General features: G+C 43.3%; 35 protein-coding genes. 21 read left to right on the top strand and 14 right to left on the bottom strand.

Annotated features, from left to right (window positions below; translation table 11 throughout):
• The 3 genes from AACR75_RS07920 to nagE form a co-directional block, all read right to left on the bottom strand.
• Nucleotides 1-3,279: FimV/HubP family polar landmark protein (locus AACR75_RS07920; RefSeq protein WP_047689578.1), on the bottom strand; the 3,279-nt coding region annotated here is incomplete at its 3' end.
• A gap of 226 nt (nucleotides 3,280-3,505) precedes the next feature.
• Nucleotides 3,506-5,176, bottom strand: a complete 1,671-nt coding sequence (gene glnS / locus AACR75_RS07925) for a glutamine--tRNA ligase (protein ID WP_047689580.1) — start codon at nucleotides 5,174-5,176, stop codon at nucleotides 3,506-3,508.
• A 328-nt stretch (nucleotides 5,177-5,504) separates the two neighbouring features.
• A complete protein-coding gene (gene nagE, locus AACR75_RS07930; protein ID WP_013857296.1) occupies nucleotides 5,505-6,992 on the bottom strand; it encodes an N-acetylglucosamine-specific PTS transporter subunit IIBC in 1,488 nt (495 codons plus the stop codon).
• Between the two features lie 489 nt (nucleotides 6,993-7,481).
• Between nagE and nagA the strand changes: the two genes are divergently transcribed.
• From nagA to asnB, 4 genes are all read left to right on the top strand, one after another.
• Nucleotides 7,482-8,618, top strand: coding sequence for an N-acetylglucosamine-6-phosphate deacetylase (gene nagA / locus AACR75_RS07935; RefSeq protein ID WP_047689583.1), 1,137 nt, complete (start codon nucleotides 7,482-7,484; stop codon nucleotides 8,616-8,618).
• Between the two features lie 2 nt (nucleotides 8,619-8,620).
• Nucleotides 8,621-9,835: a DNA-binding transcriptional regulator NagC gene (gene nagC / locus AACR75_RS07940; RefSeq protein WP_026028126.1), complete on the top strand. Its 1,215-nt coding sequence runs from the start codon at nucleotides 8,621-8,623 to the stop codon at nucleotides 9,833-9,835.
• A 99-nt stretch (nucleotides 9,836-9,934) separates the two neighbouring features.
• Nucleotides 9,935-11,521 (top strand): cation:proton antiporter family protein, encoded by a 1,587-nt coding sequence (locus tag AACR75_RS07945; protein WP_017045500.1) that lies wholly within the window; start codon nucleotides 9,935-9,937, stop codon nucleotides 11,519-11,521.
• 272 nt (nucleotides 11,522-11,793) lie between these two features.
• Nucleotides 11,794-13,458, top strand: coding sequence for an asparagine synthase B (gene asnB, locus AACR75_RS07950; RefSeq protein WP_017045499.1), 1,665 nt, complete (start codon nucleotides 11,794-11,796; stop codon nucleotides 13,456-13,458).
• An 81-nt stretch (nucleotides 13,459-13,539) separates the two neighbouring features.
• Here asnB and rfaH read toward each other — a convergent pair whose 3' ends face one another.
• Nucleotides 13,540-14,040 (bottom strand): transcription/translation regulatory transformer protein RfaH, encoded by a 501-nt coding sequence (gene rfaH / locus AACR75_RS07955; protein WP_013857303.1) that lies wholly within the window; start codon nucleotides 14,038-14,040, stop codon nucleotides 13,540-13,542.
• 307 nt (nucleotides 14,041-14,347) lie between these two features.
• On the opposite strand from rfaH, the gene AACR75_RS07960 reads away from it, so the two are divergent.
• Complete coding sequence (locus AACR75_RS07960; protein ID WP_047689585.1) at nucleotides 14,348-15,736, top strand: peptide MFS transporter; 1,389 nt, start codon at nucleotides 14,348-14,350, stop codon at nucleotides 15,734-15,736.
• Nucleotides 15,737-15,827: 91 nt separating this feature from the next.
• Here the strand turns inward: AACR75_RS07960 and hemH are convergent, their stop codons facing one another.
• From hemH to htpG, 3 genes are all read right to left on the bottom strand, one after another.
• A complete protein-coding gene (gene hemH / locus AACR75_RS07965; RefSeq protein WP_081989757.1) occupies nucleotides 15,828-16,793 on the bottom strand; it encodes a ferrochelatase in 966 nt (321 codons plus the stop codon).
• 115 nt (nucleotides 16,794-16,908) lie between these two features.
• Complete coding sequence (adk, locus tag AACR75_RS07970; RefSeq protein WP_013857306.1) at nucleotides 16,909-17,553, bottom strand: adenylate kinase; 645 nt, start codon at nucleotides 17,551-17,553, stop codon at nucleotides 16,909-16,911.
• Between the two features lie 318 nt (nucleotides 17,554-17,871).
• On the bottom strand, nucleotides 17,872-19,779 hold the full coding sequence (gene htpG / locus AACR75_RS07975) for a molecular chaperone HtpG (protein WP_013857307.1): 1,908 nt from the start codon (nucleotides 19,777-19,779) through the stop codon (nucleotides 17,872-17,874).
• Between the two features lie 258 nt (nucleotides 19,780-20,037).
• Between htpG and AACR75_RS07980 the strand changes: the two genes are divergently transcribed.
• The 3 genes from AACR75_RS07980 to AACR75_RS07990 all read left to right on the top strand — a co-directional run bounded on the left by AACR75_RS07980 (nucleotide 20,038) and on the right by AACR75_RS07990 (nucleotide 21,792).
• Nucleotides 20,038-20,904: a winged helix-turn-helix domain-containing protein gene (locus AACR75_RS07980; protein WP_047689588.1), complete on the top strand. Its 867-nt coding sequence runs from the start codon at nucleotides 20,038-20,040 to the stop codon at nucleotides 20,902-20,904.
• 10 nt (nucleotides 20,905-20,914) lie between these two features.
• Nucleotides 20,915-21,430 carry a regulatory protein ToxS gene (locus tag AACR75_RS07985; RefSeq protein ID WP_026027495.1) on the top strand — a complete coding sequence of 172 codons (516 nt, stop codon included), beginning with the start codon at nucleotides 20,915-20,917 and terminating at the stop codon, nucleotides 21,428-21,430.
• A gap of 83 nt (nucleotides 21,431-21,513) precedes the next feature.
• Nucleotides 21,514-21,792 carry a SelT/SelW/SelH family protein gene (locus AACR75_RS07990; RefSeq protein ID WP_017045494.1) on the top strand — a complete coding sequence of 93 codons (279 nt, stop codon included), beginning with the start codon at nucleotides 21,514-21,516 and terminating at the stop codon, nucleotides 21,790-21,792.
• 17 nt (nucleotides 21,793-21,809) lie between these two features.
• Here the strand turns inward: AACR75_RS07990 and yfcE are convergent, their stop codons facing one another.
• Nucleotides 21,810-22,367 (bottom strand): phosphodiesterase, encoded by a 558-nt coding sequence (gene yfcE, locus AACR75_RS07995; RefSeq protein WP_047689591.1) that lies wholly within the window; start codon nucleotides 22,365-22,367, stop codon nucleotides 21,810-21,812.
• A 228-nt stretch (nucleotides 22,368-22,595) separates the two neighbouring features.
• Here yfcE and AACR75_RS08000 point away from each other — a divergent pair, with 228 nt between their 5' ends.
• From AACR75_RS08000 to AACR75_RS08015, 4 genes are all read left to right on the top strand, one after another.
• The gene (locus AACR75_RS08000; RefSeq protein ID WP_013857312.1) at nucleotides 22,596-23,510 is read left to right on the top strand and encodes a TIGR01777 family oxidoreductase; all 915 of its coding nucleotides are present in this window, start codon (nucleotides 22,596-22,598) and stop codon (nucleotides 23,508-23,510) included.
• Nucleotides 23,511-23,909: 399 nt separating this feature from the next.
• Nucleotides 23,910-24,764, top strand: a complete 855-nt coding sequence (locus AACR75_RS08005) for a thioredoxin family protein (protein ID WP_047689594.1) — start codon at nucleotides 23,910-23,912, stop codon at nucleotides 24,762-24,764.
• A 307-nt stretch (nucleotides 24,765-25,071) separates the two neighbouring features.
• Nucleotides 25,072-25,995 carry an SPFH domain-containing protein gene (locus AACR75_RS08010; protein WP_013857314.1) on the top strand — a complete coding sequence of 308 codons (924 nt, stop codon included), beginning with the start codon at nucleotides 25,072-25,074 and terminating at the stop codon, nucleotides 25,993-25,995.
• Between the two features lie 7 nt (nucleotides 25,996-26,002).
• The gene (locus AACR75_RS08015) at nucleotides 26,003-26,470 is read left to right on the top strand and encodes an NfeD family protein (RefSeq protein WP_047689596.1); all 468 of its coding nucleotides are present in this window, start codon (nucleotides 26,003-26,005) and stop codon (nucleotides 26,468-26,470) included.
• A gap of 121 nt (nucleotides 26,471-26,591) precedes the next feature.
• Here the strand turns inward: AACR75_RS08015 and cueR are convergent, their stop codons facing one another.
• The 5 genes from cueR to zipA all read right to left on the bottom strand — a co-directional run bounded on the left by cueR (nucleotide 26,592) and on the right by zipA (nucleotide 32,297).
• Complete coding sequence (gene cueR, locus AACR75_RS08020) at nucleotides 26,592-27,011, bottom strand: Cu(I)-responsive transcriptional regulator (RefSeq protein WP_017043453.1); 420 nt, start codon at nucleotides 27,009-27,011, stop codon at nucleotides 26,592-26,594.
• Between the two features lie 66 nt (nucleotides 27,012-27,077).
• The gene (locus tag AACR75_RS08025; protein ID WP_156117105.1) at nucleotides 27,078-27,812 is read right to left on the bottom strand and encodes a YccT family protein; all 735 of its coding nucleotides are present in this window, start codon (nucleotides 27,810-27,812) and stop codon (nucleotides 27,078-27,080) included.
• Nucleotides 27,813-27,888: 76 nt separating this feature from the next.
• The gene (locus AACR75_RS08030; protein ID WP_047689603.1) at nucleotides 27,889-28,884 is read right to left on the bottom strand and encodes a porin; all 996 of its coding nucleotides are present in this window, start codon (nucleotides 28,882-28,884) and stop codon (nucleotides 27,889-27,891) included.
• Nucleotides 28,885-29,388: 504 nt separating this feature from the next.
• The gene (gene ligA / locus AACR75_RS08035; protein WP_047689606.1) at nucleotides 29,389-31,404 is read right to left on the bottom strand and encodes an NAD-dependent DNA ligase LigA; all 2,016 of its coding nucleotides are present in this window, start codon (nucleotides 31,402-31,404) and stop codon (nucleotides 29,389-29,391) included.
• Between the two features lie 68 nt (nucleotides 31,405-31,472).
• Complete coding sequence (gene zipA, locus AACR75_RS08040) at nucleotides 31,473-32,297, bottom strand: cell division protein ZipA (protein ID WP_013857321.1); 825 nt, start codon at nucleotides 32,295-32,297, stop codon at nucleotides 31,473-31,475.
• Nucleotides 32,298-32,527: 230 nt separating this feature from the next.
• On the opposite strand from zipA, the gene cysZ reads away from it, so the two are divergent.
• From cysZ to crr, 5 genes are all read left to right on the top strand, one after another.
• The gene (cysZ, locus tag AACR75_RS08045; RefSeq protein ID WP_047689609.1) at nucleotides 32,528-33,280 is read left to right on the top strand and encodes a sulfate transporter CysZ; all 753 of its coding nucleotides are present in this window, start codon (nucleotides 32,528-32,530) and stop codon (nucleotides 33,278-33,280) included.
• Between the two features lie 157 nt (nucleotides 33,281-33,437).
• Nucleotides 33,438-34,406: a cysteine synthase A gene (gene cysK / locus AACR75_RS08050; protein ID WP_013857323.1), complete on the top strand. Its 969-nt coding sequence runs from the start codon at nucleotides 33,438-33,440 to the stop codon at nucleotides 34,404-34,406.
• 298 nt (nucleotides 34,407-34,704) lie between these two features.
• Nucleotides 34,705-34,962 (top strand): HPr family phosphocarrier protein, encoded by a 258-nt coding sequence (locus AACR75_RS08055; RefSeq protein ID WP_026027491.1) that lies wholly within the window; start codon nucleotides 34,705-34,707, stop codon nucleotides 34,960-34,962.
• A gap of 138 nt (nucleotides 34,963-35,100) precedes the next feature.
• Nucleotides 35,101-36,825: a phosphoenolpyruvate-protein phosphotransferase PtsI gene (gene ptsI / locus AACR75_RS08060; protein ID WP_013857325.1), complete on the top strand. Its 1,725-nt coding sequence runs from the start codon at nucleotides 35,101-35,103 to the stop codon at nucleotides 36,823-36,825.
• Between the two features lie 106 nt (nucleotides 36,826-36,931).
• Nucleotides 36,932-37,441, top strand: coding sequence for a PTS glucose transporter subunit IIA (crr, locus tag AACR75_RS08065; protein WP_010317358.1), 510 nt, complete (start codon nucleotides 36,932-36,934; stop codon nucleotides 37,439-37,441).
• A gap of 79 nt (nucleotides 37,442-37,520) precedes the next feature.
• Here the strand turns inward: crr and AACR75_RS08070 are convergent, their stop codons facing one another.
• A complete protein-coding gene (locus AACR75_RS08070) occupies nucleotides 37,521-38,672 on the bottom strand; it encodes a 2-octaprenyl-3-methyl-6-methoxy-1,4-benzoquinol hydroxylase (RefSeq protein ID WP_047689611.1) in 1,152 nt (383 codons plus the stop codon).
• A 257-nt stretch (nucleotides 38,673-38,929) separates the two neighbouring features.
• Between AACR75_RS08070 and miaB the strand changes: the two genes are divergently transcribed.
• The 4 genes from miaB (at nucleotide 38,930) to corC (ending at nucleotide 42,950) form a co-directional block, all read left to right on the top strand.
• A complete protein-coding gene (miaB, locus tag AACR75_RS08075) occupies nucleotides 38,930-40,354 on the top strand; it encodes a tRNA (N6-isopentenyl adenosine(37)-C2)-methylthiotransferase MiaB (protein ID WP_017049486.1) in 1,425 nt (474 codons plus the stop codon).
• A 70-nt stretch (nucleotides 40,355-40,424) separates the two neighbouring features.
• The gene (locus tag AACR75_RS08080) at nucleotides 40,425-41,525 is read left to right on the top strand and encodes a PhoH family protein (protein ID WP_047689613.1); all 1,101 of its coding nucleotides are present in this window, start codon (nucleotides 40,425-40,427) and stop codon (nucleotides 41,523-41,525) included.
• Entirely contained in the window at nucleotides 41,525-41,989 is a 465-nt protein-coding gene (gene ybeY, locus AACR75_RS08085) for an rRNA maturation RNase YbeY (protein WP_047689615.1), read from the top strand. Before AACR75_RS08080 ends, ybeY begins: the two co-directional genes overlap by 1 nt.
• 85 nt (nucleotides 41,990-42,074) lie before the next feature.
• On the top strand, nucleotides 42,075-42,950 hold the full coding sequence (gene corC / locus AACR75_RS08090) for a CNNM family magnesium/cobalt transport protein CorC (protein WP_010317353.1): 876 nt from the start codon (nucleotides 42,075-42,077) through the stop codon (nucleotides 42,948-42,950).
• Nucleotides 42,951-42,968: the final 18 nt, after the last annotated feature.

Genomic DNA, 42,968 nt, shown 5'->3' on the forward strand with positions numbered 1-42,968 from the left:
GTCGCTCTCGTCTTCCTTTTCTTCTAGAGAAGGCTCACTAATTGAAGCAAGTGCATCTTCTTCACTAAATTCAGGTAAGGCTTGCTCGTCAATCGCTTCACAACTTTCTTGAGCAACAGGCTCTGACGCTGCTTCTTGAGGCTCGGCTATCGCATCCACCAGCGCGTCTTCTTCTGTGTACTCTGGCAGCTCAAGATCCGTAAGGTCGCTCTCGTCTTCTTTTTCTTCTAGAGGAGGCTCGTTGATTGAAGCAAGTGCATCTTCTTCACTAAATTCAGGTAAGGCTTGCTCGTCAATCGCTTCAAAACTTTCTTGAGCAACAGGCTCTGACGCCGCTTCTTGAGGCTCAGCTATCGCATCCGCTAGCGCGTCTTCTTCTGTGTACTCTGGCAGCTCAAGATCCGTAAGGTCGCTCTCGTCTTCCTTTTCTTCTTCTAGAGGAGGCTCGTTAATTGAAGCAAGTGCATCTTCTTCACTGAATTCAGGCAAGGCTTGCTCGTCAATCGCTTCAAAACTTTCTTGAGCAACAGGCTCTGACGCCGCCTCTTGAGGCTCGGCTATCGCATCCGCCAGCGCGTCTTCTTCTGACGGCTCTGGCAGTTGGACTTCGGAAAGCTCGCTCTGTGACTGTTCTTCTAGCGATGGCTCATTAAAGGAAGCAAGGAGATCTTCTTCTTCGAACTCCACTAACTTGTCATCGTGGAGATCATCAACATGGTCCTTTGCCGATGATTCTGCTGAATTGGTTTGAAGCGGCTCAACATCAGCTTGGCTTGGTTCTTCGTCTTCTAGTTCACCAATGTCCCAGTCTTCATCTTGTGGAACTCCAAATTCGTTAGGGCTGACTTCTGGTTTGCTAACCTGTGCGGGTTCTATTTTTTCCGGGGATGTCGAGCTGCCTAGAGGTTGCTCCTCATTCGGCTTCAGATCCGGATAACTTGCCCCTTCAATTTCTGGGTTAAAATCAAATGAGTCGTCGATAAATTCTTCATCGATGTCGCCATCAACCACTCCCATCTGTTCATCATCCAGTAGAGGATCTTTTTCAGGAGCGGCACTTAGCAGATCGTCAATGAAGATGTCGCTGTTAAACTCGGAATCTTCAACGCTATCGTTTTCATTATCCAACAACTCGCTATTTTTCTGTTCGGTCTCTTCGATATTCTGAGCATGCTGCTCGATTTCCAGCAACTCTTCAAATAATGCCGTACCATCTTCTTCAGCGAGACTATCCTTATCTTCAGCACCTTCTTGCTCTTGGTCTGCCTTTTCAAACTCAAGTGATTCAGAACCATTGTCAGTAAATAGTTCGTCCAATAGCTCTGTACTATTCTCATCCAGCTCGGTTTCAATGTCGGATTCCGTAGCTTCTTCACCCAATAACTCATACAGAGTTTGATCACCAGTGAAGTCAACATCATCAATATCTTCTTCGCTCGAAGCGATGTCTTTATCGGGCTGCACAAGTTCTTCAAGTAAGTCGGTGCTTTCCGATAAGTCTGTCTCGCTCTCTTTATCATCACCGAGTAGCTCATCGAGCAGTTCGACACTGTCGCTATCAATTGCTAGGACGTCTTCATCTTGCTCTTCTAATAATTCATCCAACAGCGCTGTTTCAGTGGAGGAATCAGTTTCTATTGAGGTGAGGTCAGATTGCGCTTCAATCGTTGCGAATAGATCATCAAGTTCACTATCCGACGCTAGCTCTGCTTCTTTTAAATCGAAGTTACCGCCGGTTTTTGCTAGCTCGGGCTCTTCTGAATCCAAGTTGAAATCATCTTCGGACTCATCCAATAATGAATCAAAGTCAAAACTATCATGATGATCGTCATCACTATTGGCGGCAAACAAATCGTCAAGTAGCGATTGATCTAAAGTATCGCTTCCGAGATCTTCAGCTTTCTCATCTCCAGCCAATAACGCGTCAATGTCGTCTTCAGAGATGGAATCATCATCATCGGATAAATCAAATTCTGTTTCGCCGTCATCTTCATCTAATAACGCTTCGTCTAAAGCTCGCGCCATCTCATCGAGACCGACAGCTTTTTCGTCAGCACCAACACTGATGCCGTTACTGCTAGCGGTCAAATCTTCTAAATCCGCAGCAAGATCACCATCATCGCCGATACTCGCAAATGGGTCTTCGCCATCTTCACCTTCGAGGTTGAAGTCTAAATCTGTATCGTCTAAATCGGCAAAAATGTCCGATTCTTGCTCAGCATTGTCATCGATTTCATCATCCAGTGAGATGTCATCACCAAATAACTTCTCACTATCATCAGACTCACCAAACAAGTCATCATCCAGCATTAAATCATCGTCAATATCTTCAAGGCTGCCAGCAGCCATTGGCGTTATGGGCTCTTGATTACCTTGAGTGACAACAGGCTGCTCCGTTGGCTTGGATCGGCGGCCAAGCAACATCACAACCAGTAAACCAATTAACAGACCAGGAATAAGGGCGAGAGCGGCGACCAGCCAAGAGTTGGAAAGCAGTTGATCAAGTGCACTTGGTGCAAGCTTTTGCGCCTCTAATGCTTTTCTACGTTCTTCATCAAGTAGCTTTTCAACTTCAGAGCGAATGCGGTTTTCGTCACCGAGTTCTCCTTTGAGTGCATCGACTTCAGATTGAACATCTGCCAGCATCAAACGTAACTTATGATTTTTCTCTTCAAGCGCCAGTAATTCAGTATCAGATTTCGCAACTTGTGTGCCAATATCTTTTAGTACAGGTTCACTCTTCGTCTTTTCAACAACTGGTTGAGCGGCAGTAGAGGCAATTGTTTTTTCAGGCAAAGCTGTAGAAGCAGCAGTAACAGGCGCTGTTGGCTGCGCCGTATTAGCATTCAATTTGGCTTGATGCGCGGCCATGATATTGACCGCTTCTTGGGTGAGCGCACTATTTACCTGTGCCAATGATGGAACACGTAAGTTGCTACCTGGGATCAAACTGTGAATATTTTGATTTTCGAACGCCTGAGGGTTTAGCCGATAAATGGCCAGCAGGGTTTGTTGTACAGTGACGTTATTCGATGGGCGTAGCCGAGTGGCAATAGACCACAAAGTGTCGCTGTCTAAGGTTGGCCCAAAAAACGTCGATGGTTGGCTATTAGCCTGCTGAAGATTACGAGTTTGAGTGAGATTTTCTGAAAATTGAGGAGAAGACTGGATCTCACCATTCGGCCCAACCAGGCGAATGCTCTCGGCACTAACGATAGAAGTCTGAGTCACGGCAACCATTGCTATCGGCAACAGTAGACGCTGAAAAATTTGACGCATATAAGGCTCAGCTATGTGCTTGGAATAAATAAATACGATGATCTGTTTAATATATCGGATAACGCTAGCAAAACTATAGGACGCAAGGTAAAAAATGTGTCACGACTACGATAATCGCAGGAATCTCACACATTTTTCCCCGCTAAGTGAGCTTGCTCAGACAAAAACAGTACCATAATAAAAAGAAAGGCCAGCATTGGCTGACCTTTTTAAATAGTACTTAAGCTTACTCTGCGTCTATTTTTGCCCAAGTGTCACGTAGACCCACGGTGCGGTTAAAAACCAACGCTTCTGGTTTAGAATCTTTCGAGTCAGCACAGAAATAGCCCATACGCTCAAACTGATAACCTTGTTCTGCGCCCGCAGCAGCCAAACTAGGCTCTACAAAACCATTAATTTTAACCAATGAATCTGGGTTGATGGTTTCGGCAAAGTTGTCAGCCGCCGCTGGGTTGGGAACGGTAAATAGGCGATCGTACAAACGAATTTCAGCTGGCAAGGCTTTATCGGCTGATACCCAATGAATAACACCTTTTACTTTGCGTCCATCAGCCGGGTTTTTACCCAGAGTATCCATATCGTAAGTGCAGAATATTGTCGTAATATTGCCTTGTGCATCTTTTTCAATGCGCTCTGCTTTTATTACGTAAGCGCCGCGTAAGCGAACTTCTTTGCCTAAGACTAAACGTTTGTATTTCTTGTTGCCTTCTTCACGGAAATCTTCACGTTCAATCCACAATTCGCGAGTAAATGGAACTTCGCGCTCGCCCATTTCAGGCTTGTTTGGATGATTTGCCAGCGTTAACGTCTCGATTTTACCCGCCTCAAAGTTTTCTATCACCACTTTTACAGGGTCAAGAACCGCCATGGCGCGAGGGGCATGTTCGTTTAAGTCTTCACGGATACAAGACTCTAACGAACTGAATTCGATCATATTTTCCTGTTTTGTCACACCTATGCGTTTGCAAAACTCACGAATCGATGCTGGTGTGAATCCACGGCGGCGTAAACCTGAAATCGTCGGCATACGTGGGTCATCCCAACCATCCACTAATTTTTCCGTAACCAGCTGGTTTAGTTTACGCTTAGACATTACCGTGTATTCAAGGTTTAAACGGCTAAACTCATACTGATGTGGTCGACAATCAATCGTGATATTTTCCAACACCCAATCGTACAGACGGCGGTTATCTTGAAACTCTAGGGTACAAATTGAGTGCGTGATCCCTTCCAAGGCATCCGAGATACAGTGGGTAAAATCGTACATTGGATAAATGCACCATTTGTTACCCGTTTGGTGATGCTCTGCGAAACGAACACGGTAAAGCACTGGATCGCGCATCACCATAAAGGATGACGCCATGTCAATCTTGGCACGTAGGCACGCTTTGCCTTCTTCGAAACCACCAGCGCGCATTTTCTCAAATAGCGCTAGGTTTTCTTCAATGCTGCGATCGCGGTACGGACTTGGCTTACCTGCTTGAGTCAATGTACCTCGATATTCACGGATCTCTTCTGGACTGAGCTCTTCAACATAAGCCAGACCTTTTTGGATCAACTCAACCGCGTATTGGTATAATTTGTCAAAATAATCTGACGAATAACAAACATCACCAGACCATTGGAAGCCGAGCCATTTCACGTCGGCTTTGATTGACTCAACGTACTCCATATCTTCTTTTTCAGGGTTTGTATCGTCAAAACGTAAATTACACTGTCCCTGATAGTCCTGAGCAATACCAAAGTTTAAGCAGATAGATTTAGCATGACCGATGTGCAGGTAACCATTTGGCTCGGGCGGAAAACGAGTATGCACACTTGTGTGTTTGCCATCCGCTAAATCTTTATCAATGATTTGGCGAATAAAATTCGATGGACGAGCCTCAGCTTCACTCATCTATAGCACCTCAAAATTATTTAGTATCGTCAGAAGATTTTTCTGTATGTAAGAGCAGCAATGCTTGCAGAAACAGAAAGTTTGTCGCTAATGATCCACAATTATCCGCTCTTGCACAATAAAAAGTAGGCATTTCCTGCGATTATTTCAAGACATTGCCTTTTGTCTGGCTAGGCTAAGCAAAATTTCAGGTAAAGGGCGTAAGAAATAGGCAAAAGCTACCGTTGTGGGCAGCCTTAAATTTGAATAGCGCTCATTTGATGAATAAGAAAAACCTCTGCATAAAGCAGAGGCTTTAAAATAACCTAATCATCCGTTGCGATTAAGACTAAGGAAGTTTCACGCTAGAAAGATCTTCGTTTGCATTGATAGACTTCATCTCACCAGCAACGATTTCAGCAAGAGGGCCTAAGATAACTTGTAGGTTATTAGTACCCAGTTTCACCACACCCATGGCACCCAATGCTTTTAATGTTTTCTCGTCGATAATACTCATGTCATTGACAGATAAACGTAAGCGAGTGATACAAGCATCGATGTTAGATAGGTTGCTGTGACCGCCTAGAGCTTTAAGGTATTGTTTAGCGAGCTCAGAAGACTCTTTCGCGCCTGATACTTTGCTATCGCTGTCGTCATCTTCGCGACCTGGTGTTTTAAGGCCAAATTTCAAAATAACGGTACGGAAAATCACATAGTAGAGAGCAAAGAACACAATACCTTGAACTATTAGCATGTACCAATTAACCGCCAGTGGGTTACGTGATGACAATACCATATCCACAAGGCCTGCAGAGAAACCGAAACCCGCAATCCACTGCATTGAAGCAGCAATGAATACTGATAGACCCGTCAATGCTGCATGCAGTACATATAGTGCAGGAGCAAGGAACATGAACGAGAATTCTAGAGGTTCAGTTACACCGGTAAAGAATGAAGCAAAACCAGCTGCAATCATAATAGAAGCAACTTTCTCTTTATTCTTCGCTGTAGATGTGTGGTAAATAGCCAATGCCGCACCAGGTAGACCGAACATCATAATAGGGAAGAAGCCTGCTTGGTACATACCCGTTACACCTGGGATACCAGTACCCTCAGCGATAGATTTTGCACCACCTAAGAAGTTAGGAATGTCGTTAATACCCGCAACGTCAAACCAGAATACTGAGTTCAGTGCGTGATGAAGACCAACAGGGATTAGCAAGCGGTTAAAGAACGCATAGATACCTGCACCCGCAGAACCTAGACCTTGAATCGATTCACCAAACGATACTAGACCACCATAAACATGCGGCCATACATACATCAGAACGAAGGCGATAAAAATACCAGCAAACGACGTCAAAATAGGTACTAGACGTTTGCCAGAGAAGAAGGCTAATGCTTTATGCAGTTCTACAGTAGAGAAGCGATTGTAGATTTCAGCAGAAACGATACCCACTAAAATACCAACAAACTGATTGTTGATTTTACCAAAAGCAGCAGGAACTGCGCTTGGATCAATACCTTGGATCTGTGCAACGGCTCCTGGAGAAAGCAAAGTCGTCACGACTAAGAAACCAACAAAACCCGACAATGCAGCAGCACCGTCTTTATCTTTAGACATACCGTAAGCCACACCAACAGCAAACAGTACAGACATGTTATCAATGATTGCAGCACCTGCTTTAATCAGGAATGCAGCCAAGGCACTGTTTGAACCCCACCCATTTGGGTCGATCCAATAACCAATACCCATTAGTATCGCGGCAGCTGGCAATGTGGCAACTGGTACCATCAACGCCTTGCCTACTTTTTGAAAGTATCCAAGAATATTCACCTTAAGTTCCCCCTATAGGATTTAGGATTTTTTGTATTTGGTTGAGCCACTTATTTTAGTCGCTCAATTTAGTCAAACTCAGTTTATGATATTAATTTTGCTCCGCAAATTAAAACCTTATCATTTGTGATCATAATCACCACAATCTGCCAAATACCAAGGTTTTTGCTAGCGAGATCATAAAACTTATTTTACAATTAAAAAAAATGGAAATTAGGCGATAATATTTGCCTGTTTCATCGTCGAATAGCATGTAAGCTAAACAACCCCGACTGGCTTTTTTCGTATAAAATGCAAACTATAACCATCAAATAACCCAGTCAAAACGAGCACTTAATTTTAATGTCATCCAGCATTGGCTGTTTGCTAGCAAGATAATTCGCGACCTAATTGAAGTAAGAAAAGAAAGCACCGTACTGGCACATTCCACCTTTCATTTCGTCGCCTCGCCAAATTTATAAAATATTGATAGATAAGGATTTGATGATTATGTACGCACTAACTAACTGTAAAATCTACACTGGCAGTGATGTGCTAGTTGACCATGCTGTGATTATCAACAACGAGTTGATTGAAGCGGTCTGTCCTATTGCGGATTTACCACAAGATATAGCGATACAAGATTTAAATGGTGCAAACCTAAGCCCAGGCTTTATCGACCTGCAATTGAATGGTTGTGGCGGTGTGATGCTGAATGATGAAGTAACCGCGACTACGATGCAGATCATGCATAAAGCCAACCTAAAATCAGGATGCACAAGCTTTTTGCCAACGTTAATCACCTCTTCAGACGAAGACATGCGCAAAGCGATTTCTGCCGCACGTGAATATCACTCTCAATATAAAAACCAATCACTGGGTTTACACCTTGAAGGGCCATATCTTAATGTGATGAAAAAGGGCATTCACAGTGTGGATTTCATCCGCCCTTCAGATGACAACATGATCGCCACTATGTGTGAAAATAGCGATGTGATTGCTAAAGTGACATTGGCGCCAGAGCACAACAATCCAGAACACATTGAACGTTTGGTGAAAGCTGGCATTGTGGTATCAATTGGTCACACTAACGCAACTTATACTGAAGCACGTAAAAGCTTTGAATCAGGCATCACCTTTGCCACACACTTATTTAATGCCATGACGCCGATGGTTGGACGTGAACCCGGTGTCGTTGGTGCAATTTATGACACCCCAGAAGTTTATGCTGGCATTATTGCTGATGGCTTTCATGTTGATTATGCTAACATCAGAATTGCTCACAAAATCAAAGGCGAAAAGCTTGTATTAGTGACCGATGCCACAGCTCCTGCAGGCGCTAACATGGATTACTTTATTTTTGTCGGTAAGAAAGTATATTACCGTGATGGTAAGTGTGTTGATGAAAACGGCACACTGGGCGGCTCAGCACTCACTATGATTGAGGCAGTGCAAAACACTGTTGAGCACGTTGGTATCGCATTGGACGAAGCTCTGCGGATGGCAACTCTGTATCCGGCAAAAGCAATTGGTGTGGATCACAAACTAGGCCGAGTAAAAAAAGGCATGGTGGCGAACCTCACTGCATTTGATAGAGACTTCAATGTTCAGGCGACGGTTGTTAACGGACAATACGAGCACAATTGATAATGAATGGCGGACAAATAGGTAACGTAGATTTAGTCAAACAACTCAACAGCGCAGCAGTGTACCGATTGATCGACCTACAAGGTCCGATATCTCGTATTCAAGTTGCCGATGTGAGCCAACTTGCTCCAGCAAGTGTTACAAAAATAACCCGCCAACTTCTAGAACGCGGCCTCATTAAAGAGGTCGCACAACAAGCCTCTACTGGCGGACGTAGAGCCATCTCCTTAACAACCGAAGTCGCCCCTTTTCACTCTGTCGCCGTACGTTTAGGCCGAGATTACATTCAGCTCAGCCTGTATAATTTAGGGGGCAAAGAACTCGCGTCGGACTATCACGAGTTTCACTATTCTCACCAAACACAATTAATTGAGGGACTCCTTTTCCACCTCAATACCTTTATCAAACAACAGCAAGAGCGAATCGAACAGTTCATTGCCATTGGTATTGCCCTACCCGGCTTAGTCAACCCAGAAACGGGTGTCGTAGAATACATGCCCAACATTGCTATTGATGCACTCGCTTTAGGTGACATCATTCGTGATAATTTTCATGTTGAATGTTTTGTTGGCAACGACGTACGCGGTATGGCGCTTGCCGAACATTATTTTGGTGCCAGCAAAGACTGTCAAGACTCTATCCTAGTCAGCGTTCACCGAGGAACTGGGGCTGGCATTATCGTCAATGGTCAAGTATTCCTAGGCTATAACCGTAACGTGGGTGAAATTGGTCATATCCAAATCGACCCACTCGGCGAACAGTGTCAATGCGGAAATTTCGGCTGTTTAGAAACGGTAGCCGCAAACCCGGCTATTATATCTCGTGTTAAAAAACTGATTGCTCAGGGCTATGAATCTAGCCTAGCGAATATAGAGAGCATTACCATCAATGATGTATGTGAGCACGCCAATCTCGGTGATGAGCTAGCAAAACAGAGCTTAATTCGAGTGGGTAATCAACTCGGTAAAGCCATTGCGATGACCATCAACTTGTTTAACCCACAAAAAGTGGTAATTGCAGGTCAAATTACAGCCGCTCAAGAGATCGTATTCCCCGCGATTCAACGAAATGTAGAGAATCAATCACTCAAAACTTTCCACACCAATTTACCCATAGTCGCGTCGCAGATTGATAAACAACCAACCATAGGTGCATTTGCTATGATTAAACGGGCAATGTTAAATGGTGTTTTACTTCAAAAATTACTTGGCGATTAAGCAACCGATTGAATTATAATAAAAGGCTGTGTCGTCATGACACAGCCTTTTTTACAACCAAAACATTATTTTTAAACCAAAGCATTACTAAAGGAATTTATGGAACTTATCCTAATTTCAACGGCTTTTTTCGCAGGGTTTATTGCCTTGAAATGCAATTTACCTCCGTTGGTTGGCTTTTTAGTTGCTGGGTTTGGCCTTAATGCTGCTGGCTACCACAGCAGCGATACCATCCTGACCCTAGCCGATCTAGGGGTTACCTTATTGCTGTTCACAATTGGACTTAAGCTAGAGATTAAAACCTTACTTGCGAGAGAGATTTGGGCTGGTGCCACGGTTCATAACCTCCTTTCGACAGGGATTTTCAGCATTGCTTTATTGATATTCAAATATTTAGGGGTTAGCTCTCTGGCCTCGATGTCAATTGAACAATTAGTTCTGCTTGGTTTTGCTTTGTCATTCTCCAGTACTGTTTTTGCGGTGAAATCACTGCAAGAGAAAGGAGAAATGAACGCGACATACGCCACTATCGCCATCGGTATTCTTGTGATGCAAGATATCTTTGCTGTCATATTTTTAACCGTCTCGACAGGAAAACTTCCTCATTGGTACGCTGCCACTTTATTGATCCTACCCTTTATGCGGCCACTATTTTACAAACTGCTCGATTGGGTTGGTCACGGTGAAATGCTTGTTCTGTTTGGTATATTTTTTGCCTTAGTGGTCGGAGCAGGATCATTTGAATTGGTTGGGATGAAACCCGATCTTGGTGCTCTGATTTTAGGCATGCTGCTAGCAGGCCATCGCAAAGCATCTGAGTTGTCAAAATCACTCTTTAATCTAAAAGAGCTGTTTCTCGTCTGCTTTTTCCTCAACATTGGACTATCAGAACAACCCACAATGACTGGGTTTGCGCTCGCATTGTTGCTCTTACTGCTGCTTCCCATCAAAGGTATCCTCTATTTTTGGGTACTCAACCGCTTTAAATTCCGAGTGAGAACCTCACTGTTAGCCACCTTGTCTTTATTCAATTTCAGTGAATTCGGGCTGATTGTGGGAGGACTTGCTTTCAAAATGGGATGGATGTCGGGTGATATATTGGTCGCACTGGCCATTGCGGTATCCATTTCATTTGTAATCGCAGCCCCAATAAGCCGTAAAGGCCATGAACTCTATCAACATTCACGGCAATGGCTCAAAGAACATGCCGCTGAAAAACTCAACACCAAAGATCAATTAATTAATCCAGGCCATGCTCAGGTACTCATATTAGGGATGGGCCGCATCGGTACCGGTGCATATGATGAGTTGCGCTCTCGTTATGGCAAAATAAGTTTAGGCATAGAAGTCCGAGAAGAGGTTGCTCATGATCACCGCTCACAAGGGCGCAATGTTATTGCTGGTGATGCAACCGACCCTGATTTTTGGGAGCGTATTCTAGACACTGGTAATGTAAAACTCGTACTACTTGCTATGCCGCATCATCAGGGTAACCAAATCGCGCTATCGCAGTTACAACACCGTAATTTTAAAGGACAAATCGCAGCCATCGCCGAATACCCAGACCAATTGGAATCACTATTGGAAAGTGGTGTTGATGCGGCATTCAACATCTATAGCGAAGCGGGTAGCGGTTTTGCCCGTCACGTATGTAAACAACTCCAACCTAATTTTACTAAACCGTAATAATGTCTAGGTAAGCCATCGCAATTTTTAGGTAAAACATTGTCATTTCTATGCCCAACTCAATACGGCCCCAGAGCTTAGTTGGGCATAATTTACCCACCATCGCTCAAAAACAGAAAACAAATAGAAAAAATTCATATAAAGTGACCATTATTTAAATGGCATTTACCAAGATGCATCTTATGTGATATTAACGACACCATATGGTTGCTTTTTTTAACCAGAATGGCAAATTAGGTCCAACAGATTAAAAATCATCAAAAGGAAGTTGTATGTGTTCTATATTTGGCATTCTTGATATTAAAAGTGATGCAACAGCGTTACGCCCAATAGCGCTAGAGATGTCTAAAAAAATGCGTCACCGCGGCCCTGACTGGTCTGGCATCTATGCTTCAGAAAAAGCAATCTTGGCTCATGAGCGCCTTTCTATTGTCGGTTTAAACAGCGGCGCACAACCACTTTACAGCCCAAATAAAAAGCACATATTAGCGGTCAATGGTGAGATTTATAACCACAAAGAAATTCGTGCTCGTTACCAAGGCAAATACGATTTTCAAACCGACTCTGACTGTGAAGTGATATTAGCGCTTTATGCAGACATGGGTGCCGCGCTGCTTGAAGAACTCAACGGTATCTTTGCCTTTGTGCTCTATGATGAAGAAAAAGATGAGTACCTCATCGGGCGTGACCATATTGGTATCATTCCTCTTTACCAAGGCCATGACGAACACGGTAATTACTACATTGCATCCGAAATGAAAGCTTTGGTAAGCATTTGCAAAACTATCAGTGAATTTCCTCCTGGTAGTTACTACAGCTCGAAAGAGGCAGGTGCACAACGCTACTATATTCGAGATTGGAATGAATATGCTGCAGTCCAAGGCAATAGCAGCAGTAAAGAAGAGCTAAAACAAGCATTAGAAGCGGCCGTTAAGCGCCAACTGATGACAGATGTACCTTACGGTGTTTTGCTTTCTGGAGGATTGGACTCTTCAATTACGTCAGCCATTGCGAAACGTTACGCCGCAATGCGAATTGAAGATGATGAACAATCAGAAGCATGGTGGCCACAGCTTCACTCTTTTGCGGTGGGTTTAGACGGTGCTCCAGACCTTAAAGCGGCTCGTGAAGTGGCTGAAAAAATTGGCACTGTACACCACGAAATGACTTATACCATCCAAGAGGGTTTAGATGCTATTCGTGATGTTATTTACCATATTGAAACGTATGACGTGACGACAATTCGAGCCTCTACTCCGATGTATTTGATGGGGCGGAAAATCAAAGCTATGGGTATCAAAATGGTACTTTCCGGCGAAGGAGCGGATGAGATCTTCGGTGGTTACTTATACTTCCACAAAGCACCAAACGCGCAAGAATTCCACGAAGAAACTGTGCGTAAACTGCTGGCGTTGAACTTGTTTGACTGTGCTCGCGCTAATAAATCTTTAGCGGCTTGGGGAGTGGAAGGACGCGTTCCTTTCCTAGACAAAGAGTTTATTGATGTTGCAATGAGGCTTAACCCTGCTGACAAAATGTGTGGCAATGGCAAGATGGAAAAACACATTCTACGTGAGTGCTTTGAAGATTATCTGCCAGCCTCGATTGCTTGGCGTCAAAAAGAGCAATTTTCCGATGGTGTGGGCTATAGCTGGATTGACACACTAAAGAGTGTTGCTGAAGAAAAAGTTACCGATCAACAGATGGAAACAGCAAAATACCGCTTCCCATATAATACTCCAGCGACAAAAGAAGGGTATGTTTACCGCGAGATCTTCGAAGAGCTGTTCCCGTTAGAGTCTGCTGCACAATGCGTTCCTGGAGGTCCTTCTGTAGCTTGTTCTTCCGCCAAAGCAATAGAGTGGGATGAATCCTTTAAAAATTGTATTGACCCGTCAGGCCGAGCTGTCAAAGCGGTGCATAATGAAGCGTACTAACCAAAACGCTGGCTAATAAAGCAAATAAAAGGCGCAAAATGCGCCTTTTATTTGTCTAAAGAGCTTACTGTAGAGAGTCAATCACGAATCTAATTCTAAATGCTTATTATCAATGCTCATCGGTATCACTTGGCTGATCATTTTAACCAGCATAATCGATCGCGTCTCACCATCGGGCTCTTGGTAAATGGCATCAATTCCTGAGAACTGCCCACCCTTAAGTCGAACTACCTGCCCTTTTTCTGGAATATTGAACGATGCTACCGGTAATTTTAACTGGTCGAGTAACTTCAATTCCTCGATCAAATCACTGTCCAACTCCTTCGGATGTGAACCAAATCGGATGAAATCAACCACACCGCGAGTAGAGCGCACACTAGTAAAGGTTGGGCCAATTTCAAAATCAAAGTAAATGAACATATAGGAGGGAAAAAGTGGCTCTTTGACAACTTGCCGCTTACCCCGAAGAATTCTCTCTAGTTCAATTTCTGGGTAGAAACATTCGACACCTTGGTTTTCAAGGTGTGCTTTAGCACGCCTCTGATCGCCACGTTTACAATACAACAAATACCAACGTTTCATTTTATTCCTAGCTACTGCTTTTCTTTTTCTTGAATCCTAACACCATCCTCCTCCTCAATAAACGGCTAATAAACTGAACACAAAAATAAACCCTTAATGTCCGAACAAGGCAAATTCAAATAATCAGTAATGAAAGATAAGTTTTCATAACGCAACAAAACTTTGAGTATTGATAGACATGCATTTCAAAAACAATGAGTTAGTTAATAATGCCAGAATAAAATACTGATTTTACTCATTGCGATACGCTAAAAGCCCATGTATATCTAAAGCACAATTTTTCTCATCTCAAATACTAATAATTCTTATGACAAACCAACATCAATACTTTGGGCACCCAAGGGGCCTATTTTTACTTTTTGGCACAGAGCTATGGGAGCGTTTTTCGTATTATGCGATGCGCGCCATTTTGGTACTTTATCTTACAGACGCAACGATGAATGGCGGTCTAGGTTGGTCGACTAAAGATGCACTCGATCTTTACGGCACCTATACAGGGCTAGTCTACATCACACCGCTTATTGGTGGTTACCTTGCAGACAACTATCTTGGGCAACGACGTTCCATTTTATTGGGTGGAGCGTTAATGGCCATTGGTCAATTTACACTGGCACTGCCTGCAGATGCACTAGGTATTGGCTCTCTACACACTTTCTATTTAGGCCTTGCACTGCTTATCTGTGGTAACGGTCTATTTAAGCCCAATATCTCAACAATGGTTGGTGACCTATATAATGAAGGTGATAACCGTCGTGATGGCGCGTTCACCATCTTCTACATGGGGATCAATTTAGGTGCGCTACTTGCTGGTGTGATCTCTGGTTCAGTTACTAACTCATTTGGTTGGAAAGCCGGTTTTGTGGCCGCTGGTATTGGTATGCTGATCAGCCTTGTGATGCAAATGGCAATGGCTCAATCATGGCTTGGTAATATTGGCCGCGAACCAGCAGCTAAGCGCGATCTAAAACTGAAAAAATCAGCAAATAAAGAACCACTAACGAAAGCAGAAGTGGATCGTATCAAAGTTATCCTTGTGATGAGTTTGTTTACTATTGTTTTCTGGGCGGGTTTCGAACAAGCTGGTGGTTTAATGAACATTTACACACAGCAATACACTGATCGTATGATGGGTGGTTTTGAGATACCTGCGGCTTGGTTCCAATCGTTAAATCCATTTTTCATTATTACTCTTGCCCCTGTATTAGCCGTATTATGGGTAAAATTAGGTAAGCGTGAACCAAACTCGCCAATGAAGTTTGCATTAGCGATGTTCTTCTTAGCCCTAGGCTTCCTATGCATGGTTGGTGCAGTTATGGAGCAAGGTGGTGACACTACCGTAAAAACATCAATGCTATGGCTTGTCGGTGCCTTCTTCTTCCATACCTTGGGTGAACTGTGTCTATCACCAATTGGTCTATCGCTTGTCACTAAACTAGCCCCACTACGCCTTGCTTCATTAATGATGGGAGCATGGTTCGGTTGTAACGCAATCGCGAATTATGTAGCAGGCCATGTAGGTTCTCATGTGGGAGAGCTTGGTGCGATGGCTATCTTCAGCGGTATTGCAGTAACAGCAACCATTGGCGGCGTCATTTTACTGTTGTGCTCTAACACGCTCGTCCGTTGGATGCACGGTGCAGAAAGAGCGACAAGCTACGCTGAAGAAATTGAAGAGCAACAAACTCAGTTGGTTTAGCTTCAAATATACCTAGTAGTAATTCAAGAATAATAATGACAAACGGTCACGCTATAGTGACCGTTTTTGTACTAGAAAAGAATTCAACTCATCAGCGCTTAACTAAGGAAGCCATCATTTCTATATGCATTGCCGAATCATTTAGGCACTCAATGTAGGTAAACAATTCTCCACCAGCGTGAATAAAAGTTTCTTTACCTTGCTCAGCTATCTCTTCTAGGGTTTCTAAACAATCCACCGAGAAGGCGGGAGTGATGATATCCAACTTTTTAATACCGCGGCTTGGCAGAGCCTCTAATGTTTTATCCGTATAAGGCTGTAGCCACTCTTCACGTCCAAAAATAGACTGATAGGTCTGGCCGATTTGGTCAGCATTCAAACCAAGTTCTTGTGCCAAAAGTTCTGTGGTTTTTTGGCAATGCTGTGGGTAGATATCACCGTTATCGGCGTATCGCTTAGGGATACCGTGGTAGGAACAAAGCAAATAGTCACCTTGCCCGTTACGTTGCCAAGAGTCACGGACTTTACTCGCCAAAGATCGTATATAAGCAGGGTGATTATGATAATCACGAATAAAACGTAAATTGGGCGTCACAGGCATACGTTTCATCGCTTTGGCAAGGCCATCAAACACGGCAGCCGTAGTAGTACCAGAATATTGAGGGTACAGAGGCAGCACCACAATCTCTTCAACACCACGCTCCAATAATGTGTTGATACCCTCTAAAAGGCTTGGTGAACCATAGGTCATACCAAGTTCCACTGGTGTACCGAGATACTGTTCTAACGCTTGCACTTGGCGTTTAGAGTACACCATCAAAGGAGAGCCTTCTTCCATCCAGACAGATTGATATAACTTAGCAACCTTGGGGGCTCGCAGCGGAAGAATCACACCATGTAATAATGGACACCAGATCCAACGACTCATATCAACCACACGTTGGTCATGTAAAAATTGGCTTAAAAATCGTTTTACTGCCGATGCCGTCGGTTCACTCGGCGTTCCCAAGTTAACCAATAGCACACCCTGTTTTTGATTATTTTGCATTACTTCCATTCATCCATTTCATTGTTAATTATTGAGTACGAATTCGCGGCAGGAAAGTTCATAAAAAAAGCGACCTTTAGGTCGCTTTCACTATAACAAAGTTAACAAGCCTATACTGAGCCAATTATGCTAATGCTTTCTCAATATCAGCGCTAACTTGAGCAACTGGCTTAGTGCCATCAAATTTTAGGTATTTCGTATTACCCATTTGTGCTTCTTTACCGTAGTAAGTGATCAGTGGCGCTGTTTGCTCGTGGTAAACACCTAAACGAGCACGAACGGTCTCTTCTTTGTCATCATCACGGACGACAAGATCTTCACCTGTTACGTCATCTTTACCTTCCACTTTTGGCGGGTTGTAAATGGCGTGGTAGGTACGACCAGAAGCCAAGTGAGCACGACGTCCGGCCATACGCTCAACAATAACGTCATCGGCAACATCAAACTCAATCACATAGTCAACATTAATGCCCATTGCTTTTAAGCCATCAGCTTGAGGAATCGTGCGAGGAAAACCATCGAGTAAAAAGCCCTTTTCACAATCGGCTTGGGTAATGCGTTCTTTGATTAAGCCAAGGATGATTTCATCAGAAACGAGTTGACCAGCATCAATCACTGATTTCGCTTTTTTGCCAAGTTCAGTGCCTGCTTTAATCGCAGCACGTAACATATCACCAGTAGAGATTTGTGGAATACCGTACTTCTCCATGATGAATTGAGCTTGAGTGCCTTTACCTGCACCGGGAGCACCTAGAAGAATGATGCGCATGTTTAATCCTCTTTAGAAAATTATGATTTATACCGAAGCTCACAACCAGATGAGACTTAAAACCAACGGTAAGTTTCGGTATAACGGTAATGAGATGAGTGAATAATAATTCGGCGAGCAACATACACAGCTTACCGATCGCATTCAAGCGATGCATTCTAACATACAAATTTAAGCGACTAACCAGATTAAGACTAAAGAATATAATCTTGGCCGGATGTTCGCTGCAAGTTTGCCTAAAATATCGCTCGTTCTCAGCAGAGAATCGCTATTCAAAGCAAAAAGCTCGCAGTTGCGAGCTTTTTGTTAGCCAGTTAGCTATTCAACCTTAGTCAAAAGCTGATTAATTGCGGTTAAGAATTGTGACGGATCTTCCATCGAACCACGCTCAGCGAGCGTCGCTTGACCTAGTAAAACTTCAACCCAGCGACCAAATACTTGTTCATCCGCTTCATCGGCCATCCGTTTCACTAACGCATGTTCAGGGTTAAGTTCCAAAATATACTTCACCTCTGGTACCGGTTGACCAGCCGCAGCAAGCAATTTTGCCATCTGCGTACCCATCTCATAATCGTCGGTCACAACAACCGCTGGAGTACTTGCCAGTTTAAAAGTAGTTCGAACCTCTTTGACACGATCGCCAAGGTACTGCTTCGTACGTTCAACCACCGATTTAAACTCTTCTTCAGTCTCTTTATGCTTCTCTTTTTCCGCTTCATCTTCGAACTGGCTCAGATCTAGCCCTGCTTTGGTGATGGATTGGAACATTTTTCCATCAAACTCAGTGAGGTAGTTCATCAACCACTCATCAATGCGATCAAACATTAAAATAACTTCGATACCTTTGGCTTTAAACTGCTCTAGGTGTGGGCTATTTTTGGCCGCAGCATAGCTATCGGCGGTGAGGTAGTAGATTTTATCCTGCCCCTCTTTCATCCGTTCAACATAAGCCGCTAAACTAACCGTTTGCTCTGCTGAGTCAACCTCGGTCGAGGCGAAGCGCAATAGGCTGGCGATCTTCTCTTTATTAGCAAAATCTTCTGCAGGCCCCTCTTTGAGTACCAAACCAAACTCTTTCCAGAAGGTTTGATATTTATCAGCATCATTGCTCGCCATACGTTCAAGCATGGTCAATACACGCTTGGTACAAGCATTACGCAATGATTGAGTCACCTTGTTATCTTGTAAAATCTCGCGTGAAACATTAAGCGGTAAATCGTTTGAGTCGATTAAACCACGAACAAAGCGCAAGTAGGACGGCATAAATTGCGCAGCATCATCCATGATAAATACACGCTGAACATAAAGTTTCAAGCCTGATTTATGATCACGATTCATCATATCCCAAGGTGCTTTCGCTGGAATATAAAGTAGGCTGGTATAATCGTTTTTACCTTCTACACGGTTATGGCTCCACACCAGTGGGTCAGCATAATCATGGGAAACGTGCTTATAGAACTCTTGATACTCTTCATCACTGATTTCTGACTTAGAACGCGTCCACAACGCCTGTGCTTTGTTGATTTGTTCCCACTGGGTCTCTTCAGTCTCATTACCTTCGTCATCACGAACCTTGGTTTGGATAGAAACTGGAATTCCAATGTGGTCTGAATATTTAGAAATCACATCACGCAGACGCCATTCAGAAAGGAACTCTTTGCCTTCCTCTCGCATGTGCAAAATGATATCGGTTCCACGAGACTCTTTATTAATGCTTTCTACTGTATATTCACCTTCACCTTGTGAATACCATTGAACCGCTTCGTTAGCAGGTAAACCCGCAGCGCGAGTTCTTACAGTGACCGCATCAGCGACGATGAAGGCCGAGTAAAAACCCACCCCAAACTGACCGATAAGCTGAGAGTCTTTAGATTGATCTTGGGATAGTTTAGAGAAAAACTCCGCTGTGCCGGATTTTGCAATCGTACCGAGATGTTCAATGACATCTTCGCGGCTCATACCAATACCGTTATCTGAAATGGTCAGCGTATTCGCTTGGGTATCAAACGATAATTTAACGCCTAAGTTGGCATCACCTTGATATAAATCGGCATTAGACAACGCTTGAAAACGAAGTTTATCCGCAGCATCAGAGGCATTTGAAATTAATTCGCGAAGGAAGATCTCTTTATTGGAATAAAGAGAGTGAATCATAAGATGAAGTAACTGTTTGACTTCAGATTGAAAACCACGAGTTTCTTTATTGGTAGTAGCCGTTTCGCTCATACTAGCTCCATAACATCTGAGTTATTTTCATTCACACACAGAGTGTGCAACCAAGGATGATTTGCTAGTAAGATGAGGCTGGCAATTGTAAATTCAAGGTCAATAATCATAAAAACACTGTTTTTTTCATTTATTTTGATTATGCTTGCCGTAATTTTTATCAAAGAAAATAAAAACTAGCATAATGTTTCATCAATTGCTTCCCCAAGCAGGCTAGGTTGATGGACGGTTAAACATGCCAACAATAAGAAGATTATCATGAGTAACATAGGCACAAAATTCATCCTTGCTAACCGATTCACGTTTGATCCCAATAGTAACTCTTTGCTTGAACAAGAAAACGAACAAGAAGCTGTTCGCCTTGGTAGTAACGAAAGTCGAATTTTACTTCTACTTTGTGAACGCCCAAATGAAGTCATTACACGCCATGAACTGCATGAGTTTGTGTGGCGTGAACAAGGTTTTGAAGTTGATGACTCAAGCTTAACTCAAGCGATTTCAACACTTCGTAAGATGTTGAAAGATCAAACCAAATCACCAGAATTCGTCAAAACCGTACCGAAACGAGGTTATCAAATGATCGCCTCGGTGACTCGAGCAATCCCCTACTCACAAAAAAACACCACCAACGAGCCTGAAGAGGAACCGTTACTGGCCAGTGAGTCTATCCAAGACATTGACGCGGATACCACTTCGCAACCCGAAGAGACAACATCCCAAACCGTGACGACGGATCCACTCGCGAAAGTAAAAATAGGGAAAGAAAAGTTAACACTGCAAAGCAAATTGATGTTGGTTGTGGCTCTTTTCTTACCTATCCTGGCTCTCCTATTAACTAGCCCTGCACAATCAAAATTTAAACAGATTGCGGTTTATAACAATATAGTTGTGAATACGCCCATCAATCATCCAGACCTAAACAAATGGTTACCTTCTATTGAAAAATGCGTAAAAAAATACAATGAATCACATACTGGAGAACTGGCACCTAAGCAGGTGATTGCGACTGGTGGTCAAAATAATCAGCTCGTATTGAATTACATCCATAGTTCTGAGTTCTCGGGTGAAAATGTCACTTTACGAATTTTAGCTAACCAAGATGATTTGGCCAACGTGTGTAAATAAGGGCATAAATATGAATCCAAAAGTGGCAACCCTCATCTTAGCTATCTCTGCACTATTCAGTAGTTGGTTATACTGGGGCAGTGATTTAAAAATAGAACAAATCCTAACGGCGCAAGAATGGCAATCTAAAATGGTCACTGTGGTAAAACGCAGTCAACAGAATGATTCTGTTGGGCCAATCCGTCGGGTTGATGTCAATTCGAATGTGAAATATTTACCTAACGGTACTTATATTAGAATGTCAAATGTGAAGTTATTCGCCGTGGGTGGTGAAAGTGAAAGTTTCATTAATATCTCAGAAACCGGCACCTGGGATATCAGTGATAGCTACTTATTGATATCGCCTAGCGAATTTAAAAACATTAGTTCTAGTCAAAGTAAGGACTTTACCCCTGAGCAATTAGAACTGATTACTCAATTTTTCAAGATGGATGCTCAACAAAGCCGACGTATTGATGTCGTCAATGAAAAAACATTATTGCTCACCAGCCTAAGCCATGGTTCGACAGTGCTGTTTATCAATTAGCCATCGAGTAATCTGTAACTTTACTGAAGGGTCGAAAGGTCCTTTGTTGCGAATGGCCCTTACTTCTTCACAAAAGGTACACCATGGAAAAAGCCAATATTGAGATCTACTATTGCCGCCAGTGTAATTGGATGCTTCGGGCCACTTGGCTAAGCCAAGAGTTACTGCATACTTTTAGTGAAGAAATTGAATCTGTGCGTCTCTACCCTGATACAGGGGGACGATTTGAAATCATGTGCAATGGACAACGTATTTGGGAACGTAAACATGATGGTGGTTTCCCTGAAGCAAAGGTTCTTAAGCAACGAGTCAGAGATATCATTGACCCAGAGCGAGATCTGGGTCATTCAGACAACAGGTAAATCAGATAGCGACGGGTTTAAGAGCTAGTCGCTAAACGATATTGCGCCAGTTGTTGTCCCTCTAGCCCCATTACTTGAAATAATCCATCCGTATAAATAGCGTAGCTTGGGGGAAATTCATTACGTGGAAAGGTCGCGGACCCCGGGTTGACAATAATGACATCATCTTGACCTTGCGCCATAGGGATGTGCGAGTGGCCATGGATCAAAACATCACCTTTTTTTAATGGTGGCCTATTTTGAGCATTATATTGATGGCCATGCGTTAAGAAAAAACGAGTTCCTGACTCCAAAACTACCCAACAAAAATCCATCATTATCGGAAAGTCGAGCAGCATTTGGTCGACTTCGCTATCACAATTGCCTCTGACCGCCACAATATGCGGCGCCCATCGATTCAAGCACTCCGCAACTGCGGTCGGATTATACCCATCAGGTATAGGATTACGCGGACCATGATTTAAAAGGTCTCCTAGCAGTACTAAAGTGTCTGCACCTGACTGTTCAAATAGACTGAGTACTTTTTCAGTAGCAGGCAGTGAACCGTGTAAATCCGAAGCAAAAAACAACTTCATACTTTTATCTCCGTATTTTGGAGCTACAGATTGTACGAATTTCAGCACACTTCGTCATCTTGAGTTATGGATAAACATTGTCATTTATCACCACGAACAATTCACGTATGCTAAATAAGTTTCCTATATTAGGTTAGATGGCAAACAAGCATCGCCACTTAACCAACATAGCTATCGTTCTCATCACCACCATTTAGGTGATATCGCACAGACCAATGAGGTAGAAACATGAAAATACTATTAACGGGAGGGACTGGCTTTATCGGTAAAGAGCTGATGAAACAGATTTTCACGCACAATATCTACCTCCTCACGCGCGATATAGAGCGTGCTAAGCAGCAGCTCGCCCATGTAGACAAAGGTAGTATCACCTACCTGACTTCCCTAGCGAGTTTAAAAGACGCGAATCAATTTGACGCCATTATCAATCTTGCAGGAGAACCGATCGCCGACAAACGTTGGAGCAAACAGCAAAAAGCGATCATTTGCGCTAGTCGATGGGAAATAACAGAGCGGTTAGTTGAACTCATCCATGCCAGTACTGAACCACCCTCCGTTTTCATCAGTGGCTCGGCCGTCGGCTATTATGGTGACCAACAGTCTCATCCGTTTGATGAAACATTACATGTGCACCAACAAAGTTTTCCTCATCACGTTTGCGAAAAATGGGAGCGCATCGCACTCCAAGCGCAATCAGAAAAAACTCGAGTGTGCCTATTGCGTACGGGGATCGTGCTCGCTAGTGATGGTGGTGCTTTAAAGAAAATGCTGCCACCTTACCGTTTAGGCTTGGGCGGCCCTCTTGGTAAGGGTGAGCAGTATATGCCATGGATCCACTTATTAGATATGGCACGAGCGATAGCCTATTTATTAGACACGCCACATGCACAAGGTGCTTTTAACCTCTGTGCTCCACATCCCGTACCTAATAAGCATTTTAGCCAACTATTGGCGAAAACATTACGTCGACCACACATACTATTCACTCCCAAATGGGTTCTAAACCTTGCAATGGGTGAAGCGGCTGTTTTACTGTTTGACAGTATTAGAGCAAAACCTAAAAAGCTAACCGAGCTAGGATTTCACTTCCAGTTTTCACACCTAGAACCTGCGTTGAAAAATATATTACAACATCGTGCTTAACCAAAACTGGCCTATATTTTTTGTGCATAGCAAGGTATACGATAATGACAAAAGCGATACTTATCTGTGGATAAACCGACGGTTGCATAAAGTAGCACAACCAACTTAATTATCATTAATTCGTAACATTCATGTGACATGATACAACTCTGGATATCCCAGTTAATCCAATATAAAGCGTTACATGTGGTACGACGAATATGACATTACACCAATTAAATTGGCTCAGTGTCGGTGTTGCGCTGACACTATTTTTAATATTATAGACACCTTTGCTTGCCCTCTCTTTGAGAGATAAAAAACGCTACTTTAACGGTAGCGTTTTTCATTTGCCCTTGATATTCCAATTTTCACCCCTATTTCTAAGACTATAAACTTGATTATCGCAAGGAAAATATCATGCAATCACCTTACATCGTTGAGGTCAATCAGCACAACTTTCGAGAGGTGTTCGAACGCTCAGTTGAGACTCCTATTCTCTTTTATTTTTGGGCACCCATGAATCAAGAGAGCGTACAGCTCATTCCTGAATTACAAAGCGTAGCGCAACAACACAGTGGCGCATTCACATTGGCTCTTCTCAACTGCCAGCAAGAACAGCAAGTGGCAGCGCAATTTGGTGTTCAAACCCTGCCAACAATCGCTCTGTTTATTAATGGTCAAGCGGTCGACGGTTTAGCTGGTGCTCAGACCATAGAAACAGTGAATGCAATGTTAAACAAACATTTGCCAAGCCACGATGAAGTCGCGCTACAGCAAGCCTTAACACTGATAGAGCAAACACAACATTCGCAAGCACTCCCCTTACTACTAAGTCTACCTGACGATATGAAAGCAAAAGCAGAGGTCAAACTGGCCCTCGCTGATGTGTTTCTGGAAACTCAGCAGTATGAAGCGGCAGAAACAGAACTGGAACGCATCCCACTAGAGTATCAAGATGGTTACTACAAAGGCTTAATCGCCAAACTGGAGCTGCATAAGCAAGCCGCTGACAGCCCAGAGATTCAGGCATTAGAAGAGATTTTTTCCGCTGAGCCAAACAACGCTCACATAGCAAGTGAGTTAGCACTTCAATATCATCAAGTTAACCGTAATGAAGAAGCTCTCGAGCTGTTATGGTCATTTTTACAAAGCGACCTCAATTGCCTCGATGGCGAGCTCAAAAAAGTGTTTATGGACATTTTAAGTGCTCTTGGACAAGGAAATAGTGTGGCAAGTCTCTATCGCAGAAAGCTGTATTCACTATTATATTAATAATATCAAGCAATTAAACTGGAAACGTTCTGCTTTGATTGTTAAAAAACCAGTATCAAATCTCATTATTTCATTTGTTCCATATCGATAACTGATAGAGAATGATCAATAGCAAAGCTCAAACGTTGATGAGAATCGCTCCTATATCCAAATGACTTGGAGATACCGGCAGTCGGCAAGTGAGTTCATCCCTATGAGCACAATAAGCTCTATGATTGGGGTGAACGAACTTAGCTAACACAGCGACCGTTTCAATAGAGAAAGGAACATCAACATTAGGATTATTTAATACTAAAAAGGAACCGTTATGGCTATTGATTCACTCGTCGCCGTTGGCATATTTGTATTCGTCGTTATTTCATTTATCTTTTCTGCAGTGAAAACCGTTTCACAAGGGAGCAATTGGACAGTAGAGCGTTTTGGACGTTACACACACACCCTACGCCCCGGTTTAAATATCATTATTCCGTTCATTGATCGCGTCGGACAAAAAATTAATATGATGGAACAGGTGCTTGATATCCCAGCACAAGAAGTGATATCTAAAGATAACGCCAATGTTGTTATCGACGCGGTTTGCTTCGTGCAAGTGATTGATGCTGCGAAAGCCGCCTATGAAGTTAGCGAACTACAACACGCCATTCGCAACTTAACTCTAACCAATATGCGTACCGTACTGGGCTCGATGGAACTGGATGAAATGCTCAGCCAGCGTGACATGATCAACACTAAATTGTTATCGATAGTCGATCAGGCGACTAACCCTTGGGGTGTAAAAGTCACTCGTATCGAAATTAAAGATGTACAACCACCAGCGGATTTAACCGCGGCGATGAACGCGCAAATGAAAGCGGAGAGAAATAAACGTGCTGAAGTGTTAGAAGCCGAAGGCGTACGTCAAGCACAAATTTTACGCGCCGAAGGCCAAAAGCAGTCTGAAATACTTAAAGCTGAAGGTGAAAAGCAGGCGGCTATTCTTCAAGCAGAAGCACGTGAACGCGCTGCCGAAGCGGAAGCTAAAGCGACGGAGATGGTTTCGAATGCGATTGCGCAAGGTGACATGCAAGCGGTTAACTACTTTATCGCTCAAGGATATACCGAAGCACTTAAAGCCATTGGTCAAGCAGAGAACAGCAAAATCATCATGCTGCCATTAGAAGCAACTGGGTTGATGGGTTCGGTTGCTGGCATTGCTGAAATGTTCAACCTGAAATCCTCACAAGATAAGTAGGCCTAACGTGATAGAGCTAATACAACAAATGAATTATTGGCACTGGCTCGCATTAGGCTTAGTGCTTGTTGCATTGGAACTGCTTGGAACTGCTGGGTATTTTCTTTGGTTAGGTATTTCCGCACTCATCGTTGGCCTTATCTTTGCGATGCTCCCCATCAGTTGGCAACTGCAGTGGATGGCTTTTGCAAGTTTATCACTCGTCACGACTTGGTTATGGTGGCGTAAACAATTTAAATCAGACCACGATGGTGACAAGACTCGTGATCTGAACCAGAAACAGAAACAGCTGATCGGACAAACAGCTCGTCTTAAAGAGAGCGTTCAAGAAGGGGCAACTTTTCGATTGCAGCTCGGCGATACGACGTGGACAGCAAAATGCCAGCAAAACCTAGAAGCTGATGTTGTGGTTAAAGTCGTAGATGTCGAAGGAATTGTGTTGATTGTTGAGCCTAAAGAGAGCCAGCCTCATTGAGTAAACATCAGTAAGAAAGTACATAAAAACCAAAAGTGATGAATTGCTTTTGGTTTTTTCATTTATGGGCAGCCAAATTGTAGTGTGTGCCTCGACAGCTCATTAGCTAATGAGCTCATTTTCACACTGACTTGTTCAAGTCGTTATGGCAACACTGCCCCTTCAAATTATCTATGATTGGGCATTCACTACCGCCGTCGCCTGGACATTCGGTAATCCACTCTTCTAGTTGCAATTTAATCAATGAAAGCTCTGCCAGCTTCTGTGATACTTGTTTCAACTTCTCTTGCGCTTTCTCTTTGACTGCAAAACTGGTCCGGGACGGATCGTTGGCAAGGGCGAGTAAGGATTTACATTCCTCTAAACTAAAACCAACGCGCTTGCATCGCGCAATAAGTAAAAGATCATCAATATGCGCTTGTTGATAATGACGGTAACCATTCTCTGAACGAAGGGGCGGCGATATCAGCCCCTTCTCTTCATAAAGACGAATGGACTTAGCAGTAAGTGCTGTTAACTGAGAAACTTGGCTAATATTCATAGTAAGTGTAATACTTAAAAGGCATGGTTTAACCATGCCTTTTATAACGATAAATCGCAAGCTTGATTATTGATTTAGTAACCAGCTCAGAATCTGAGACTTCTCAGCTTTATTCGCTTTCTCATACCAGTACCCTAACATATCTAATGGCTTATTTTCTGCCGTCAGAGGTTGGCTAATGTTATCTCGATTGCTAAATGCCCAGTTTTCAAATATTTTCCGATCGTTAACATCAGCTTCAGCAAACCAATATTGAACCATTTCAGCAGGCTTTGATTTAATTTCATTTTGAAAATCAACATTAGCATCAGTGATGGATGCATCAGTCGGAAGTTTGATGTTATTCTGGCGATTGTACATAATGATTTCTTTGTTATAGTCGCGAGTAATTCCATCCAACCTTGGTAATTTATCTTGCTTATATTCAATATTGTTAGAAGAGCGAATAATGAATATCGGTTTTTGATTAAATGCTTCAGCTTGTACAACGGTATTAACCGTCTCTTCAATTCCAATATCTAACGTCTGATCCTCTGCTTCAAAAGTAATCACTACGGGATGTGAATTAAATTTCTCAAATTCACCATATTTAGAGACTAGCTTTGCAACCCGAACGACCAGTTGGTTAACTCCGTTATCCAGTTCTAGTTTTGATAGCTTATTAACTCTAAACCCAATCTCTTCACCATTTACAGCCAATACATTGACATCATCACTCAGCCTTACCTCAACTTTAGCTAGACTACTAAATGGAACCACAATTGCACTCAACATAAGTGCTTTTAACCAAATTTTCATCATAATTTCCTCGTAAATAAAGTGAGCACCAAAAAAGGTGCTCACTCATAAGTAGATAAGGCAATAGCTTTACTTCGAATTAGAAATAGTATTCTGCACCAATTAGAAGGTTGTTATCAAAACCATCAGCAGCATTCATCTTATAATTACGTAAATCCATAAATAGATAAGTGCTTGGTAACAAATAACCCAAACGAGCTGTTACCGCCAAGTCTCCTGTATCAGCAAGTTTCGTACCTTTTTCTTTCGCATCTGTTGTGCCAGCAACGCCCAACTTATACACCCAAGAATTATTCACATACTGAGCTGTTGCAGAATAAGCCAATTGCTCTTTATCTGCTAAGTCATTATTCATTAACTTTACAGCACCCGTCAAAGTCAATGCATCAAAACCAGCGGTTGCACCAAGAATAGCGTAGTTGATATCACCTTTCTTGTCCGCGCCGTCAGTATATTCAGCTTGAGTGTAGTAACCACCATGTAGATTTACTGGACCTGCTTGATAAGAACCAGCAATACTCACCACTACAGCGTCAGTTGTTTTTTCCATGCCACTTAGAGTGATTTGATAGTTAAAACCACCAAAGCTCTCAGAATCGAAGCGTAGAACATTATCAGCACGGTCTTGATATCCAGCGCCAATGTCATTATGCCAGTCAAAAACGTTACCAAGACCAGGGTTTGAGTGAGGCCAATCGACATAATTATACGTAGCAACAAGCTGACGACCATATTTGAACGAACCAACACCGTCAAAACCTAAGCCTAAGTAAGTATCACGAGCACCAAGTTGACCAGATTTATCACCATTATTAGCATCACCACCTTCGATTTGCCACAATAGATTTGGCCCAAAATCTTCAAACTCAACTACACCACGAAAACCAATTCTGGACTCAATGGTTGCTGTTACAGATTCATCACCTTTGTCAGGAGAAGCGATAGTAATAAAACCTGCAGCTTGGCCGTAAAACTGAACGGCATCACCAGCTAGAGGAATAGCAGCTTGCGCTGAACCAACTGCAGCCATAGCAACTGCAGCGCCTAAAAGATTACGTTTAAACATTTTGTCCATGGAAAAACTCCTAAAAATAGATATAGCTGTTTTTTATTTCCCCCTTAAGTTGGCCGCCGAAGGGAGAAATCATTTCCTATGTTGAAAACCTAAATTAGTCATTAATTTTCTGATTTTCTCTTTTCCTGCATACACATCGTGTATCCATGTTCACTAGACTAACTTCGCAACAGAAAACATCAATGAGAACTTAATTTTTATCTAAAAAAATATGAGCTACGGCAAACTTTGACCAAGTAAGTGATCAAGATCTAATAAGTCATAAAACAAAATATAAAAACAAAAAACTCATTAATTTTCAAAACGATAAAAAAACAATCACACTAATAGCTTGAAGTGCATCGCAATAATAAATTGAAAGAGAGTAAAGTTCTTCTTGATTGGCATTGAAGAAAATGAGGGCTTTTTTTCTAATTACTGGACATTTTAATGTGGCGGTTTGAGATAAAAATAAAGCCTCAAAATTAATTTTGAGGCTTTATGAAGGAAGGGATGCTTAAAAAATTAGCTTTTCATTAACTCAAGCAAATCTTGTTCGCTGCGAATTTCGATCCCTAGTTCTTGCGCTTTTACTAATTTTGAACCGGCCGCTTCTCCGGCAAATAGTATATCGGTGTTTTTAGAGACGCTTCCCGTTACTTTTGCGCCAAGCTCTTGTAGCGCCGCTTTCGCATCACTTCTAGAGAGTTTCGACAAGCTCCCCGTCAAAACCACCACTTTACCAAGTAAAGGGAGAATCGCATCTTGGCTCGGCTTTTCGATATTAGGCCACTGGATACCGAGTTCGATCAATTCATTAATCACCCGTTGGTTTTTATCTTGCTCAAAAAAAGATGTGATATGACTCGCAACGATAACTCCAACATCTTGAACTTCAAGTAGTTCTTCATGGGTCGCTTGGCGAATTTTGTCTAATGACCCGAAATGGAGCGCAAGATTCGCCGCCGTCGCTTCCCCGACTTCACGTATGCCCAATGAATACAAAAAACGGGGTAATGTGGTCATTTTGGCGGCATTCAGTGCATTAACGATATTTTGTGCTGATTTTGGTCCCATACGCTCTAACACCGTTAGCTGCCCTGCTTTTAGACGGAAGAGGTCCGCGGGCGTGCTCACCATCTCTTTATCAACAAGCTGCTCAATCACTTTTTCGCCTAAACCATCCACGTCTAACGCTTTGCGAGAGACAAAGTGCTTTAATGCTTCTTTGCGCTGAGCTTGACACACTAACCCCCCTGTACAACGGGCGACAGCTTCACCTTCAACACGCTCAATGTCAGAGTTGCACACCGGGCAGTACTGCGGGAAAACAATATCGACCACTGCATTAGAGCGTCTGTCTAACAACACAGAAACAATCTGTGGGATAACATCGCCTGCTCGACGAATAATAACGCTATCACCAATTTTCACGCCTAGGCGCTCAATTTCATCAGCGTTGTGTAATGTCGCATTGCTGACGGTGACTCCCCCCACAAATACAGGTTCTAACTTCGCAACAGGTGTAATAGCCCCGGTACGGCCCACTTGAAATTCAACATCGTTCAGGAGCGTTATTTCTTCTTGGGCAGGAAATTTATAAGCTATCGCCCAGCGAGGCGCCCGCGCGACAAAACCGAGCTTTTGTTGCAGTTCAATATCATCAACTTTAATCACCACGCCATCAATCTCATACGCGAGTTGAGCGCGACGAGTTAAGATACTTTGGTAGTACTCTTTCACTTCATCCATTGAAGAGACTAGACGTGTTTCAGGGCACATCGGCAGCCCCCACCCTTTTAACTGCAAAAAGCGCTGATAATGGCTGCTTGCTAACTCAGCGCCTTCAATCACACCAACACTGTAAGCATAAAAATTCAACGGCCTTTGAGCTGTGATTTTTGAGTCGAGCTGTCTCAAGCTCCCTGCGGCTGCATTTCTTGGGTTAACAAAGGTTTTTTCACCTTTTTTGAGTGCTTGTTGGTTCAATCGCTCAAAACCGGCTTTAGGCATGAACACTTCACCACGAACTTCTAAACGAACGGGCCACCCTTTTCCCTGTAACTTCAGTGGAATAGCACTGATCGTTCGCACGTTTTCCGTAATGTTTTCACCGACCGCGCCATCCCCACGCGTGGCGGCTTGTACTAACACACCATTTTCGTAAAGCAAACTCACGGCTAAACCATCAAGCTTAGGTTCGCAGCAAAAAGCGTTAAAGTGGGCACTCGGTATCCGGTCTTGCATCCGCTTGTGAAAGGCATCAAGCTCATTCTCATCAAACACATTATCTAAAGAGAGCATTGGAATTTCATGAGTCACCTGGGCAAAACCCTCTAAAGGCTTACCTCCAACACGCAAGCTGGGTGAATCCGCTGTGACTAACTCCGGATACTGCGATTCCAACTCAAGCAGCTCACGCATCAAACGATCATACTCAGCGTCAGGAATTTCAGGGTTATCTTCTACATAATAACGTACAGCATGATAATGCAGCGTCTCACGAAGTTGGCTTAATTTGTGTTCTATTGTTTGCATCATAATTCTCTCGGATCATGAAAAAAGGCTCCGACTAGGAGCCCTTAATGGTCGATGTTTATTCTACGCGTCTACGCGTTGCGTGCGCTTTTAAACTCTTGGATTTGGCGTCGGTAGGCAGCCAATCGATCTGGCGTCATTAAATTACGCGCATCATCCAATACATTGCCACCTAAATCATCAGCGATTTGTTGAGCGGTTTTAAGCATTAATTTGAAATTTTGATCAGGCTCGCCGTAGCAAGGCAGTGTCATGAAGAATGAGATACCGCGAGTAGTAAACTCCGCAGGATCATGATGTGCCAATGTACCGGGTTGCATCATGTTGGCAACACTAAACAGCACTTTCCCTGTACCTGACAGATCGGCATGCCGGTGGAAAATATCCATCTCACCATAAAGAAGGCCGTTTTGCTGCATACTGTCAAAAAGCTTAGTGCCGACAAAGGGATCATTTCCCGCACAATGCACATTCAGCACAATCACTTCCATTTCGGCTTCTTGAACGTCGGATTTTTGATTATCGTCAGCAATGACATCATCTTGTTCACTGAGACTTGGGGATTCGGTTTTCATCGATATTGAGGGCACATCATCGAGTTCATCAAGCACATTTTCAGGTTCAAAGCTTGGTGAATAACCGTCAATGAGAGGGTCAACCGCTTCACTAAAATCTGGCTCTTTACGTACTTTGCGAATAATTTCGAAATCATCTTCCGGAGCAAATGAACGCTGGGTCGCAGATTGTGTATCATCGTGATCAACATCAATTTTACCAAGAGGCTTATCCTCAAACTTGGACTTCCCTTCTTTCTTACTGGTCCAAAGACCATGAAATAGCAACGCGGCTATCGCTAGCGCGCCAACAATTATGAGTACGAATCGCAATTCCTGCATGTTTCACTCTCAGTTTCTCGATGCATGGTTATTCTCAGCTTTACCAGCTTGAATTGAACGTGTCACCAACGTGGGTTATATCGGTCTATCGGGGTACTTTACCAAAAGTTTGTACCGATTTAGAACAACTTAATGTGAGAAGTTCAATACATGATGTGATTTTCACCACGCTTTTCTTCTTCGGCAGGTTGAGTAGAATAGCTTTTTAGCATTGATTAACAGATATTCACATGGATAACGGTATGACACTTAAGCAACGTTCAGGTTTTGGATACTTCTTTTTTGGTCTAGAGCTAGCACTCACCCCCGGCATTCGACGCTTTGTGATTCTGCCATTACTCATCAACATCGTTCTCGTCGGCAGCGCTCTTTTTTACTTATTCAATCATCTCAATACGTGGATAGAACAGTTTATTGGTCAAATCCCTGATTTTTTATCTTGGCTAAGTTACGTTTTATGGCCATTGCTCGCGATCACTATCTTAGCCACGTTCTCCTATTTCTTCAGTACGCTGGCTAACTTCGTCGCTGCACCATTTAATGGGCTACTCGCAGAAAAAGTGGAAGAAAGATTAATTGGCGCTCCAATCAACAGCGATGGCATCTGGTCTATGGTCAAAGATATCCCACGTATCCTCGCAAGAGAGTGGCGAAAATTAATCTATACCTTACCCAAAGCAATCGGTTTGTTCTTATTGCTCCTAATTCCTGCCTTAGGACAAACCTTAGGCCCTTTGCTGTGGTTCATTTTCACTGCATGGATGTTAGCCATCCAATACTGTGACTACCCATTTGACAACCACAAAGTGAGCTTTAACCAGATGAGACACAATTTGAAACAAAAACAGACCAAGGCGTATAGCTTTGGTGTTTTAGTGTCGATTTTTACCACCATACCCATTGTTAACTTAATCGTCATGCCGGTTGCTGTATGCGGGGCAACAGCCATGTGGGTTGGTGAATTTAAAAACAAACTGCAGTGATGGTGCGAGGGAGATTCAACCTGCATATCCCTCTATAAGTTATAACTTTTTAATCCTTTTACGTTTTAAGGTTAACACCTATTCTGCATCTGTATCCACTCACGTGTCTTATCAGACCGCCAGGCACATATAACGTGTGTAATAAAGGAATATCGCAATGAGCAAAATTTACGAAGACAACTCTCTGACTATTGGTAACACTCCTCTTGTTCGCTTAAACAAAGTCAGCAAAGGTAAGGTACTGGCGAAAATTGAAGCGCGCAACCCAAGCTTTAGCGTGAAGTGCCGTATCGGTGCCAACATGATTTGGGAAGCAGAAAAAGCTGGCACACTGAAACCTGGCGTTGAACTTGTAGAGCCAACCAGCGGTAACACCGGTGTTGCTCTTGCATTTGTTGCAGCTGCTCGTGGTTATAAGTTGACACTTACTATGCCTGAATCAATGAGTTTAGAGCGCCGTAAACTGCTTAAAGCTTTAGGAGCCAACCTTGAACTCACCGAAGCGGCGAAAGGCATGAAAGGCGCAATTGCTAAAGCAGAAGAAATTGTTGCCAGCAACCCTGAAAAATACTTGTTGCTGCAGCAATTCAATAACCCAGCCAACCCACAAATCCACGAAAAAACAACAGGGCCGGAAATCTGGGATGCAACTGATGGTGAGATTGACGTGTTCGTTGCAGGTGTCGGAACCGGTGGTACTTTAACGGGCACAAGTCGCTACATTAAGGGCCAAAAAGGCAAGGCTATCATCTCAGTTGCGGTTGAACCTGCGGAGTCGCCAGTCATTGCTCAAGCACTTGCTGGAGATGAAATCAAACCTGCGCCACACAAAATCCAAGGTATAGGAGCGGGATTTATTCCTGGCAACCTCGATTTATCCCTCATTGACCGTGTTGAAGCCGTCACTTCAGAAGAAGCGATTGAAATGGCAAGACGCCTCATGGAAGAGGAAGGGATTTTGGCTGGAATTTCATCAGGCGCAGCGATTGTAGCCGCGAATAGATTAGCAGAACTACCTGAATTTGAAGGAAAAACAATTGTAGCGGTACTACCAAGCTCAGGTGAGCGTTATCTGAGCACCGCACTATTTTCTGGCCTATTTACCGAGAAAGAGAACCAACAGTAATAGGTGGTTAAATCAAATTTTCGTTTAAAAAAGCCCCATACAGGGGCTTTTTTGTTGATCCTTGCCTCACCTTTGGTAATATCACCTCGTTTTATTTTAAGCTTCGAAATAAAGAAGTCAGAAACGTATTAACTATAATGACGAATGACAACATAGATTGAAATCGTGATTATGAAATTTAAATCAGTATCAGCTATGACACTAAAACAGCGTTACTCTGCTAGCAGAACCGTTGATTAGCAGTTAAGCTGTTCTGGTGAAGAAACTAACAAAAAATAAATCAATTGGGGTATATAACATGTACGAGAAGCAAGTAGAAATCACTGCAGAAAACGGCCTTCACACTCGTCCTGCTGCGCAGTTCGTTAAAGAAGCAAAAGTATTCGATGCAGACATCACAGTGACTTCTAACGGCAAAAGCGCAAGTGCTAAGAGCCTATTCAAACTTCAAACTCTTGGCCTAGTAAAAGGTACCGTTGTGACTATTTCTGCTGAAGGCCCTCAAGCTAAGCAAGCGGTAGATCACCTAGTTGCTCTCATGGACCAACTACATTAATCCGGTCCACTATTTCAAAGCCATTTTGTGAAAACAAAATGGCTTTGTTGGAAATAGTCTACATTTTGAGCTACTAATTACCGTTAGCGCAATAGTCCACATTCTCCCGTTTACAGTTGACCAATTTAAGGTAACGCTATGATTTCAGGCATCCTAGCATCTCCAGGCATTGCTTTTGGTAAAGCACTGCTACTTCAAGAAGATGAAATTGTCCTAAATACTCACTCTATTTCAGATGACCAAGTAGAAGCAGAAGTTCAGTGTTTTTATGACGCTCGTAACAAATCTTCTGCTCAGCTAGAAGTGATCAAACAAAAAGCACTTGAAACATTTGGTGAAGAAAAAGAAGCCATCTTTGAAGGCCACATCATGTTGCTTGAAGATGAAGAGCTAGAAGAGGAAATTTTAGCACTCATCAAAAATGACAAAATGCATGCAGACAACGCGATCTATACCGTGATCGAAGAGCAGGCTGCTGCCCTAGAATCTCTTGATGATGAATATCTAAAAGAACGCGCGACAGACATCCGCGATATCGGTACGCGCTTTGTTAAAAATGCACTCGGCATTAATATCGTTTCACTGAGTGATATTAACGAACGGGTGATTCTTGTTGCTTACGATTTAACGCCTTCTGAAACTGCACAAATCAATCTTGATTACGTGCTGGGTTTTGCTTGTGATATCGGTGGTCGTACATCTCATACTTCAATCATGGCACGTTCACTTGAGCTTCCAGCGATTGTTGGTACTAACGACATCACTAAGAAAGTAAAGAATGGCGACATGCTTATTCTTGACGCCATGAACAACAAAATCATCATTAATCCTTCAGAAGCACAGCTTGAAGAAGCGAAAAAAATTCGTGATGATTTTGCTGCGGAAAAAGAAGAGCTCGCAAAACTAAAAGACCTACCTGCTATCACACTCGATGGTCACCAAGTTGAAGTATGCGGTAACATCGGCACAGTAAAAGACTGCGATGGTATTTTACGCAACGGTGGTGAAGGCGTTGGCTTATATCGTACTGAGTTTTTATTCATGGACCGCAGCGCGCTACCAACTGAAGATGAGCAATACCAAGCTTATAAAGAAGTTGCAGAAGCGATGAGTGGTGAAGCGGTGATTATCCGTACCATGGATATCGGTGGTGATAAAGATCTTCCGTACATGGATCTACCAAAAGAGATGAACCCATTTTTGGGCTGGCGCGCGATTCGCATCAGCTTAGACCGTCGTGACATCTTACGAGATCAGCTTCGTGGCATTCTGCGTGCATCTGCGCATGGTAAACTGCGTATCATGTTCCCGATGATCATCTCTGTAGAAGAAATTCGTGAGCTTAAAAACGCCATTGAAGAATACAAAGAAGAACTTCGCACGGAAGGCTTAGCGTTCGATGAAAATATCGAAATCGGCGTTATGGTTGAAACACCTGCGGCAGCGGCAATTGCGCACCACTTGGCAAAAGAAGTGTCATTTTTCTCTATCGGTACCAATGATTTAACCCAATACACTCTTGCGGTTGACCGTGGTAACGAAATGATTTCACACCTGTATAACCCACTTTCTCCAGCGGTTTTAACCGTGATTAAGCAAGTGATTGATGCCTCACACGCTGAAGGTAAATGGACGGGTATGTGTGGCGAGTTAGCGGGTGATGAACGTGCAACGCTACTTCTACTTGGTATGGGACTCGATGAATTCTCTATGAGTGGTATCTCTATCCCTAAAGTGAAGAAAGTGATCCGCAACTCAAACTTCGCCGAAGTTAAAGCGATGGCAGAAGAAGCACTCTCTTTCCCAACCGCAGCTGAAATCGAAGCTTGTGTGGAAAAATTCATCGCAGAGAAAACGCAATAATTCGCTAATACCAATGAGATAGACGACTAAAAATAGGTCGTCTATTGTTGGCGATTGGTATACTATAATTCGACAGAATAAAATTAAACGTTAGGAGCATGACACAATGGGTCTGTTTGATAAACTTAAGAAGCTAGTATCTGACGACAGCTCAGATGCAGGTGCGATTGAAATTATTGCCCCTCTTTCTGGTGAAATCGTCAATATCGAAGATGTGCCAGATGTTGTTTTCGCTGAGAAAATTGTTGGTGATGGTATTGCGATTAAACCATCAGGCAACAAAATGGTAGCTCCAGTTAACGGCACTATCGGTAAGATTTTCGAAACTAACCATGCGTTTTCAATCGAGTCTGATGACGGTGTTGAGTTATTCGTTCACTTTGGTATCGACACAGTTGAGCTAAAAGGTGAAGGTTTTACTCGTATCGCTCAAGAAGGCCAAGCGGTTAAAGCAGGCGATACTGTTATCGAATTCGACCTAGCGCTTCTTGAAGAGAAAGCAAAATCAACACTAACACCTGTTGTTATCTCTAACATGGACGAAATCAAAGAGCTGAACAAGCTTTCTGGCACCGTCGTTGTTGGTGAAACACCGGTTCTACGTGTAACTAAGTAATTCGTTAAAATTTTTATTACGTAAAAAACGCTGCTGATCTGCAGCGTTTTTTGTTTCTACAAAAACAGCTCAAATCGCACTACAAACCTAACGCGTATTTCAACAGTTTTTCCTTCACTGGGCCTGAATGTTCGGCCAACTTCAATACCGCGTTACGCACCAACTTTGCTGGCAAAACCTCGTTGCTGAACGTTTTATAAAACAGATCCATTCCTGATTGCATCACTAAGTTATCCGGCCTTCTGCATGTTTCATAATTCCGTAATTGCGCTTGTGTTAAAGCTTCTTGATTTTGTGTCACAGCTAATAACGCTTTTACATCTTTAAACCCTAAATTCACCCCTTGCCCAGCCAGAGGGTTAATCGTGTGTGCTGAATCGCCGACCAAAACACATTGCCGTTTCGCATACGTCTGAGCATGACGACGAGTGAGGGGAAATGCCCCACACTGCAACACGTTAATATCGCCTAGTTCCTCAGGAAAAGAGGCCAACACTTGCTCCCTTAACTGCTGCTTGTTCATCGCACACAATTGGCGAATTCGCTTTGGTGAGTCATACCATACCAAAGAAGCTTGATTACCCGGCAAAGGAAGAAACGAGCGCGGGCCGGATGGAAAAAATTGCTGCCAAGTAATATCTTGCTGAGGTTGATGAGTTTCGATATTGATCAACATGCAATGGTGTCGATAATCCCACGCGGTAATACCAATTCCCGCCAGTTGCCGCACAAGAGAATTTGCACCATCCGCACCAATCACCCAAGTTGCAGTAAGAGTTGCGCCTGACTCTAAAAGCACGCTATTTTGTTGGCCAAACACAATGTGTTTGAGCTTATCAGGACAAAAAACCTGCAAATTCGGATAGTGCGCAAATTGCCCCCACAATCCGATCTGAATAAGACGATTTTCGACCATATACCCCAGCTGAGGGAGGCCGAGTGCATCGCTATGAAAGCGAGTACGGCACTCTGGGTGCTCCCAGGTTTCTAGGCGGCGATAAGGGCAAACACGCATTTGTGCAATTTCATTCCATGCACCTAAGTCAGTAAGTAACTGAACCGAAGTTTGCGAAATGGCTGATACGCGCAGATCCATTGCTTGGTCTATTGTAAACGCTTCAGGCTCTATACCCTCAACCAGAGCAACCGTGCGACCTTGCTTAGCAAAGCCTATAGCCACTGCCGCCCCAACCATGCCACCGCCAATCACCACCACGTCAAAATTGTTCATTGTTTACACTTAATCGTCTGAGTTTTGAGTCGATTTTCATTGTACGTTTTCAGCTCTTTTTTGCGAATTTTTTTACACAAAAACCCTGCACTTTCTATGGTAAAAATCTAGAGATGACGGAACATGCGAGAGATTTTATTGGATGACTAGTCAGTGACTTTTTAAAGCAGTACAATACGCGGCTTACCGCCGAGATGGCGGCTACAATTTGAGCATTAGTTCAACCAATTTAGACCAATAAGACGAGCGAAAGTGAGATGAGTAAGAAACTGCTAATTAAAACCTGGGGCTGCCAGATGAACGAATACGACTCATCAAAAATGGCCGACCTGCTTAACGCTGCAAACGGCTACGAGCTAACGGAAGAGCCAGAGGAAGCAGATGTATTATTACTTAACACCTGTTCGATCCGAGAAAAAGCACAAGAGAAAGTCTTTCACCAACTGGGTCGTTGGAAAACATTGAAAGATAAAAAACCAGGCGTCGTGATTGGCGTTGGCGGCTGTGTTGCAACCCAAGAAGGTGATCACATTCGTGAACGCGCTCCCTTTGTTGATGTTATTTTTGGCCCGCAGACCCTACACCGCTTGCCAGAAATGATAAAACAATCGCAAACCAACGATGCGCCAGTCATGGACATTTCGTTCCCAGAGATTGAAAAATTCGACCGTTTACCAGAACCAAAAGCAGACGGCGCAACTGCATTCGTCTCTATTATGGAAGGGTGTTCAAAATACTGCACTTACTGCGTAGTACCTTACACTCGCGGTGAAGAAGTCAGTCGCCCGATGGATGATGTGTTGTATGAAATCGCGCAACTCGCGGCGCAAGGTGTACGCGAAGTCAATCTTTTAGGACAAAACGTTAACGCATACCGTGGCCCTATGCACGATGGTGAAATCTGTTCATTTGCCAATCTGTTACGCTTAGTCGCCTCCATTGATGGCATTGATCGCATTCGATTCACCACCAGCCACCCACTCGAATTTACCGACGATATTATTGCCGTTTATGAAGACACACCTGAACTGGTGAGTTTCCTGCATCTTCCGGTACAAAGTGGTTCAGATCGAATCTTAACCATGATGAAGCGCCCACACACCGCGATTGAGTACAAATCCATTATTCGCAAACTGCGTAAGGCGCGCCCAGAGATCCAAATTAGTTCTGACTTTATTGTCGGTTTCCCCGGTGAAACAGATAAAGACTTTCAAGATACAATGAAGCTGATTAAAGACGTTGATTTTGATATGAGCTTCAGCTTTATCTTCTCCCCTCGCCCGGGTACGCCAGCCGCTGATTACCCATGTGATTTATCAGAAGACGCCAAAAAAGAGCGCTTATATGAACTGCAGCAAACAATCAACGCACAAGCGATGCGTTACTCACGTTTGATGTTAGGTACAGAACAACGCGTATTAGTCGAAGGCCCATCTAAGAAAAATCTAATGGAGCTTCGCGCCCGTACCGAAAATAACCGTGTCGTTAACTTTGAAGGCTCCGCCGATCTGATTGGCCAATTTGTCGATGTAAAAATTGTCGATGTGTTTGCCAACTCACTGCGTGGTGAACTGGTTCGCACTGAACAAGATATGGATCTTCGCACCGTGATTTCACCAACGCAAATGATGGCGAAAACACGTCGAGAAAATGAGCTAGGGGTAGCCACTTTTACACCTTAGGTTTAAGCATAATGTCATACAGTGCTCGATCATAATCGGGCACTGTACCATGGCAAACTGAGAGGCAACATTGAGCAATAAAATTGTTACGCTAGAGATAGATCTAGAACCTTCAGACAACCGCCGTCTTGCTAGCCTGTGCGGTCCATTCGATGACAACATCAAACAATTAGAACGCCGTCTTGGTGTTGAAATTAATCACCGCAGCCAGTTTTTCACCATAGTCGGTAAACCACACACTGCCGCTGCTGCGTTGGATATTATCAAATCTTTGTACGTTAATACCTCACCCATACGTGGTCAAATTCCAGATATCGAACCAGAGCAAATTCATCTAGCCATCAAAGATTCAGGGATCCTTGAGCAGCCGTCTGAATCAAGTATTCAACATGGCAAAGAAGTCTTCATTAAGACCAAGAAAGGGCTGATAAAGCCGCGTACGCCTAACCAAGCTCAGTATCTCGTTAACATGGTGGCGCACGACATCAGCTTTGGTATTGGCCCTGCAGGGACAGGTAAAACCTACTTAGCCGTTGCCGCTGCAGTTGATGCGCTAGAGCGCCAAGAAGTTCGTCGAATTTTGTTAACACGCCCGGCGGTTGAAGCAGGTGAAAAATTGGGCTTCCTACCCGGTGATTTAAGCCAAAAAGTCGACCCGTACCTACGACCGCTTTATGACGCGTTGTTTGAAATGCTTGGCTTTGAGCGAGTAGAAAAGCTCATTGAACGCAATGTGATTGAAGTTGCGCCACTCGCTTACATGCGCGGACGTACGCTCAACGATGCTTTTATTATTTTAGATGAAAGTCAAAACACTACCGTTGAACAAATGAAAATGTTCCTGACACGGATTGGGTTTAATTCAAGAGCCGTTATTACGGGTGATGTGACACAAATCGATTTGCCACGTGGCGCTCGTTCAGGTCTTCGCCATGCCATTGAAGTGCTCAATGAAGTTGACGAAATCAGCTTCAACTTCTTTTTGTCTGATGATGTCGTACGTCATCCAGTGGTTGCTCGTATCGTCAACGCTTACGAAAAATGGGAAGCTCAGGACCAAAAAGAGCGTAAAGCTCAAGAGCAACGTCGTCGTGAAGAGCGAGAAGTAAAGTCTGTGGATGTTTCTACTGAAGTGAATACAGTAACCGCAACAAAAAACGTTGGTGAATAATGAGTATCGAACTAGATTTACAATTAGCGGTCAAAAATGAGCAAGGGTTACCTACTTTTGATGATATCAGCCATTGGTTAACTCACGCGGTGACCCCATTTCAGGAACAAGCGGAAGTCACTGTGCGAATTGTTGATTCCGAAGAGAGTCAACAGCTCAATCGCGATTACCGAGGAAAAGATAAGCCGACCAACGTGCTATCCTTCCCTTTTGAGATGCCTCCGGGCATAGAGTTGGATCTGCTCGGTGACCTTGTCATTTGCCGCCAAGTGGTGGAACAAGAAGCCGATGAGCAACAAAAACCGTTGATGGCACACTGGGCTCATATGGTTGTACACGGCAGTCTACATCTGCTAGGTTATGATCATATCGATGATGATGAAGCCGAAGAGATGGAATCTCTTGAAACTGAAATTCTGCAAAAAATGGGCTTTGAAGACCCGTATCTTGCTGAGAAGGAATAGCTCCAGACAATGAAGCTAGTACCGCTAAAGTCGGTACGATACGTGTGCTATCACACATCTGATAGCGAGGAAAATTAGAGAAACAATGAACGAAGATAACCCCCAGAATTCTGAAGGTCCGAGTAGAAAGTCCTTCTTTGAACGCCTAGGCCAATTATTTCAAGGTGATCCGAGAGATCGCCAAGAGCTTGTGGATGTGATCCGCGACTCTGAAATCAATGACCTTATCGACCATGACACAAGAGATATGCTTGAAGGTGTAATGGAGATTTCTGAGATGCGCGTGCGTGATATTATGATCCCACGCTCACAAATGGTCACTATCGATAAAAACGATGACTTGGATACCTTAATTGCGCTGATCACCGATGCTCAGCACTCACGTTATCCAGTGATCAGTGAAGATAAAGACCATGTTGAAGGCATTCTACTAGCGAAGGACTTACTCAAATATTTAGGTTCAGACAGTGCACCTTTTAACATTTTAGAAGTGATCCGACCGGCAGTCGTGGTACCAGAAAGTAAACGGGTTGATCGCTTATTGAAGGAGTTCCGAGAGGAGCGTTACCACATGGCGATCGTCGTGGATGAATTCGGTGGCGTGTCTGGCTTAGTGACCATTGAAGATATTTTGGAAGAGATCGTTGGCGACATTGAAGACGAGTTCGATGATGAAGAACAATTGGATATCCGTAAGCTCAGCAAACATACTTTTGCAGTTAAAGCGCTGACCACCATCGAAGAGTTTAACGAAACCTTTGGTACTAAGTTCAGCGATGAAGAAGTAGATACTGTAGGGGGATTGGTGATGACAGCCTTTGGCCACCTGCCAAGCCGTGGCGAAGTTGTAGAGATCGACAAATACAGCTTTAAAGTCACCGCAGCAGATAACCGCCGAGTGGTTCAACTGCAAGTCACTATTCCTGATCTTGAATCACTTCCAGTGATAGCAGAAGAGTGACATAACCCCACTCACATC

Origin of the sequence: Vibrio sp. ZOR0018 (assembly GCF_963865925.1) — a bacterium.
GTDB lineage: Bacteria > Pseudomonadota > Gammaproteobacteria > Enterobacterales > Vibrionaceae > Vibrio > Vibrio anguillarum.

Excerpts from the sequence above, each read along its gene's own strand:
- glnS (WP_047689580.1), bottom strand. The coding sequence starts at position 5,176 with ATGAGTGAAGCTGAGGCTCGTCCATCGAATTTTATTCGCCAAATCATT.
- nagA (WP_047689583.1), top strand. The coding sequence starts at position 7,482 with ATGTACGCACTAACTAACTGTAAAATCTACACTGGCAGTGATGTGCTA.
- nagC (WP_026028126.1), top strand. The coding sequence starts at position 8,621 with ATGAATGGCGGACAAATAGGTAACGTAGATTTAGTCAAACAACTCAAC.
- AACR75_RS07945 (WP_017045500.1), top strand. The coding sequence starts at position 9,935 with ATGGAACTTATCCTAATTTCAACGGCTTTTTTCGCAGGGTTTATTGCC.
- asnB (WP_017045499.1), top strand. The coding sequence starts at position 11,794 with ATGTGTTCTATATTTGGCATTCTTGATATTAAAAGTGATGCAACAGCG.
- rfaH (WP_013857303.1), bottom strand. The coding sequence starts at position 14,040 with ATGAAACGTTGGTATTTGTTGTATTGTAAACGTGGCGATCAGAGGCGT.
- AACR75_RS07960 (WP_047689585.1), top strand. The coding sequence starts at position 14,348 with ATGACAAACCAACATCAATACTTTGGGCACCCAAGGGGCCTATTTTTA.
- hemH (WP_081989757.1), bottom strand. The coding sequence starts at position 16,793 with ATGGAAGTAATGCAAAATAATCAAAAACAGGGTGTGCTATTGGTTAAC.
- adk (WP_013857306.1), bottom strand. The coding sequence starts at position 17,553 with ATGCGCATCATTCTTCTAGGTGCTCCCGGTGCAGGTAAAGGCACTCAA.
- htpG (WP_013857307.1), bottom strand. The coding sequence starts at position 19,779 with ATGAGCGAAACGGCTACTACCAATAAAGAAACTCGTGGTTTTCAATCT.
- AACR75_RS07980 (WP_047689588.1), top strand. The coding sequence starts at position 20,038 with ATGAGTAACATAGGCACAAAATTCATCCTTGCTAACCGATTCACGTTT.
- AACR75_RS07985 (WP_026027495.1), top strand. The coding sequence starts at position 20,915 with ATGAATCCAAAAGTGGCAACCCTCATCTTAGCTATCTCTGCACTATTC.
- AACR75_RS07990 (WP_017045494.1), top strand. The coding sequence starts at position 21,514 with ATGGAAAAAGCCAATATTGAGATCTACTATTGCCGCCAGTGTAATTGG.
- yfcE (WP_047689591.1), bottom strand. The coding sequence starts at position 22,367 with ATGAAGTTGTTTTTTGCTTCGGATTTACACGGTTCACTGCCTGCTACT.
- AACR75_RS08000 (WP_013857312.1), top strand. The coding sequence starts at position 22,596 with ATGAAAATACTATTAACGGGAGGGACTGGCTTTATCGGTAAAGAGCTG.
- AACR75_RS08005 (WP_047689594.1), top strand. The coding sequence starts at position 23,910 with ATGCAATCACCTTACATCGTTGAGGTCAATCAGCACAACTTTCGAGAG.
- AACR75_RS08010 (WP_013857314.1), top strand. The coding sequence starts at position 25,072 with ATGGCTATTGATTCACTCGTCGCCGTTGGCATATTTGTATTCGTCGTT.
- cueR (WP_017043453.1), bottom strand. The coding sequence starts at position 27,011 with ATGAATATTAGCCAAGTTTCTCAGTTAACAGCACTTACTGCTAAGTCC.
- AACR75_RS08025 (WP_156117105.1), bottom strand. The coding sequence starts at position 27,812 with ATGATGAAAATTTGGTTAAAAGCACTTATGTTGAGTGCAATTGTGGTT.
- AACR75_RS08030 (WP_047689603.1), bottom strand. The coding sequence starts at position 28,884 with ATGGACAAAATGTTTAAACGTAATCTTTTAGGCGCTGCAGTTGCTATG.
- ligA (WP_047689606.1), bottom strand. The coding sequence starts at position 31,404 with ATGATGCAAACAATAGAACACAAATTAAGCCAACTTCGTGAGACGCTG.
- zipA (WP_013857321.1), bottom strand. The coding sequence starts at position 32,297 with ATGCAGGAATTGCGATTCGTACTCATAATTGTTGGCGCGCTAGCGATA.
- cysZ (WP_047689609.1), top strand. The coding sequence starts at position 32,528 with ATGGATAACGGTATGACACTTAAGCAACGTTCAGGTTTTGGATACTTC.
- cysK (WP_013857323.1), top strand. The coding sequence starts at position 33,438 with ATGAGCAAAATTTACGAAGACAACTCTCTGACTATTGGTAACACTCCT.
- AACR75_RS08055 (WP_026027491.1), top strand. The coding sequence starts at position 34,705 with ATGTACGAGAAGCAAGTAGAAATCACTGCAGAAAACGGCCTTCACACT.
- ptsI (WP_013857325.1), top strand. The coding sequence starts at position 35,101 with ATGATTTCAGGCATCCTAGCATCTCCAGGCATTGCTTTTGGTAAAGCA.
- crr (WP_010317358.1), top strand. The coding sequence starts at position 36,932 with ATGGGTCTGTTTGATAAACTTAAGAAGCTAGTATCTGACGACAGCTCA.
- AACR75_RS08070 (WP_047689611.1), bottom strand. The coding sequence starts at position 38,672 with ATGAACAATTTTGACGTGGTGGTGATTGGCGGTGGCATGGTTGGGGCG.
- miaB (WP_017049486.1), top strand. The coding sequence starts at position 38,930 with ATGAGTAAGAAACTGCTAATTAAAACCTGGGGCTGCCAGATGAACGAA.
- ybeY (WP_047689615.1), top strand. The coding sequence starts at position 41,525 with ATGAGTATCGAACTAGATTTACAATTAGCGGTCAAAAATGAGCAAGGG.
- corC (WP_010317353.1), top strand. The coding sequence starts at position 42,075 with ATGAACGAAGATAACCCCCAGAATTCTGAAGGTCCGAGTAGAAAGTCC.